At 62.1% G+C, this 56677-nt stretch carries 53 protein-coding genes (1 of these 53 running past the window's edge); 31 read left to right on the top strand and 22 right to left on the bottom strand.

Annotation, left to right across the window (positions count from 1 at the left end):
- Positions 1-46 precede the first annotated feature (46 nt).
- Positions 47-1156 carry a hypothetical protein gene (locus BMZ23_RS06640; RefSeq protein WP_143069571.1) on the bottom strand — a complete coding sequence of 370 codons (1110 nt, stop codon included), beginning with the start codon at positions 1154-1156 and terminating at the stop codon, positions 47-49.
- Between the two features lie 285 nt (positions 1157-1441).
- Between BMZ23_RS06640 and BMZ23_RS06645 the strand changes: the two genes are divergently transcribed.
- The 6 genes from BMZ23_RS06645 to BMZ23_RS06670 all read left to right on the top strand — a co-directional run bounded on the left by BMZ23_RS06645 (position 1442) and on the right by BMZ23_RS06670 (position 6644).
- Positions 1442-2293, top strand: coding sequence for a hypothetical protein (locus BMZ23_RS06645; protein WP_093474430.1), 852 nt, complete (start codon positions 1442-1444; stop codon positions 2291-2293).
- A gap of 296 nt (positions 2294-2589) precedes the next feature.
- Entirely contained in the window at positions 2590-3003 is a 414-nt protein-coding gene (gene arfB / locus BMZ23_RS06650) for an alternative ribosome rescue aminoacyl-tRNA hydrolase ArfB (protein ID WP_093474433.1), read from the top strand.
- A gap of 65 nt (positions 3004-3068) precedes the next feature.
- Positions 3069-3692, top strand: a complete 624-nt coding sequence (gmk, locus tag BMZ23_RS06655; RefSeq protein ID WP_093474436.1) for a guanylate kinase — start codon at positions 3069-3071, stop codon at positions 3690-3692.
- 93 nt (positions 3693-3785) lie between these two features.
- Complete coding sequence (gene rpoZ, locus BMZ23_RS06660; protein ID WP_093474439.1) at positions 3786-4043, top strand: DNA-directed RNA polymerase subunit omega; 258 nt, start codon at positions 3786-3788, stop codon at positions 4041-4043.
- A 68-nt stretch (positions 4044-4111) separates the two neighbouring features.
- Entirely contained in the window at positions 4112-6247 is a 2136-nt protein-coding gene (spoT, locus tag BMZ23_RS06665; RefSeq protein ID WP_093474442.1) for a bifunctional GTP diphosphokinase/guanosine-3',5'-bis pyrophosphate 3'-pyrophosphohydrolase, read from the top strand.
- Between the two features lie 16 nt (positions 6248-6263).
- Entirely contained in the window at positions 6264-6644 is a 381-nt protein-coding gene (locus BMZ23_RS06670; protein ID WP_093474445.1) for a RidA family protein, read from the top strand.
- 49 nt (positions 6645-6693) lie between these two features.
- On the opposite strand, the gene BMZ23_RS06675 is transcribed toward BMZ23_RS06670, so the two are convergent.
- Positions 6694-7536: an SDR family oxidoreductase gene (locus BMZ23_RS06675; RefSeq protein WP_093474448.1), complete on the bottom strand. Its 843-nt coding sequence runs from the start codon at positions 7534-7536 to the stop codon at positions 6694-6696.
- 67 nt (positions 7537-7603) lie between these two features.
- Between BMZ23_RS06675 and BMZ23_RS06680 the strand changes: the two genes are divergently transcribed.
- Genes BMZ23_RS06680 through BMZ23_RS06690 form a run of 3 tightly spaced genes read left to right on the top strand, consistent with a single transcriptional unit; the run spans position 7604 to position 12051 of the window.
- Positions 7604-8524: a hydrogen peroxide-inducible genes activator gene (locus BMZ23_RS06680; protein ID WP_093474451.1), complete on the top strand. Its 921-nt coding sequence runs from the start codon at positions 7604-7606 to the stop codon at positions 8522-8524.
- An 8-nt stretch (positions 8525-8532) separates the two neighbouring features.
- Positions 8533-10608 (top strand): ATP-dependent DNA helicase RecG, encoded by a 2076-nt coding sequence (gene recG / locus BMZ23_RS06685; protein ID WP_093474454.1) that lies wholly within the window; start codon positions 8533-8535, stop codon positions 10606-10608.
- 45 nt (positions 10609-10653) lie between these two features.
- Positions 10654-12051, top strand: coding sequence for an HDOD domain-containing protein (locus tag BMZ23_RS06690; RefSeq protein ID WP_093474457.1), 1398 nt, complete (start codon positions 10654-10656; stop codon positions 12049-12051).
- A gap of 59 nt (positions 12052-12110) precedes the next feature.
- Here BMZ23_RS06690 and BMZ23_RS06695 read toward each other — a convergent pair whose 3' ends face one another.
- The gene (locus BMZ23_RS06695) at positions 12111-12383 is read right to left on the bottom strand and encodes an HU family DNA-binding protein (protein ID WP_093474460.1); all 273 of its coding nucleotides are present in this window, start codon (positions 12381-12383) and stop codon (positions 12111-12113) included.
- 285 nt (positions 12384-12668) lie between these two features.
- Here BMZ23_RS06695 and BMZ23_RS06700 point away from each other — a divergent pair, with 285 nt between their 5' ends.
- The 4 genes from BMZ23_RS06700 to phoR all read left to right on the top strand — a co-directional run bounded on the left by BMZ23_RS06700 (position 12669) and on the right by phoR (position 16243).
- On the top strand, positions 12669-13190 hold the full coding sequence (locus tag BMZ23_RS06700) for a chorismate--pyruvate lyase family protein (RefSeq protein ID WP_245748143.1): 522 nt from the start codon (positions 12669-12671) through the stop codon (positions 13188-13190).
- A gap of 15 nt (positions 13191-13205) precedes the next feature.
- Positions 13206-14096: a 4-hydroxybenzoate octaprenyltransferase gene (gene ubiA / locus BMZ23_RS06705; RefSeq protein ID WP_093474463.1), complete on the top strand. Its 891-nt coding sequence runs from the start codon at positions 13206-13208 to the stop codon at positions 14094-14096.
- Between the two features lie 111 nt (positions 14097-14207).
- Positions 14208-14897, top strand: coding sequence for a phosphate regulon transcriptional regulator PhoB (gene phoB / locus BMZ23_RS06710; RefSeq protein WP_093474466.1), 690 nt, complete (start codon positions 14208-14210; stop codon positions 14895-14897).
- 23 nt (positions 14898-14920) lie between these two features.
- Positions 14921-16243 (top strand): phosphate regulon sensor histidine kinase PhoR, encoded by a 1323-nt coding sequence (gene phoR / locus BMZ23_RS06715; RefSeq protein WP_093474469.1) that lies wholly within the window; start codon positions 14921-14923, stop codon positions 16241-16243.
- Here phoR and BMZ23_RS06720 read toward each other — a convergent pair.
- From BMZ23_RS06720 to BMZ23_RS06750, 7 genes are all read right to left on the bottom strand, one after another.
- Positions 16222-17148 (bottom strand): response regulator, encoded by a 927-nt coding sequence (locus BMZ23_RS06720; protein ID WP_093474472.1) that lies wholly within the window; start codon positions 17146-17148, stop codon positions 16222-16224. The two genes, phoR and BMZ23_RS06720, sit on opposite strands and share 22 nt — an antisense overlap.
- 121 nt (positions 17149-17269) lie before the next feature.
- Positions 17270-18427 carry an iron-containing alcohol dehydrogenase gene (locus BMZ23_RS06725; RefSeq protein ID WP_093474475.1) on the bottom strand — a complete coding sequence of 386 codons (1158 nt, stop codon included), beginning with the start codon at positions 18425-18427 and terminating at the stop codon, positions 17270-17272.
- A 208-nt stretch (positions 18428-18635) separates the two neighbouring features.
- Positions 18636-19373, bottom strand: a complete 738-nt coding sequence (gene phoU / locus BMZ23_RS06730) for a phosphate signaling complex protein PhoU (RefSeq protein ID WP_093474478.1) — start codon at positions 19371-19373, stop codon at positions 18636-18638.
- 19 nt (positions 19374-19392) lie between these two features.
- Complete coding sequence (gene pstB / locus BMZ23_RS06735) at positions 19393-20232, bottom strand: phosphate ABC transporter ATP-binding protein PstB (RefSeq protein WP_093474722.1); 840 nt, start codon at positions 20230-20232, stop codon at positions 19393-19395.
- A 43-nt stretch (positions 20233-20275) separates the two neighbouring features.
- On the bottom strand, positions 20276-21940 hold the full coding sequence (gene pstA / locus BMZ23_RS06740; RefSeq protein WP_093474481.1) for a phosphate ABC transporter permease PstA: 1665 nt from the start codon (positions 21938-21940) through the stop codon (positions 20276-20278).
- A gap of 20 nt (positions 21941-21960) precedes the next feature.
- Complete coding sequence (locus BMZ23_RS06745; RefSeq protein WP_093474484.1) at positions 21961-24255, bottom strand: ABC transporter permease subunit; 2295 nt, start codon at positions 24253-24255, stop codon at positions 21961-21963.
- Between the two features lie 141 nt (positions 24256-24396).
- Positions 24397-25371 carry a PstS family phosphate ABC transporter substrate-binding protein gene (locus BMZ23_RS06750; protein ID WP_093474487.1) on the bottom strand — a complete coding sequence of 325 codons (975 nt, stop codon included), beginning with the start codon at positions 25369-25371 and terminating at the stop codon, positions 24397-24399.
- Between the two features lie 245 nt (positions 25372-25616).
- Between BMZ23_RS06750 and BMZ23_RS06755 the strand changes: the two genes are divergently transcribed.
- The 3 genes from BMZ23_RS06755 to BMZ23_RS06765 are packed head-to-tail and all read left to right on the top strand — an operon-like array spanning position 25617 to position 27981.
- Entirely contained in the window at positions 25617-26009 is a 393-nt protein-coding gene (locus tag BMZ23_RS06755; protein ID WP_093474489.1) for an acyl-CoA thioesterase, read from the top strand.
- Positions 26010-26047: 38 nt separating this feature from the next.
- Entirely contained in the window at positions 26048-26608 is a 561-nt protein-coding gene (locus BMZ23_RS06760; protein WP_093474491.1) for a TRAP transporter small permease subunit, read from the top strand.
- A gap of 2 nt (positions 26609-26610) precedes the next feature.
- A complete protein-coding gene (locus BMZ23_RS06765) occupies positions 26611-27981 on the top strand; it encodes a TRAP transporter large permease (RefSeq protein WP_093474725.1) in 1371 nt (456 codons plus the stop codon).
- A 204-nt stretch (positions 27982-28185) separates the two neighbouring features.
- Here the strand turns inward: BMZ23_RS06765 and BMZ23_RS06770 are convergent, their stop codons facing one another.
- From BMZ23_RS06770 to BMZ23_RS06795, 6 genes are all read right to left on the bottom strand, one after another.
- Positions 28186-28944, bottom strand: a complete 759-nt coding sequence (locus BMZ23_RS06770) for an endonuclease/exonuclease/phosphatase family protein (RefSeq protein WP_093474493.1) — start codon at positions 28942-28944, stop codon at positions 28186-28188.
- A complete protein-coding gene (locus BMZ23_RS06775) occupies positions 28941-29345 on the bottom strand; it encodes a DoxX-like family protein (protein ID WP_093474496.1) in 405 nt (134 codons plus the stop codon). The genes BMZ23_RS06770 and BMZ23_RS06775 overlap by 4 nt, the downstream gene beginning before the upstream one ends.
- A gap of 69 nt (positions 29346-29414) precedes the next feature.
- Positions 29415-30641: an organoarsenical effux MFS transporter ArsJ gene (arsJ, locus tag BMZ23_RS06780; protein ID WP_093474728.1), complete on the bottom strand. Its 1227-nt coding sequence runs from the start codon at positions 30639-30641 to the stop codon at positions 29415-29417.
- A gap of 10 nt (positions 30642-30651) precedes the next feature.
- Complete coding sequence (locus BMZ23_RS06785) at positions 30652-31647, bottom strand: ArsJ-associated glyceraldehyde-3-phosphate dehydrogenase (protein ID WP_093474498.1); 996 nt, start codon at positions 31645-31647, stop codon at positions 30652-30654.
- 83 nt (positions 31648-31730) lie between these two features.
- A complete protein-coding gene (gene arsH, locus BMZ23_RS06790; protein WP_093474500.1) occupies positions 31731-32444 on the bottom strand; it encodes an arsenical resistance protein ArsH in 714 nt (237 codons plus the stop codon).
- A gap of 13 nt (positions 32445-32457) precedes the next feature.
- Positions 32458-33240 (bottom strand): metalloregulator ArsR/SmtB family transcription factor, encoded by a 783-nt coding sequence (locus BMZ23_RS06795; RefSeq protein WP_093474502.1) that lies wholly within the window; start codon positions 33238-33240, stop codon positions 32458-32460.
- A 105-nt stretch (positions 33241-33345) separates the two neighbouring features.
- Between BMZ23_RS06795 and arsB the strand changes: the two genes are divergently transcribed.
- The 3 genes from arsB to BMZ23_RS06810 are packed head-to-tail and all read left to right on the top strand — an operon-like array spanning position 33346 to position 36061.
- Positions 33346-34425 (top strand): ACR3 family arsenite efflux transporter, encoded by a 1080-nt coding sequence (arsB, locus tag BMZ23_RS06800; protein WP_093474504.1) that lies wholly within the window; start codon positions 33346-33348, stop codon positions 34423-34425.
- A gap of 25 nt (positions 34426-34450) precedes the next feature.
- Positions 34451-35809, top strand: coding sequence for a permease (locus BMZ23_RS06805; RefSeq protein ID WP_093474506.1), 1359 nt, complete (start codon positions 34451-34453; stop codon positions 35807-35809).
- A 12-nt stretch (positions 35810-35821) separates the two neighbouring features.
- Positions 35822-36061, top strand: a complete 240-nt coding sequence (locus BMZ23_RS06810) for a thioredoxin family protein (protein WP_093474509.1) — start codon at positions 35822-35824, stop codon at positions 36059-36061.
- On the opposite strand, the gene BMZ23_RS06815 is transcribed toward BMZ23_RS06810, so the two are convergent.
- The gene (locus BMZ23_RS06815; RefSeq protein WP_093474731.1) at positions 36058-36543 is read right to left on the bottom strand and encodes a MarR family winged helix-turn-helix transcriptional regulator; all 486 of its coding nucleotides are present in this window, start codon (positions 36541-36543) and stop codon (positions 36058-36060) included. The genes BMZ23_RS06810 and BMZ23_RS06815 overlap by 4 nt on opposite strands.
- Positions 36544-36655: 112 nt before the next feature.
- Between BMZ23_RS06815 and BMZ23_RS06820 the strand changes: the two genes are divergently transcribed.
- On the top strand, positions 36656-37234 hold the full coding sequence (locus BMZ23_RS06820; RefSeq protein WP_093474511.1) for a hypothetical protein: 579 nt from the start codon (positions 36656-36658) through the stop codon (positions 37232-37234).
- 66 nt (positions 37235-37300) lie between these two features.
- Here the strand turns inward: BMZ23_RS06820 and BMZ23_RS06825 are convergent, their stop codons facing one another.
- Together BMZ23_RS06825 and uvrD are read right to left on the bottom strand one after the other, a co-directional pair.
- Positions 37301-38398 carry a TRAP transporter substrate-binding protein gene (locus BMZ23_RS06825; protein ID WP_093474513.1) on the bottom strand — a complete coding sequence of 366 codons (1098 nt, stop codon included), beginning with the start codon at positions 38396-38398 and terminating at the stop codon, positions 37301-37303.
- A gap of 71 nt (positions 38399-38469) precedes the next feature.
- Positions 38470-40650, bottom strand: coding sequence for a DNA helicase II (uvrD, locus tag BMZ23_RS06830; protein ID WP_093474516.1), 2181 nt, complete (start codon positions 40648-40650; stop codon positions 38470-38472).
- A gap of 220 nt (positions 40651-40870) precedes the next feature.
- Here uvrD and BMZ23_RS06835 point away from each other — a divergent pair, with 220 nt between their 5' ends.
- Complete coding sequence (locus BMZ23_RS06835) at positions 40871-43708, top strand: putative bifunctional diguanylate cyclase/phosphodiesterase (protein ID WP_177197239.1); 2838 nt, start codon at positions 40871-40873, stop codon at positions 43706-43708.
- On the opposite strand, the gene zwf is transcribed toward BMZ23_RS06835, so the two are convergent.
- Complete coding sequence (gene zwf, locus BMZ23_RS06840) at positions 43705-45180, bottom strand: glucose-6-phosphate dehydrogenase (protein ID WP_281242309.1); 1476 nt, start codon at positions 45178-45180, stop codon at positions 43705-43707. The genes BMZ23_RS06835 and zwf overlap by 4 nt on opposite strands.
- Before the next feature lie 92 nt (positions 45181-45272).
- Between zwf and hexR the strand changes: the two genes are divergently transcribed.
- The 4 genes from hexR (at position 45273) to BMZ23_RS06860 (ending at position 49296) form a co-directional block, all read left to right on the top strand.
- Positions 45273-46148 carry a transcriptional regulator HexR gene (hexR, locus tag BMZ23_RS06845; protein WP_093474520.1) on the top strand — a complete coding sequence of 292 codons (876 nt, stop codon included), beginning with the start codon at positions 45273-45275 and terminating at the stop codon, positions 46146-46148.
- 4 nt (positions 46149-46152) lie between these two features.
- A complete protein-coding gene (locus BMZ23_RS06850; RefSeq protein ID WP_093474522.1) occupies positions 46153-46434 on the top strand; it encodes a peptidylprolyl isomerase in 282 nt (93 codons plus the stop codon).
- Between the two features lie 2 nt (positions 46435-46436).
- Positions 46437-47630, top strand: a complete 1194-nt coding sequence (locus BMZ23_RS06855) for an MFS transporter (RefSeq protein ID WP_093474525.1) — start codon at positions 46437-46439, stop codon at positions 47628-47630.
- A gap of 76 nt (positions 47631-47706) precedes the next feature.
- Positions 47707-49296, top strand: a complete 1590-nt coding sequence (locus BMZ23_RS06860) for an ABC-F family ATPase (protein WP_093474527.1) — start codon at positions 47707-47709, stop codon at positions 49294-49296.
- A gap of 52 nt (positions 49297-49348) precedes the next feature.
- Here BMZ23_RS06860 and BMZ23_RS06865 read toward each other — a convergent pair whose 3' ends face one another.
- The gene (locus tag BMZ23_RS06865; protein WP_093474529.1) at positions 49349-50062 is read right to left on the bottom strand and encodes a DUF1294 domain-containing protein; all 714 of its coding nucleotides are present in this window, start codon (positions 50060-50062) and stop codon (positions 49349-49351) included.
- A 158-nt stretch (positions 50063-50220) separates the two neighbouring features.
- Here BMZ23_RS06865 and BMZ23_RS06870 point away from each other — a divergent pair, with 158 nt between their 5' ends.
- The gene (locus tag BMZ23_RS06870; RefSeq protein ID WP_093474532.1) at positions 50221-50424 is read left to right on the top strand and encodes a PA3496 family putative envelope integrity protein; all 204 of its coding nucleotides are present in this window, start codon (positions 50221-50223) and stop codon (positions 50422-50424) included.
- Position 50425: 1 nt separating this feature from the next.
- On the opposite strand, the gene BMZ23_RS06875 is transcribed toward BMZ23_RS06870, so the two are convergent.
- Positions 50426-51370 (bottom strand): LysR family transcriptional regulator, encoded by a 945-nt coding sequence (locus tag BMZ23_RS06875; protein ID WP_093474534.1) that lies wholly within the window; start codon positions 51368-51370, stop codon positions 50426-50428.
- Positions 51371-51544: 174 nt separating this feature from the next.
- Here BMZ23_RS06875 and BMZ23_RS06880 point away from each other — a divergent pair, with 174 nt between their 5' ends.
- From BMZ23_RS06880 to purE, 5 genes are all read left to right on the top strand, one after another.
- On the top strand, positions 51545-52960 hold the full coding sequence (locus BMZ23_RS06880; protein ID WP_093474536.1) for an acetyl-CoA carboxylase biotin carboxylase subunit: 1416 nt from the start codon (positions 51545-51547) through the stop codon (positions 52958-52960).
- Positions 52961-52971: 11 nt separating this feature from the next.
- Entirely contained in the window at positions 52972-54780 is a 1809-nt protein-coding gene (gene oadA, locus BMZ23_RS06885) for a sodium-extruding oxaloacetate decarboxylase subunit alpha (RefSeq protein WP_093474538.1), read from the top strand.
- Positions 54781-54798: 18 nt separating this feature from the next.
- Positions 54799-55731 carry a sodium-dependent bicarbonate transport family permease gene (locus BMZ23_RS06890; protein ID WP_093474540.1) on the top strand — a complete coding sequence of 311 codons (933 nt, stop codon included), beginning with the start codon at positions 54799-54801 and terminating at the stop codon, positions 55729-55731.
- A gap of 10 nt (positions 55732-55741) precedes the next feature.
- The gene (locus BMZ23_RS06895; protein ID WP_093474543.1) at positions 55742-56044 is read left to right on the top strand and encodes a DUF3240 family protein; all 303 of its coding nucleotides are present in this window, start codon (positions 55742-55744) and stop codon (positions 56042-56044) included.
- Positions 56045-56220: 176 nt separating this feature from the next.
- Positions 56221-56677 carry the 5' portion of a 5-(carboxyamino)imidazole ribonucleotide mutase gene (gene purE / locus BMZ23_RS06900; RefSeq protein WP_093474546.1) on the top strand. 35 nt of this gene lie beyond the right edge of the window, so the window shows 457 of its 492 coding nt (coding positions 1-457); it begins with the start codon at positions 56221-56223; its stop codon lies beyond the right edge, outside the window.

Raw genomic sequence — 56677 nt, forward strand, 5'->3', positions numbered from 1 at the left:
GATTGGCGGGAGCGGTAAAAAATCACTGGCCTCGACCATTACGCACCTACTCGCCCGGAACATTCAAACGAATACACCGCGCTTTTCCCAAACCGCCCGCCACCACAACAGGCATACACAACTGTCCACTCGGAAGCCTTGATACTGGCAGCAATTGCACCTTATCAACGCTCAGATCCAAGAATACTGGCTCCTGCAACCAACGCTTCACCAGCCAAGCCAGTTCTATGCAGCTAAATACGAGCCCCTCGTAGATGATCTTCTCAAGGTTCGATGGAGCGTCCTTTGCCTGCAGCGCCTCATCAGGAACTCGAAGAATGCCCCGAACCCTGCGCTCCAGCCCGCATTTTTCGGCATGCTTGTCATAAAAGCTCTGCGCACCATCTACGTCCTCCCAATAAGTGCTGAGGATGTATGACACCTCGCCCATCAGTTCCGATACCAAAACTGCGCGAACCTCACCACGCCGTATGACAGGCATCCATGGCCACTTCTGTCTTGCGATTGGCTCAAGTACTCGCCCCCACACATCGAAGTCGGAATAAAACTCCAGGCGCAACAAATTTCTTCGCATCACATCAAGCGAGGTGGGCATATCAAGGTAGTAAGTCGAAGCGGCTTTGGACTCTGCAAACCACTTACTTGATGTGCCCGGCACATGCCCCAAGAGGACTCCAGAACTAACTAGCTGCTTGGCATTGAGTCTGACCTGCGCAGCTCCTATACCAGTAAGATCGTACAGCTTTTCCCCTCTCAGCCCTCGTACAACACCTAGTTCGTCCGAGTGGCACACGAGAACAGCAGTGAAGAGGCGCAACCGTATACTGCCTCCATCCCCTTTAACTCGCCTGGGAGGACTTTTATAACCAACCCCAGCTGAGTCCATTGCTTCGTCATCGCTAACAGTCTTTCTGAAAAGCTCCACCTCCCCTGTGAGCACACGCTTGGCCAGATCAGCCTGACCTGGCCAATACTCGGAATTTTGCCTGGATCCGAGTTCATCAAGTAGCTCCGAGGCAATGGCGTATCGACGCGCGGGCTTACCTTTTCCCTCCCATCGCGCCGGAAACTCAGCTCTCAAAAGCTCATGTTTGTCGATCAGTGCAGTCAAGTTCTTTGCCACAACCCTGGGCGAAATATGCAGTGCTTTCGCCATTTCCTTAACCGTTAGCTCAGCTGAAGCGTGGCCATAGCAGGCTGCGAATGAGGCGATAAGATACTTCTCATCCGGCCCTAGCTGAGGGAAATTCTTACGCAATAGCGTACACAGCATGGCAACCCTTCCCCCTTAAAATTCTATATTAACACCTGTCTGTTATGATTTTATATAATAATCATCAGGCATAACGCTATTGATGGCGCTATGAGTGACGAGTTTGGCTGGGTTGTAGGTTAGACTTACGGAGCGGCTTGGCAGCATTGATAGAAGGAGCGGTGGGCGATGGCACGAAGACGAACCCCGGGGCTGGAATGGTTGGACGAAAACGACAGGTCTCAACGTATCTGGGCAGCGCATCACTTAATGGCGAAGGGAATCAGAACGAATAGAACCCGACCAGAAGAAAACACCCACCAAGACATGCTTGAGATCGGCTATGAATTCGAACGAGAAATTCAGGCACGAACCGATAAGGGCGCACGCTACAAACTGATATTGCGAGACATGCGAGACGCATGGAGGCAGCGGCGCTACCACAACAGAACGGATGGGCAACAGATCTGCAAGTTCAAAATCCGGACAACGACAAAAGAGCGATTAGCTGAACTCGCTCAGAAAAAAGGAATCAGCGAAGGAGACTTTCTGGATGAAATAATTGAACGATCTTACACTGCAATGCAGCGCAGAACTTCGAAAGATACTGATGCCGCACAGCTGAAGCCTGATATAGAAAAGCGGCCAGCGCTGTTTGAAATTTATAATTTCTTTAACCCTGAAGACCCGGCCACAAGCATCTCTGATTTAAAAATAAAAACAGGGAAAATCCCAGCCATAAACCATTATCGAAGAGTCGACAGCCAAACAACCCTCTTGCTCAAAACAGAAAACACCAAAAACTTTTACAACGATAACAGTGAAACGACAGCACAAGAGGAATCAGGGTCTTTAGAACTGCCTAATGATTCACCCACAACTGATGATCACAATGACCGTGGGGGTCAGCGTAATGAGCAGGAAGATAGCAGTGATCAAACTAGTGCTGAGAGCGGAGCAGTAGTCAAAATTGGTATTAGCGATACGATTATGGGATACATGAGCACCCAAACAAGGGTAAAACCAAACAACCGAAAGTAACCTATTGAGATCGCCTGCCCGCCCAGCGTACCGAGGTAGCATGGAGCGCACTCGGAGAATAGCCCAAACAACAATGTGACACCGCTTCACTCTAAGCCCATGCGAGGCTTGCAAGATAGTCGTCACCTTTTACACCAGGCCTCCGCTAGCCAAAGGTCAAATTGAACCCTCAAAGCCAAGCGGCGAGTAAAGTGGTGGGTACATTAATCAATAAATGCACGCACGAAACACAAGCGTATGATTTTTAACTATATTTTATTGGCGATCAACATTCAGGTGCAGAACATCGAGTAGCCATGCTGCAGATCAATGAGCACATCAGTCTGGCCGACTGGGAAATCGAGATCAGCCAGATCCGCGCCCAGGGTGCCGGTGGCCAGAACGTCAACAAGGTCTCCTCGGCGGTACACCTGCGCTTTGACATCCAGCGTTCCAGTCTGCCGGCCGAGGTCAAGCAGCGCCTGCTGGCACTGGCCGACCAGCGCATCAGCAAGGATGGCGTGATCATTATCAAGGCGCAGAGCTTTCGTACCCTGGAGCTTAACCGCGAGGATGCCCTGCAGCGCCTGGCGCAACTGATTGGCGAAGCCCTCAAACAACAGCGGCCACGCCGCCCCACCCGACCAACCCGCAGCTCGCAACAAAAACGCATGGACAAGAAAACCCACAAGGGCCAGATCAAGGCGCTGCGCGGCCGTATCGAGCCCTGAGCAGCGGCTGACGCGCACTGCGCCAGCCCGTATAATGCGCCCACACCCCCAGCAGGAACATCCGGATGACCCACAGCCACGGCACCCTCTATATCGTCTCGGCCCCCTCCGGCGCCGGCAAGACCAGTCTGGTCAAGGCGCTGATCGAGCAAGTGGACGAGGTGCGCGTGTCGGTCTCGCACACCACCCGGCCAATGCGCCCGGGCGAGGTTGACGGGGTCAACTACCACTTTGTCGATCATGCGCAATTTCGCCAGATGATCGACCAGCAGGCGTTTCTCGAGCACGCCGAGGTGTTCGGCAACTACTACGGCACCGCCCGCTCCAGTGTCGAGCAGTCACTGGCCAAGGGTCACGACACCATCCTCGAGATTGACTGGCAGGGCGCCCAACAGGTCCGTCGAGTGCTGCCGCAGGCGCGTTCCATCTTTATCCTCCCGCCCAGCCGCGAGGCGCTGCGCGAACGCCTGAATAACCGTGGCCAGGACAGTAATGGCGTAATCGAACAGCGCATGGCCCAGGCAACTGACGAGATGAGCCATTACCATGAATATGACTTCGTGGTGATCAATGATGAATTCAGCATTGCCTTGCAGGACCTCAAGGCAATAGTGCGCAGCGGCCACCTGGCAAGCCAGCGCCAGCAAGCGCAACTGCAGCAACTGCTGGATGCACTCTTGTCAGACTGAAAGCGCATTGCGTAAACTGTGCGGTCCGTTGTCTGGCGTCGACAACGGGCGCTTCATTTCACCGAATCCACCTCTGACGCTTCGGAGTACAGCATGGCTCGCGTTACCGTTGAAGATTGCCTTGAACACGTAGACAACCGCTTCGAGCTGGTAATGCTCGCCACCAAGCGTTCCCGGCAAATCGCCACCGGCGGCAAGGACCCCAAGGTCGCCTGGGAAAACGACAAGCCGACCGTGGTTGCCCTGCGTGAAATTGCCGAAGGCCTGATCACCAATGACATCCTTGCCCAGGAAGCCATTGCCGACCAGCACGAGCCGCTGTACGCTCTGGAAGAAGAGTTTCCGGAGTAACGCCTTTGCCTCGATCAGACACCACCGCCCTCAGCGCTGACTTTCAGCAACCGGCAGAGGCCGGTGGCATGTCTGATATCGAAGCCTTTGCCGAACGCCTCGGTAGTTATCTGGAAGCCGATCAGGTCAATCTGGTCAGGCGCGCCTATTTCTATGCCGAACAGGCACACGACGGCCAGACCCGCCGCAGCGGCGAGCCCTACGTCACCCACCCCCTAGCGGTAGCCGGCATCCTTGCCGAGATGCACATGGATCATCAGAGCCTGATGGCTGCCATGCTGCACGACGTGATCGAAGACACCGGAATTCCCAAGCAGGCCCTGGAAAAGCAGTTTGGCGAAACCGTCGCCGAACTGGTCGACGGCGTCAGCAAGCTGACCCAGATGGACTTCGACACCAAGGCCGAAGCCCAGGCCGAAAACTTCCAGAAGATGGCGCTGGCCATGGCCCGTGACATTCGGGTAATTCTGGTCAAGCTGGCCGACCGCCTGCACAACATGCGCACCCTGGGTGCACTGGCGCCAGCCAAGGCCCGCCGCATTGCCCGCGAAACCCTGGAAATCTACGCCCCTATTGCCCACCGGCTGGGCATGCACAATCTCAGTACCGAATTCGAGGATCTGGGCTTTCGCGCCATGTACCCGCTGCGCTCGCGGATGATCGAGCGAGCCGTACGCCAGGCACGCGGCAACCGCCGTGAACTGCTCGGCAAGCTGCTCGCCTCGCTGGAAGAGCGCCTGCAACAGCAAGGGCTGAACGGTAGGGTACTGGGCCGCGAGAAGCACATGTACGGCATCTACCAAAAGATGCGCCTGAAGCGCCGGGCCTTCAACGAGATCATGGATGTCTACGCTTTCCGCATCATCGTTGACAGCGTCGACAGCTGCTACCGCGCGCTGGGGGCCGTGCACGGCCTGTACAAACCCTTTCCCGGCCGCTTCAAGGACTACATCGCGATTCCCAAGGCCAATGGTTACCAGTCCCTGCACACCACCCTGTTCGGCATCGGCGGCGTGCCCATCGAGATCCAGATCCGTACCGAGGAAATGGAAGAGCTGGCAAATAACGGCATCGCCGCGCACTGGCTGTACAAATCCAAGGACGAAGTGCTCAACGGCAACCATGCGCGTACCCGCAAATGGCTGAAAGGGGTACTGGAACTCCAGCAAAGCGCCGGCAACTCGCTGGAGTTCATCGAGAACGTCAAGATCGACCTGTTCCCCGATGAAGTGTACATATTCAGCCCCAAGGGCCGGATCATGGAGCTGCCCAAAGGGGCTACACCGGTCGATTTTGCCTACGCGGTACATACCGATATCGGCAATAACTGCATCGCCTGCCGCATCAACCGCCGGCTGGCACCGCTGTCCGAGCCGCTGCAAAGCGGCCAGACCGTCGAAATCATCACCGCACCGGGCGCTCGCCCCAACCCGGCCTGGCTGAATTTCGTTATCACCGGCAAGGCCCGCACACATATCCGGCACGCACTCAAGCACCAGCGCCACGCAGAGTCGGTAGCCCTCGGCGAACGTCTGCTGGACAAGGTACTCAGCAGTTTCGACACCAGCCTGGCGAATATCGACGAGCAAAGTATTTCAGCCGTTCTGGGCGACTGCGGCCTGACTCTGATGGAAGACCTGCTGGCCGATATCGGCCTGGGCAATCGCATGGCCTACGTGGTCGCCCGCAGCCTGTTGTTGCAGGCTGGCACCCGTACCGATAGCACTCCGGAGAAAAGCGAAAAACGCGAGGAACAAGGCGGCGCACTGGCCATTCGCGGCACAGAAGGCCTGGTGATGAACTTTGCGCGCTGCTGCAATCCAATCCCCGGCGACCCTATTGTCGGCCTGCTGACCTCCGGCAAGGGCATGCTGATCCACCAGGAAAACTGCCAGGAGCTTGCATCCCAGCGGCATGATAGCGAGAAACTGCTGCACCTGACCTGGGACAAGGACGTCAGCGGCGAATTCACCGTCGAGCTGCGTGTTGAGCTTGAGCAGCAGCGCGGTATCATCGCGCAACTGGCCACCAGTATCACGGTGGCGGATGCCAGCATCGAGCGTATCAGCGTTGACGAGCGCGACGGACGTATCAGCGTGGTCCAGCTGGCCGTCAGGGTTCGTGACCGGCTGCATCTGTCACAATTGATCAAGCGCATCCGTGCGATTTCCGGGGTGGCTCGCATCACCCGTCTGAAAAACTGACCTTTCTGGAGTCACCATGAACAAGCAAGTCATCACCAGTGACCGCGCACCTGCGGCCATCGGCACCTATTCCCAGGCCATCAAGGTCGGCAACACCGTCTACCTGTCCGGCCAGATCCCGCTGGACCCGGCCAGCATGCACGTAGTTGAAGGCATCGAGCAGCAGATCAGCCAGGTTTTCGAAAACCTCTCGGCAGTGGCCGAAGCCGCCGGCGGCACCCTGCAGGACATCGTCAAGCTGAACATCTTCCTTACCGACCTTGGCCACTTTGCCCTGGTCAACGAAGTCATGGCCCGTTACTTCAAGCAGCCCTACCCGGCGCGCGCCGCCATTGGTGTGGCTTCGCTGCCCAAGGGCGTGCCGGTGGAGATGGATGCGGTGATGGTGGTCGGCTGAAGAGCCGGCCCTGGTCGCGGCACACCACCTACAGCCTTCAGCGCGGATCTCAGGTCCGCAGCATCTGCGCATAGCCTTCCCGATAGCTCGGGTAGGCAGGTTCCCAGCCGCTTTCCCGGGCCAGCGCATTGCTGCAGCGCTTGCTGCCCATGCGCGGGCTGGGCCGCAGACTGGTTGGCGTCGCAACCCCCAACTGTTCACGCAGCCAGTCGGTCACCTCGTGCAGCGGCGCAGGCTGGTCATCCACGCCGATATAACAGGGCGCCAGTAGTTCATCGGCATCCGCCTGCAGCAGCAGGTGTTCCAGCAGCGCTGCCGCATCGTCGCGGTGGATACGGTTGGTGTATTGCGGCGGCTCCGCCGGCACCCGCAAGCCCTCACGCACCTGATCGATCAGCCGCGTGCGGCCCGGCCCATAGATGCCCGCCAGACGCACCACGCTGGCCGGATGACCGCTGCGCAAGGCCACATCCTCGGCCGCCAGCAGCGCCCGCGAGGTATCGCTGTCGGCCAGCGCCGCACTGTTTTCGCTGACCCACTCACCCTGATGCTGGGCATATACCCCGGTACTCGACACCTGCAACAGCAAGCGCGGACGCTGGCGATGCGCGGCCATCCAGTCCAGCACATGTTGCAGGCCCTGCACATACAACCGCTGGTACAGCTCGGCATCACGCCGGCCAGCAGCCGGGCAATACACCAGATAATCAATCCGTGCCGGCCAGTCCGGCGGGCACTCGGGCGCACACAAATCCGCCGCCAACCCCTGCACCCCATCCGGCAGGCCCTCGGGATTGCGCCGCAGGCCGGTCACCTGCCAGCCTCGTGCCTGCAGACGACGCGCCAACTCACTGCCAAGGTCGCCGCATCCGGCGATCAGAACCTGTTTCATCTTGATTGTTTTCCTCTATCAAGCAACCGGCTATGCTTCGTCAAAATCAACGGAAACAGTATACGCCATGACCCTTACCGAACTGCGCTACATAGTGACGCTGGCCCAGGAGCAGCATTTCGGACATGCTGCCGAGCGCTGCCATGTGTCGCAGCCAACCCTCAGTGTTGGTGTCAAGAAACTTGAGGAAGAGCTTGGGGTAATGATCTTCGAGCGTTCCAAGACAGCCGTCCGCGTCACGCCAATTGGCCAACGTATCGTTGCCCAGGCGCAGAAGGTGCTTGAAGAGGCCAGCGCCATCCGTGAACTGGCCAGCGCAGGCAAGAACCAGCTGGCCGCGCCACTGAAAGTTGGCGCCATCTACACCATCGGTCCTTACCTGTTTCCCCATTTGGTTCCGCAGTTGCACCGGGTTGCCCCGCAAATGCCACTGTACATCGAGGAAAACTTCACCAGCGTGCTGCGTGACAAATTACGCAACGGTGAGCTCGACGCCATCATCATCGCACTGCCGTTCAGCGAGGCCGATGTACTGACCCGCCCCCTCTACGACGAACCCTTCAGCCTGTTAATGCCAGCTGACCACCCTTGGGCGCTGCGTGACAGCGTGAGCCTCGACGAACTGGATGACGACAAACTGTTGCTGCTTGGCGAAGGCCACTGTTTCCGCGACCAGATACTCGAGGCGTGTCCGACCCTGCGCAAAAACGAAGAACACAGCCGTCATACCACTATAGAATCCACTTCGCTGGAAACCATCCGGCATATGGTCGCCTCGGGTATCGGCATGACCGTGTTGCCCCTGTCAGCTACCGATGACCGCTATTACAGCACTGACCTGCTGGTGACCCGGCCATTCCGTACACCGGCTCCGTTCCGTACCGTGGCGATTGCCTGGCGCGCCAGCTTTCCACGACCCAAGGCGATTGAGCTGCTGTGTGATTCGATCCGCCTGTGCTCGGTGCGCCCCGCAGGCAAGCCGGACTGAGCGTGCGGATGGACGCCGGCACACCACTGACCCAACTCAAGGGCATTGGCCCTGCGCTCGCCGAAAAACTCCAGCGCCTTGGCATGGACTGCATCGAGGACGTGCTGTTCCACCTGCCGCTGCGCTACCAGGATCGCACCCGCATCACACCGATTGCCGCGCTGCGTCCCGGCATGGATGCGGTAATTGAGGGTGTGGTGGCCGCCGCCGATGTGGTGCAGGGACGGCGACGCAGCCTGATCTGTCGCCTGCAGGATGGCAGTGGCACCCTGAGCCTGCGCTTTTTCCACTTTTCCGCCGCCCAGTTGGCCAACCTGCAGCGCGGCAGTCGCTGGCGCTGTTACGGTGAGGTACGCAGCGGCGCCAGTGGCCTGGAAATCTACCACCCGGAAATGCAACGCATCGAGGCCAGCCTGCCACGGCCGGTAGAAACCAGTCTGACGCCCATCTACCCGACCACCGAAGGGCTCTCGCAACTGCGTCTTCGCAGTCTTGCGGATGCCGCCCTGGGCTGGCTGGAACAGGGCCATCTGCTGCCCGACCTGTTGCCCGCAGAACTGCTGCCGGAGGCCGGTATGCCCGACCTGCACCAGGCTCTGCGCTGGCTGCACCGGCCGCCACCCGGCACTGATGTGCAGGCCATCGAGTCCGGCCAGCATCCGGCCAGTCGGCGGCTGATCTTCGAGGAACTGCTGGCGCACCAACTGGCCATGCTGCAATTGCGCAACCGCCTGCGCCGCCTGCAAGCCCCGGTACTCAAGGCCGAGGGCGAATTGCACCAGCGCTTTATCGATAATCTGGGTTTCGCTCTGACCGACGCCCAGCAACGGGTTGGCGAGGAAATCCGCCAGGACCTGCAGCGCAACAAACCGATGCTGCGCCTGGTACAGGGTGATGTCGGTGCCGGCAAGACGGTGGTTGCCGCACTGGCCGCACTGCAGGCCATCGAGGCTGGCTGGCAGGTGGCCTTGATGGCCCCCACCGAGCTGCTGGCAGAACAGCATTTCGACAACTTCCGGCGCTGGCTGGCGGCACTTGGCATCTCCACCGCCTGGCTGGCCGGCAAGCTAAAGGGCAAGATCCGCGACAACCAGCTGCAACTGATTGCCAGTGGTGAAGCGGCCATGGTGGTCGGCACCCACGCGCTGTTTCAGGCCGATGTGCAGTTCCACAAGCTGGGACTGGTGATCATCGACGAACAACACCGCTTTGGTGTCGAACAGCGGCTGGCATTGCGCGACAAGGGTAGCGCCGGCGACTGCTCGCCGCACCAGCTGATCATGACCGCCACGCCTATCCCGCGCACCCTGGCAATGAGCGCCTATGCCGATCTGGACACCTCGATCCTCGACCAGCTGCCACCCGGACGCACGCCGGTAAATACCGTGCTGATCGGCGACAGCCGGCGTGACGAGGTGATCGAGCGGGTTCGTGCTGCCTGCGGCGATGGCCGCCAGGCCTACTGGGTGTGCACTCTGATCGAGGACTCCGAACAGTTGCAGGCACAGGCTGCCGAAGCCACCTGGCAAACCCTCTGTGAAAGCTTGCCGGAGCTGTCAATCGGCCTGGTGCACGGACGCATGAAAGCAACCGAGAAGGCCACAATCATGGCGGCGTTCAAGGCAGGGGAGTTACACCTGCTGGTCGCTACCACGGTCATCGAAGTCGGCGTCGATGTGCCCAATGCCAGCCTGATGATCATCGAAAACCCCGAACGCCTGGGCTTGGCCCAGCTGCATCAGCTGCGTGGCCGGGTCGGCCGGGGCAGCACCGCCAGCCATTGCGTACTGCTGTATCACGCGCCACTTGGCCAGCAGAGCCGCGAACGGCTGAATACCATGCGCGAAACCAGTGACGGCTTTGTAATTGCCGAGCGTGATCTGGCCCTGCGTGGCCCCGGCGAAGTGCTCGGTACCCGCCAGACCGGGCTGGTGCAGTTCCGCATTGCCGACCTGCTGCGTGATGCCGACCTGCTGCCAGCGGTGCAGCAGGCTGCCCGTCAGCTGACCAACCACCAACCGCAAACCGGTCGGGCACTGGTACGTCGCTGGCTGGCACACAATCCCCAGTTTGCCCAGGTCTGATCAATGCTAAGCTGATAACGGATTCATCCGGCACAGGAGCCCTTGATGACCAGTGTCAGCATCAACCACGAACAGACAACGCTACCCTTGCTGCTGGAAAAACTGCTGCAACAGCAGGGCATTGCCTATCAACTGCGCCTGCAATCCCATGCCGGCCCCACCAACTGCCAGGTTCGCGCCTGCCTGCTGGGTGACAGTGGCGGACATGTTCTGGCGCTGTTTCCGGCTGATCACCTGCTTGACCTGAAAAGGCTGGCGCAGGTTGTCGGACGCCAGTTGGAGCCGGTACGTGACGAACAACTCCAGCGAATCCTCAGCAAGCACCAGCTGAACCAGCTGCCCGGTCTGCCGGTACTGTTCGACTCCCCCTGCATCTATCACCTTGAACTACGTGAACAGCAAACCCTGTGGCTGCAGAGTGGACTGCCGGGCTGGCTGCTGGAAGTCCGCTCAAGTGACACCCAGCGCTTGCTGGAAAAGGCCAGCGGCGCACGCTTTGCCGTAGCCCTGGAAGCCATCACCCGGCCACCGCGGGATGACAGCAATGACGTGCAGGACCTGACCAACGCTGTGCAGCAATTCACCGCGCTACGGGTTCGCCAGCGCCTCGAAGAAACCGTCGACCTGCCACCGCTGCCTCAGACAGCACAACGCATTCTGCGTCTGCGTGCCGACCCCGATGCAGGCATTACCGAGCTGGCGGATATTGTCGAGACCGATCCGGGCCTGGCCGCCCAGGTCGTCAGTTGGGCCGCCTCTCCGTTCTATGCAGCGCCCGGCCGGATTCGCTCGGTCGAAGACGCCATTGGGCGCGTGCTTGGCTTTGACCTGGTGATAAACCTGGCGATAGGCCTGACGCTGGGACGCACGCTGGCACTGCCCAAGGATGCCCCGCAAGGCTGCACTCCGTACTGGGAACAGGCCATCTACACTGCCGCGGTAATCGAAGGACTGGGTCGCGCATTGCCCCCGGCACAGCGCCCGGAAGCAGGCCTCAGCTATCTCGCCGGGCTGCTGCACAATTTCGGCTACCTGCTGCTGGCTCATATCTTTCCACCGCACTTCACCCTGTTGTGCCGTCACATGGAGGCCAACCCGCATGTGCCCGCATCACTGATCGAACAGCATTTGCTGGGTGTCAGCCGTGAACAGATCGGCTGCTGGCTGATGCGTTACTGGGATATGCCGGAAGAGCTGGTTCTGGCACTGCGCCACCAGCACGACCCCGACTACAGCGGCGACCAGCATGTGTATGCCAACCTGATCTATGTCGCGCTTAGTCAATTGGCAGAACGCGGGATTGGCTGCAGCCCCGGACAGTCAGTACCGGATGCGCTGTACCAGCGCCTCGGGCTCTCGGCAGAACGGACCGCGCAGATCACAGACAAGGTGTTGGTGGCGGAAGAGGCTTTGCGACTGTTGGCAAAGCAGCTGCAACACTGAACCGCTAATACGGCTGTAAATCACATCCGCCGGCAACCGGCGGATGTGCGGCGGTCAACTCAATTGACAGCGTCCTTGAGGCTCTTGCCTGGCTTGAAAGCAACAGTGTTGCTGGCCTTGATGGTAACGGGATTCCCTGTCTGCGGGTTTTTCCCGGTGCGTGCACCACGGTGACGCTGGACGAAAGTGCCGAAACCAACCAGGGTAACGCTGTCCTTCTTGCCCAGCGCCTTGGTGATTTCTTCAAGCATTGCATTGAGAACGCGGCCGGCCTGATCCTTGCTCAGGTCGGCTTTTTCAGCGATAGCCGCTGCGAGATCCGGTTTACGCATAAAAGCCTCATGGTGTTTGTTGTTTTTGTTTCCACTGCAACATCCGTGCAGCATGGCCCGACTCGCCGAATACCGCGAACGGCGATTCAGTGCCGCATCAGCATCGCATGACTTGGCTGCATGCGCCAGCCTTGAGGCCATTGCGCCCCGGCAACAGCGCCATATTTCCCGACCAGTGGCAAACTCGGCACAGCTCCGCTGGCCTCTGGCAAACGTGGTAACCTAGCGCACGTCGCTGCCCGCCAGCGTCATTGCTTCCCGCTGCCGAACCAGGACTGATGCGCCGTGACTCTGCCCGACTGGCAACCTGCCGACACCCTCTCGCAACCACCCGAGGCAGCCTTGTACGACTGGCTTTGCGAACCTGGCTCGCTGACCAGCCGGTTGCAGGCACTCGGCAGCTTCCGTGTTGAACTGCTGCGCGAATCAGCACTGCCCGCACGTGCCGACGAAGCGGCGGCACTCGGCGTGGCTCCCGGCAGCCCGCTGTGGACCCGTGAGGTTTTGCTGCACAGCAATGGAACTCCCTGCATATTTGCCCGCTCGGTGATGCGCCCTGAGCAATTGACGAACAGCCCTTTGCGACTGGCAGAACTGGGCAGCCGCAGCCTTGGCGAGCGGCTGTTCGGTAGCCCAGACGTGCAGCGCGGCCCCATCCAGATCAGTCGCTGGCCAGACGAATGGCTACCCGACCCATGGCGCGGCAGCGCATGCTGGGCACGCCGCTCATTGTTCAGCGCCACACACCTGCAGCTGCTGGTTTGTGAAGTGTTTCTGCCCGGCTGGCCAGCCGGGCAGACTGCCTGATTCCGGAGGTTTGCCATGTACGGCCTGCTGATTCACCAACTCGGACGTCTGCACCCCCGCGCTCCCGACTTTATCGCACTGATGCGTCTGGACCGACCGATTGGCACCTGGCTGCTGATGTGGCCGACACTCTGGGCGCTGTGGCTGGCCGCAGAAGGACTTCCGCACGCCGGTGTGCTGGCAATTTTTGTCGCCGGCGTAATACTGATGCGCGCGGCTGGTTGCGTGATCAACGACTACGCCGACCGCAAGATCGACGGGCATGTCAGCCGCACCCGCCAACGCCCACTGGCCACCGGCCGTATCCAACCACGCGAGGCGCTGTTGCTGTTCGCCCTGCTGGTACTGGCCAGCGCCCTGTTGGTACTGCTGACCAACCGCCTGACCATACTGCTGACCTTTGGTGGCATTGCCCTGGCCACCCTCTACCCGTTCTGCAAGCGCTTTACCTACTACCCGCAAATTGTGCTCGGCGTCGCCTTCTCCTGGGCCATTCCGATGGCCTTTGCTGCCCAGGCCGAGGCCCTGCCGACCTCGTTGTGGCTGGTGTACATGGCCAACCTGTTGTGGACCGTGGCCTATGACACCGAGTACGCCATGTGCGACCGCGAGGATGACCTGAAGATAGGCGTCAAATCTACAGCCATCCTGTTCGGTGATGCCGACCGGCTGATTATCGGCATCCTGCAGGGTCTGACACTGCTCTGCCTGCTGTTGGCCGGACGACATTTCGGTCTCGGACTGTATTTTCACCTCGGCCTGCTGGCGATGTGCGCCAGCTTCGTCTGGCAACAATGGCTGATCCGCCAGCGCGAACCGGCGGCCTGCCTGCGCGCCTTCCTTGGCAACCACTGGAGCGGCCTGCTGATATTTGCCGGACTTGCCGCTGATCTTGCCTTGCGCTGAGCCCGGTCACATTACTGCAATAAAAGTGTTATCTAATCCGCTATCAGGAATAGCGGCGCTGGCTGACAGCTGCCACTGGCACACTGACGACAACGGCATGGGGCACAGGTAATGGCAGGCAAGACCATTCTGATCGTGGATGATGAAGCGGCAATCCGGGAAATGATCGCCGTGGCACTGGAAATGGCGGGTTATGACTGCCTTGAGGCGGACAACGGCCAACAAGCCCATGCGCTTATCGTCGACCGCCGTCCTGATCTGATCCTGCTTGACTGGATGCTGCCCGGAACCACAGGTATCGAACTGGCACGGCGTCTCAAGCGCGACGAAAACACAGCCGACATACCGATCATCATGCTCACCGCCAAGGGCGAGGAAGACAACAAGATCCAGGGGCTGGAGGTTGGTGCTGATGACTACATCACCAAACCCTTCTCCCCGCGTGAACTGGTCGCCCGGCTCAAGGCGGTGCTGCGCCGGGCAGGGCCGGCAGACGAGGAAGCCATGCTGGAAGTCGACGGTCTCTGCCTGGATCCGGTCAGCCACCGCATCACCATTAACGGCCAGGCTGCCGACATGGGGCCGACCGAATACCGGCTGCTGCAGTTCTTTATGACACATCAGGAGCGCGCCTATACCCGCAGTCAATTGCTTGACCAGGTCTGGGGTGGCAACGTATATGTCGAGGAACGCACGGTAGACGTACACATACGCCGCCTGCGCAAGGCGCTGGGCAGCGGTTACGAGCATCTGGTACAGACCGTGCGCGGCACCGGCTACCGCTTCTCCACACGCAGCTGACGCTGCCCGGCACGGTTTGTCCGATGAACGCAAACAGCAGTGACACCTGGATTCGCACTCTGCTGCAGAAGTTGTTCTGGTTGTTGCTCGGCTGTGTACTGGCTGGACTGCTGACCGGTCAGCTGGCCTGGTGTCTGGCGCTCGGCATGGGACTGTACCTGGTCTGGACCCTGCGCCAGATGCTGCGCTTCCACCACTGGTTGCGCCACCATCCGAAACAGCCTCCACCCGAAGCACGCGGTATCTGGGGCGAAATCTTCGACAGCATCTACCATTTGCAGCGCAACGACGCTCGCATGCGTACGCGCATGCAGTCGGTGATTGACCGGGTGCAAAGCTCCACTGCCGCGCTGCGTGACGCCGTGGTGATGATCGACCGCAAGGGCGATCTGGAATGGTGGAACCCGGCAGCCGAGCAACTGCTCGGCTTACGCGCTCCAGACGACAGCGGTCAGCATGTGACCAACCTGATCCGCGACCCACGCTTTGTCGACTATTTCGAGCTGCAGAACTACAGCGAGTCGCTGACTATCCCTTCGCCTGTCGACGAAAGCCATTGGCTGCACTACAGCATTACCCGGTATGGCCCCGGTGACCGCTTGATGGTGGTTCGCGATGTGACCCGCCTGCAGCACCTTGAGCAGATGCGGCGTGACTTTGTTGCCAATGTTTCGCATGAGCTACGTACACCGTTGACCGTGCTGGTAGGTTATCTGGAAACCTTGCTGGACGCTGACGATGGCAGCCAGCCCCGACGTCAGCGCGCCCTGCAGCAAATGCAGCAACAGGCCGAACGCATGCAGGAACTGCTACGCGATCTGCTCCTGCTCTCCCGACTGGAAAGTGGCAATGAAACCCAGCAACAGGAAGTATTTGATGTCAGCAGCGGCTTGCAGGGACTGGCCCAGGATGCCCGCGCACTTTCTGCCGAGCGTGGTCACCAGATCGACCTGAAAATCAGTGGCAACACCCTGCTGCATGGGAGTCAGGCAGAGCTGCAAAGCGCCTTTTCCAACCTGCTGTTCAATGCCGTCAAGTACACGCAGAACGGTGGGCGTATCGAGATGCGCTGGTGGCAGGATGAACAGGGTGGGCATTTTGAGGTCAGCGACAACGGCCCGGGCATTGAAGAACGCCACTTACCTCGACTGACAGAGCGCTTTTACCGGGTTGACCCGAGCCGCAACAGTGCCACCGGAGGCACCGGGCTGGGGCTGGCGATCGTCAAGCATGTACTGCTTCGGCATGACGGCAATCTGGAAATTCACAGCACGCTGGGCAAGGGCAGCCGATTCAGCTGCCACTTCCCGGCACAGCGGCTGGCTCAGGCACCGGGCACGTACTGACTCAAGGTCGTGCCTGAGGCAATCAGGCGGGACAGATACTCAAGCTTCTGCGGGTCCTGGTCAACAAACTTCAGGGTGACTCTGACCCACTCGCAATCCATCTTCGGCTCCAGCGCCGACAGTGCATGGATATAGCCGTTGATACGCGCCACACTGCGGTCACTGTCCTGCTCCAGATCCAGCACGCCGCTTTCAAACAGTGCCGGCAGGCGCTCTCCGCGACGCACCACCAACAGGGCATCCTTAAGACTGAGTGTTTTCACCACACAGGCAAATTGCTGTCCGGCCAGCCGCAGTTGGGCCTGACCACGCACACCGCTGGCTCTGGGGTCAGACTTCTCCGTAGAGGCCGCTGGAGCAGCACCTGCCGTCAGCAGCGAAGCAGATGAACTGGCGGATGCAGTAGCACTGGGCGGCGCAGCTTCAGGCCGTGTTACCCGCCGGCCACCCATCAGATTGGAAATGGTCTCCTGGGCGGTACCAACACTCGCCTGCGGGTTCCGCCGGGCCAGATCGGCAAGTTTGCCGGTACGCTTGAGCGCCTTGTGCACCTTGGCCACCAGTTGCTCATTGCTGAACGGCTTCCCGATATAATCGGTGACACCCGCCTGGATCGCTTCGACCACATGCTCCTTGTCACCCCGGCTGGTGACCATGATGAACGGGATCTTCTCCACATCCGCCTGGGCACGAAACCACTGCAGCAGCTCAAGCCCACTGAGTTCAGGCATTTCCCAGTCGCACAGGATCAGATCGTAGCGGTTGCGCCCAAGCAGCTGCTGAGCCTTGCGGCCATTGATCGCCTCTTCTATCTGCAAACCAGGGAAGTGCCCTCGCAAGGCCTTTTTCACCAGATCACGAATGAAGGGGGCATCATCTACCACCAGCACTGAAACTTTCGACATGGCAGGTTCCATCTATCGGTTACCCGCATAGCTTAGCCCAGCCAGTAGCAAAAACCCCAGCACCAATGCACAACAGAGGATGGGTGGCGTCCGAATCAGGTCCGGACGCCACGGGCGAGGCTCAGAGTACGCCGTTCAGCGCATTGAGGAACAGCTGCTGGTACTGCGCCGCCTCCAGGCGGATCGGATTGGTACTGGCGCTGGGGTCCTTGATCGACATGCCGCCAATGGTTTCCGCCTGGCTGTCATCAATACCGATGGCCGCCAGGGTGTGCGGGATTTCCAGTTCGCTACGCAGCTCCAGCACCCAGTCCAGCATGCCATCGAAATTCTGCTTGGGCAGATCCAGGTAGCGCGCAGCGCGGGCGATTTCCTGCTCAATGGCCGGACGGTTGAGCTGCAGCACATAGGGCATGACGATCGCATTCAGCAGGCCGTGGTGCGAGTCATACAGGGCGCCCAGGCTGTGCGACAGCGCATGGATAGCACCCAGACCGCGCTGGAAGGCCACACAACCCATGGTCGAGGCCACCAGCATCTGGGTGCGGGCTTCGATATCACCGCCATTTTTGGTGGCGCGCGGCAGGAATTCCTTGACCAGACGCATGCCCTCCAGAGCGATGCCCTCGGCCATCGGGTGGAACAGCGGCACACAGTAGGCTTCGAGGTTGTGCGCCAGCGCGTCCATGCCAGTGGCGGCGGTCAGCTTGGCCGGCAGACCGACGGTCAGCTCCGGATCCAGAATGACCATCTGCGGCACCATGCGGGTGTGGAAAATGATGCGCTTGGTGTGGGTTTCATCGTCGCTGATCACTGCCGCCTGGCCGACTTCCGAGCCGGTACCAGCGGTGGTCGGCACCGCCACCACCGGCAGCATCTTGCTGACATCAACGTTGGACGGCTTCATTGCTTCCCACAGGGAAATGCTCTGATTGGCAATCAGCGCAATGGCCTTGGCCGCATCAATCGCGGAGCCGCCACCAAAGGCGATCACTCCGTCATGGCCGCCAGCCTTCAGCGCTGCCACGCCATCGTGCACGTTACCGCTGGTCGGATTGCCCTTCACCGCACTGAACAGGCCCGCCTGCAGACCGGCATCACGGCAGCTCTGCAGCGCCGCTTCGACCATCGGCAGTGCCGCCAGGCCCGGATCGGTTACCAGCAGGGGCGCGCGCATGCCCAGCTGGCTGCAGACCTTGGGCAGTTCGGCAATACGACCGGGGCCGACACGTACTGCGGTGGGATAGTGCCAGTTCATGCTGAAAGACTTGATTTCCATGGGGGCTCCATTGGCGTGGGTAACTAAAGGACGGAAGCGTTCTGTTCGCCGCCAGTTCCCTCTGGATGTTCGGCAGGATACAAAACCGGCTAATGTCCCGAAACATACCCAAATAGGGCCCAACAGTCCATGCCTGCGGGCCATATTGCGCCAGCTGAATGCACCACAATCAGCCATTCGGGCGATGCTGGCACATCACCCCCGGCCCTTACTCCGCCTCGGGTTCCGGCTTGCGGCCCAGGCGCTCCTCGATACCCTTGATGCCAATATGTCGCACGTCGGTGCCCTTGACCAGATAGATCACATGCTCGGCAATGTTGCGCGCATGGTCACCGACCCGCTCCAGCGAGCGCAGCACCCAGAGGATGTTCAGCACTCGCGAGATGGAACGCGGATCTTCCATCATGTAGGTGACCATCTCGCGCATGGCGCTCTTGTATTCCTGGTCGACCACCTTGTCCTCGCGGGCCACGGCAAAGGCCTGGTCGGCATCCAGCCGGGCAAAGGCATCCAGCGCCTCCTGCACCATCTTGCGCACGTGGTTGCCGATATGCCGGCACTCGACGTAGCCACGCGGCGCCTGGCCTTCCTCGACCAGCTGCAGCGCGCGCCGGGCAATTCGCGAGGATTCGTCGCCGATACGCTCCAGATCAACGATGATCTTGCTGATGCTGATCACCAGACGCAGGTCGCTGGCGGCCGGCTGGCGGCGTGCCAGGATGCGCAGGCACTCCTGGTCGATATCCACTTCCATGCGGTTGACCGTGTCATCCACACTGCGCACCTGACCGGCCAGGCCGGTATTGCCGTCGATCAGTGCGGTCACCGCATCGGAAATCTGCTTCTCCACCAGCCCGCCCATTTCCAGCAGGCGGGTACGGATGTCCTCCAGCTCCTCATTGAACTGCTGGGAGATGTGCTGGGTAAAAAGTTCTTTGTCTGGCATAACTGCGGTCTCCCAGGGATCAGCCGTAGCGGCCGGTGATGTAGTCTTCGGTCTGCTTCTTGGCCGGATTGGTGAACAGCGTATTGGTATCACCGAACTCGATCAGGTCGCCCATGTACATAAAGGCGGTGTAATCCGACACCCGCGCCGCCTGCTGCATGTTGTGGGTAACGATGACGATGGTGTACTGGTCCTTCAGCTCGTTGATCAGCTCCTCGATCTTCAGCGTCGAGATAGGGTCAAGCGCCGAGGCCGGCTCATCGAGCAGAATCACCTGCGGCTCGATGGCAATTGCCCGGGCGATCACCAGACGCTGCTGCTGGCCACCGGACATGCCAAAGGCATTGTCGTTCAGGCGGTCCTTGACCTCATCCCACAGCGCGGCGGCGCGCAGCGAACGCTCAACCACCTCGTCCAGCGTACGCTTGGACTTCACGCCCTGCAGACGCAAGCCATAGGCGACGTTCTCATAGATCGACTTGGGGAACGGGTTGGGCTTCTGGAACACCATGCCGACATTGCGGCGCAGCTCGGCCACATCAACCTGACGGCCGTAGATGTTCTCGCCATCCATCAGGATCTCGCCCTGGATGCGGCAAATGTCGACCAGATCGTTCATCCGGTTGAAGCAGCGCAGCAGCGTCGACTTGCCACAGCCGGACGGACCGATAAAGGCGGTGACCTTGCGTTCCGGAATGCTCAGGTTGATGCCGTTGAGGGCACGATCCTGGCCATAGAACAGCTCCAGATTGTTGACCTGAATCTTGATCTTCTCGTCAGCCATCGACAGCGTACCACTGCGCTCGCCGAGCGCAGCGGCAGCAGAGATTCCGGCCTTGGCGGTAGTGCTTGTGTTCATAATTTGGGTCTCTGTGTTCATGCGGGTTACCTGCAAGGACGGATCAGTCGGAGGCGCTGCGATAGCGCTCACGCAGATGGTTGCGGATGGAAATCGCGGTCAGGTTGAGCACCACGATCAGCAGCACCAGCACCAGCGCGGTGGCATAGACCAGCGGCCGCGCCGCCTCGACGTTGGGGCTCTGGAAGCCGACGTCGTAGATATGGAAGCCCAGGTGCATGATCTTGCGCTCCATGTGGATGTAGGGAAAGATCCCGTCGACCGGCAGGGTCGGCGCCAGCTTGACCACACCGACCAGCATCAGCGGTGCCACTTCACCGGCGGCCCGGGCAATCGCCAGAATCAGACCGGTCATCATCGCCGGCGTAGCCAGCGGCACAATCACCTTCCACAGGGTTTCGGCCTTGGTCGCGCCCAGCGCCAGACTGCCCTGGCGGATGGTACTGGGAATCCGCGCCAGACCCTCTTCGGTGGATACGATAACGATCGGCAGGGTCAGCAGCGCCAGGGTCAGCGAGGCCCAGAACAGACCGGGCGTACCGAAGGTCGGCGACGGCAGCGAGGCCTGATAGAACATCTGGTCGATGCTGCCACCGAGGAAATAGACAAAGAAGCCGAGGCCGAACACCCCGTAGACAATCGAAGGCACCCCCGCCAGGTTGTATACCGAGATGCGGATGATCCGCGTCATGGTGCCCTGTTTGGCGTATTCGCGCAGGTAGATCGCCGCAGCGATACCGAACGGGGTGACGATGATCGACATCACAAAGACCATGGTCACGGTGCCAAAGATCGCCGGGAAGATACCGCCCTCGGTGTTGGCCTCGCGCGGGTCATCGGTCATGAACTCACCCAGGCGCACAAAGTACTGGCCGAACTTGGTCAGGGCCGACATGGCATTCGGCTGATTGACCCGTACGATGGCTGCCAGGTTCAGCTCCACCGACTTGTCCTCGGCAGTACGCATCAGCAAGGTATCGCGCTTGGCGCTGGCATACAGTGCATCCAGCTCCTTGCGCAGCACTTCATAGTCGCCATCCAGCTGGGCGCTGCGGGTGGCAATCTGCTCCTCCTGCAGGGCGCGCTCGGTGCCCTGCACATTGCGCAGGTCAAGGGTGCGGCGCTGCAGGCGCAGCTGCTCCATTTCAGTGTTGATACGACCGATTTCACGCTTCTCGATGCGCTTGATCTGGTCATGCAGCTGCAGGCTGCGCTGCACGGCAGCGCTCACACCTGCCGACCATTCGGCATCGCCGGGGCGCAGCACACGGCCCTCGAAGCGCAGCTCCTGCGGATAGCCATAGAAGTTGCCCCACTCACGGCGCTCGATCACCAGCACCTCGTTCGGATACTCGAAGTCGGCCATGCCGATCTCGGTATGCCAGACGAAGTCGCGGCCGGTCTGGTCGCGGTTGCCCTGCTTGAACAGGAAGCGGGTCACCAGTTCCATGCCCTCCGGCACCCAGTAACCGGCATCACGCGCCACCGCCGCGGGAATCACCTGGGAACGTACCACCTCGCCAAGCACCACGCTCTGCTGGCCTTCACGGTCGGTAATGCGCACCTCGGCGACATCCGCCGGCCAGAAGTGGCCAAAACCACGTACCGCGATCAGCCCGATCAGGCCAATCACCATCAACATGCACACCGCCACGGCTCCGGCGTTCAACCAGATCCAGGGTGCTCCCGTCTTGAACCAAGCTCTCATTTCAGTCCCCTATCCGGTGATCACAGGTTGCTGTAGCGGGTGCGCAGGCGCTGACGGATGATTTCCGCCAGGGTGTTGACCACAAAGGTCAGTGCCAGCAGTACCAGCGCAGCCAGGAAAAGCACACGGAAGTGCGAGGAACCGACCGCGGTCTCCGGCAGCTCCACGGCGATGTTTGCCGACAGCGTGCGCATGCCTTCAAAGATGTTGAAGTTGACCACCGGGCTGTTGCCGGTGGCCATCAGCACGATCATGGTTTCCCCGACAGCGCGGCCAAAGCCCATCATCACTGCTGAGAAAATCCCCGGGCTGGCGGTCGGCAGCACCACGCCGATCACCGTCTGCCAGCGCGTGGCACCCAGCGCCAGCGAACCCTGGGTCAGATGGCGCGGCACGGTGAACACCGCATCCTCGGCAATCGAGAAGATCGTCGGAATCACCGCAAAGCCCATGGCAATACCAACGATCAGGGCGTTGCGCTGGTCATAGGTAATGCCGATGTCGGTAAACCACTGGCGCATACTGCCATTGAAGAACCAGATTTCCAGCAGCGGGCTCATGGCCACCGCCAGCCAGACAAAGCCGATGATGATCGGCACCAGCAGTGCCGCTTCCCAGCCGTCCGGCACCCGCTGGCGCAGGCCGGCCGGCAATACGCTGGTCCACAGCCAGGCGAACAGCAGCATCATTACCGGCAACAGCAACAGGATGCTGAAGATCGCCGGCAGGTGTTCCTCGGTGAAGGGTGCCAGCCACAGGCCGGCGAGGAAGCCGAGAATGACCGTCGGCAGCGCCTCCATGATCTCGATGCTCGGCTTGACGATGCCGCGCAGCTTGGGCGTCATGAAGTAGGCGGTATAGATGGCCCCGGCAATCGCCAGCGGCATGGCGAACAGCATGGCGTAGAAGGCCGCCTTCAGGGTGCCGACCGACAGCGGTACCAGACTGAACTTGGACTCGAACTCGTCGGTTGCCGAGGACGACTGCCAGATATAGTCCGGATCGCTGCGGCCTTCATACCAGACCTTGTTCCACATCGCAGCAAACGACAACTGCGGGTGCTGGTTCCACAGCTCGGCAACATGCACCTGTTGGTCATCCTGCACCAGCAGGCGGCCATTCAGCGGCGACACCGCCACCCTCTCGATCGGCCGCTCAGTGAACGACTTCAGGTACAGGGTCCGTGAGGAGGTGCCGTAGTGCACCCCGACCTGACCCTTGGCGTCACCGACAATAAAGCCCTTGCGGTTGTATTCCGGAGCAATGCTGGTAATCGCCGCACCATGGCCCTTGAAGTCACGAATGCGGGTCAGGTGGTAGCGATTCTGCTCGTCACGCACCAGGAACCACTGGCTCAGCTCACCGCGCTCGGTGCCCACCACCAGTGACACCGTACCAATCAGGAACTCCATGGCAGTAATCGCCGCGCCCTGGCCGGCATCGACGCTGGCCACCAGCCGCGCATTGGCCGGCTGGCTGATGTCGTAATAGTGGATTTTGCCGGCGCTGTCGGCGACGAACAGGCTGCGCAGCGCCTTGTCGACCAGCAGGCGTACCGGCTCGCCAGGCACCGCCGGCAGCTCGAACCGCTTGCTCTGCACTGTGGTTTCGCCAGTCAACAGGTTGCTGCGTGTGCTCAACTCGGCCACCAGCAGGCGGTTATCCGCAGTAATAGCGGCCAGCATACTGGCAGCGCGACCACGGGTACGGCTCTCCATGGCCACCAGCTTGAGCGGCTGGCCCTGTTCATCCAGGGTAATCGGCGCCTGCCCCAGCGGGTAGGTCAGTTTGGGAGTGATCAGCCGCTGACCATTCGGAAAACTCAGGCTGTAGTCATGCCGCACTACCAGCGCCTGACCGTTGTCCAGGCCATGCACCACGGTTTGGGTACCCGGCTCGGTCGAGCCGAAGCTGCTGATGCTCACCCCTTGCGGCACACCGATGGGCAGCTGGCTGCGCAGCGCGCCACTACCCAGCTCGAAGAAGCTGACCTGGCCGTCGTCGCTGTACTGCAGCCCAAGTTCCTCATAGCGTTCGATCAGTACGGTCTGGGTCTGCGCCTCGCTGACCGGCAGCGGATGGCTGGCCAGACGCTCCACAGTCGCACCGCGCAGAATCGGCGCGACTTCCCAGAACAGGTAAACAAAGATCAGCGCCAGGGCAAACACCACCCCGAAACCGGCGGTGCTGATACCCCAGCGCGAAGCATTGTCTTTCATCAAGCGCCGCCGCCGCAGACGCTTTCGCGCCTCGGCATCCGGCAACAGCGAAGGCTGGGGTGTCCTTCTGGCTATGGTCGAGGTGATATCGGTCATATGGGAGTCGCTCTTGGACTGCGGCCTTTTCGGAGTGCTCAGACTAAGTCGGTTGTATGACAACATTGTTACAGGCAACAAAAAAGGGGACCCGTCAGGATCCCCTTTGCTGGTCGCCGGTAGCCTGCACCGGCGTCCGCCTTACTGGATGTTCAGATCGCTGAGCACCTTGTCGGCCACCGACTTGGGCACAGTCACGAAACCATCACGATGCACCACGCCCTGACCTTCCTGGGTGTAGACCATCTTGACGAACTCGCGGGTCAGCGGGTCCAGATCCTGGTTCGGGTTCTTGTTGATGTACACGTACAGGTAACGGGCCATCGGGTAGGTGCCATTGGCAGCGTTCTCGCTGGTGGCCTCGATGAAATCACCACCCTCTTCGGCAGCCAGCGGAACCACGCGTACACCAGAGGTGCGGTAGCCGATGCCGGAGTAGCCGATACCGTTGATCGACTCGGTCACACCCTGAACCACCGAGGAGGAACCCGGCTGTTCGTTGATGCTGGACTTGAAGTCACCGCCGCACAGGGCGTTGTCCTTGAAGAAACCGTAGGTGCCGGAAACGGCGTTACGGCTGTACAGGGCGAAGTCACGGTTGGCCCAGGCACCGGTCATGCCCAGCTGACCCCAGCGGGTGATGTCTTCGCTGTGGCCGCAACGGCGGGTCGCGGAGAAGATGGCATCAACCTGCGGCAGTGTCAGACCCTCGATCGGGTTGTCCTTGTTGACGTACACCGCCAGCATGTCGACCGCTACCGGCAGCGCATAGGGCGCATAGCCGTGGCGGGCTTCAAAGGTCTGGATTTCGGTGTCGCGCATGGCACGGCTCATCGGCGCCAGGTTGGCGGTGCCTTCGGTGATCGCCGGCGGCGCGGTGGAGGAACCGGCACCCTGGATCTGCACGTTGACGTTCGGGTAGAACTTGTTGAACTCTTCGGCCCACAGGGTCATCAGGTTGTTCAGAGTATCGGAACCGATGCTCGACAGGTTGCCGGAGACGCCACTGGCGCGCTCATACTTGGGCAGGTTCGGATCAACCTCGGCGGCAGCGCTCAGGCTCAGTGCGCCGGCGGCGGCGAAAGTAACGGCAACGCACAATTGCTTCAGTTTCATGCTCTCTGTACTCCTTGGGGAGATAGGGTTGGCTTCACGCGACCCAGTATCTGGAGGCCACATGACAACCCTATTCCAGCAATGTGACAGTTACGTTAAACCCTGCAGTCATTACATCGGACAATATTCCGTGAACGATTGAGGGCAGTGCGCCAATCCCTTAATATGTCGCAGGCTTGCAACAGTGCCCGCTTCAGCGATGTCTGTGCAGCCCCTACAATTACAACAGCCTCCCAGAGAAGCCCATGCACGACCTGGATACTGACCCGCTGCCAAATGGCCAGCTGGCCCTGAAAATCACCGCTTTGCCACGTGATTGCAACAATTTTGGCGACATCTATGGCGGCTGGCTGGTCTCGCAAATGGACATTGCCGGCACCAGTTCGGCCTCGCGCATTGCCCGTGGCCGGGTGGCCACAGTGGCGATCGACCGCATGGGCTTCATGGTCCCGGTACCGGTCGGCGCCCAGCTGGCCTGCTACTGCCAGGTAATGGAAATTGGCCGCAGCTCGATCAAGATGCTGGTCGAGGTATGGAGCGACGACCTGGAGCACGATGACAGCCGCAAGGTCACCGAGGCGGTGTTTGTGTTTGTCGCCATTGATGATCGCGGGCGCACCCGCGTCATTCCCAGCTGACCGGCGGCCCCACGCCGCCTGACACAAGGCCGCCTGCCATGTCCCTATCCCCCCTGCGCCTGGCCCTGGGTCTGGCGCGCGGCATTGATGCGCTAAATGCCCTGCTTGGCCGCAGCCTGGCCTGGCTGAGTTTACTGCTGGTGCTGCTGACCAGTGCCGTGGTGCTGCTGCGTTACGGCTTCAGCATTGGCGCCACCGCCCTGCAGGAACTCACCCTGTATGCCCACGCCCTGGTCTTTATGGGCGCCGCCGCCTGGACCCTGCAGCGCGACGCCCATGTGCGCGTCGACATTTTCTATCGCAGCGCCAGCCCACGGCGTCAGGCACTCACCGACCTGCTCGGCAGCCTGCTGTTCCTGCTGCCGTTGTGCCTGTTTCTGGCCTGGAGCTGCTGGGACTATGTGCTGCTGTCCTGGGCCCGTCAGGAACGCTCGGCGGATGCCGGCGGCCTGCCCTGGGTCTACCTGCAAAAGAGCATCATCCTGCTGCTGGTCGCCAGCCTGCTGTTGCAGGCACTGGCGCAGCTGATCAAGACCATCGCGGTACTGCGCGGCGCCCTGCCGAACCACCTCGACAGCCATCCGCAGGAGGAACTCTGATGCTGCCCGAGCTGATGGCCATCGCGCTATTCCTCAGCCTGTGTCTGGTGCTGCTGGCCGGCTACCCGGTGGCCTTTACCCTCGGCGGCCTGTCGCTGCTGTTTGCCGGCATCGGTGTAATGACCGGCAGCTTCGACCCGAGTTTTTTCGGCGCCCTGCCCAGCCGTCTGTTCGGTACCATGAACAACCAGACCCTGCTGGCGGTGCCGCTGTTCGTGTTTATGGGGGTGATGCTGGAAAAATCGCGCATCGCCGACAGCCTGCTGGAATCCATGTCGCAGCTGTTCGGCGGCCTGCGCGGCGGGCTGGCATTCTCGGTATGCCTGGTCGGCGCGCTGCTTGCCGCCAGCACCGGCATCGTCGGCGCCACCGTGGTTACCCTGGGGCTGCTGGCGCTGCCGACCATGCTCAGGCGCGGCTATGACCCGGCGGTGGCCACCGGCAGTCTGGCCGCCACCGGCACCCTCGGGCAAATCATCCCGCCCTCGATCATCCTGGTGCTGCTTGGCGATGTGCTGTCCGGCGCCTACCAGCAGGCGCAATTGCGCATGGGCATCTTTGCCCCGCAAACCGTCACCGTCAGCGACCTGTTCATTGGCGCGCTGCTGCCGGGGCTGCTGCTGGTCGGGCTGTATCTGCTGTATCTGGCCGGCGTGGCGCTGCTGCAACCGCACAAGCTGCCGGCCACCCCCGCCGAACAGCGCCAGCCGCTTCGCCTGACGGGGCTGTTCGGCAGCCTGCTACCGCCGTTGCTGCTGATCATGGCGGTACTGGGGTCGATTCTCGGCGGCATCGCCACCGCCACCGAGGCTGCTGCGGTCGGCGCCCTCGGCGCCACCCTGCTGGCGCTGTGCAAGGGTCAATTGAATCTGCCGCGCCTGCGCGAGGTGGTCGAATCGACCACGCAGATCAGTGCCATGGTGTTCATGATCCTGATCGGCGCCTCGATCTTTTCCCTGGTGTTCCGTGGTTTCGGTGGCGAGGAGATGATCCATCAGGCATTCAACAGCCTGCCTGGCGGCGTGGTGACGGCAACCATTCTGGTGATGCTGGCGATCTTCCTGCTGGGCTTTATCCTCGACTTTATCGAGATCACCTTTGTGGTGGTGCCGATTGTCGGGCCGGTGCTGCTGATGATGGGGCTGGATCCGATCTGGCTGGGGGTGATGATCGCCCTCAACCTGCAAACCTCCTTCCTCACCCCGCCGTTCGGCTTTTCGCTGTTCTACCTGCGCGGCGTGACCCCGCCCAGCGTCCCCACCAGCGCCATCTACCGCGGGGTACTGCCGTTTATCGCCATCCAGATCCTGATGCTGGTCATCGCCGCGCTCTGGCCGGGGCTGATTACCTGGTTGCCGGGGGTGTTGCGGTAGGTCTGACCTAAGAAGAACAGTGCTCAGGCGATTACTGTGCTGCGCGATCCCCGCAGACCCAATCTGGACACGCCGTAAACCCGTCCCTGGGGGCTCGCCGCTAGCCATCCCTGGCTATCGGCGGTCCAGTTTGGGTCTGCGGGAATCGCGCCCGAGCAGTGCTCTGCATACTGACCAGTCTTGCCCTGCCCAACTGCAACAGCATCAACCATTCAATCTCACATCAAGCATCAACGGCATATGGTCACTGACTTCCAACCAGTCATCCGGCCCGCCAATCTGCAGTTCGGACCCTGTTGCGAGGTCGCGGGAGGCAAATACATAGTCGATATGGTAGGGCTTGGCCGGATTGCGCTGCAGGAAAAAGGTTGGCCGGGACTCGCTGCCCTGCGGCTCGCCTGTCTGCAAATGGTACTGACTGGCAAAACCAAGTTCGGCCAGCTCGGCCACCACATCCGAATGATTCCACCAGCGGTCCGGCTTGTCCCAGATACTGTTGCTGTTGAAATCACCCAGAATCAGACAACGGCTTATTGGAAGATCGCCGCGATGGATCTGCAGATACTTCCAGAACTGCCCCATATAGGCAAAAACCTCATCCCGATGGCCCTTTGTCCAGACCGCCAGCAGGGTCAGTTGGTCATTCAATCTGAATGGCAGAAACAGCCGCAATTCATCCGTGCGCCACTGCAGTGTCGGACTGTTTCCCGGCAGACCGGCTACTGCGAAAAGCCCATGCCAGTTGCAGGCGCTAACCTGGTTGCCACGCTTGGGAAATACCCCGATACCACGACTGCTACTTTCACCGCACCACAGATAATCACCCGCCCAATCGCGATAAGCCCGGGTCGAATACGCCGGATCTTCACACTCCTGAATCACCAGCACATCAGCATCGAGGCTGTCTGCAAACGTCAGCTTGTTGCGCAGTGCGCCGTTGCAGTTCCAGCTGACCACTTTCATTGACCGGTCGCCCTTGTCTCACGCTGGTGAGCGCGCACCTGCGCCAGCAGGTACAGACTCAGCGCCAGCAACGGCACATTGGTGGTAACCGGATTGAAGGTGTCGAACAGGGCGGCGGGCATCATCACTGCGACAAACAGCAGCAGGCCCAGCAAGCCGGCGATATTCAGCCAGTGCAGCAGCGGTCGGCGCCACAGCAGGATAAACAGCAGCCCGAACAGCAGCTCGGCCACCCCGGCGCCGCGAACCAGCCACAGGGTAGCCGGATCGCCCAGGCCCAGCTGCGCCGTCAGCTGGTATTCCAGCGGCGCCACATGCAGCAATTTCGGAAACAGGCCGTGATACACCCAGCTAAGGCCGACAACCCAGCGTGCCAGCCGGGTGAATGCTGTATTGCCCACGCCAACCCCTTTATGTCGATGCAGTCAGGCCCTGAGCATACCCGCCCGCAGACATGACCCGCCAGCGGCTCAGCCCCTGCCCGGCGCGGCATGCCTTGGCAGGCCGATGGAAATCAGCGCGGCCAGCAGCACAAAGGCGCTGGACACCCACAGGCAGGCGGGCAGGCCGTAGCTCTGGTAGACCCAGCCGGACAGCAGGGTGCCGACCAGCCGGCCCATGGCATTCGACATGTAATAGAAGCCGACATCCAGCGACACCCCGTCCTGCTTGGCATAGCTGACAATCAGGTAGCTGTGCAGCGACGAGTTCACCGCAAACACCGCGCCGAACAGCAGCAGCCCGCCAATCAGCACCGGCGCCACTGGCAGGCTGCTCTGCAGTCCCAGTGCGATGGCCGCCGGCAGACCGGCCAGACCGGCGGCCCAGAGCAGCGCCGCGCGCCCGTCGGGTACCCGCCCGCTGCGCTTGCCGGTAACCCAGGGCGCCAGCGACTGCAGGATGCCGTAGCCGATCACCCAGAGCGCGAGGAAGCCACCGACCTGCCAGAAATCCCAGCCCAGACTGCTGGCCAGAAACACCGGCAGGGCCACCACGAACCACACATCACGGGCACCGAACAGGAACAGCCGGGCGCCGGAAAGGATATTTACCGCGCGGCTTTTCGACAGCAGGTCACGGAACTTCGGCTTGCGGCTGGCCTTGCCCAGATCCTTCTTCAGCAACAGCAGGCTGGCGACCCAGATCAGTGCCAGCAGCGCCGCCATCGCCAGCACCGCCCCGGCAAAGCCGAGCAGCGCCAGCAGCAGGCCGCCGAGGAAGAAGCCGACGCCCTTGAGGGCATTCTTCGAACCGGTCAGCACCGCCACCCACTGGTACAGCGTGCCCTGCTGCGTGTCCGGCACCAGCAGCTTGATCGCGCTCTTGGCGCTCATCTTGTTCAGGTCCTTGGCGATACCGGACAGCGCCTGCGCCGCCATCACCCAGGGCACCGTGAGCAGCGCCGCCGGCACTGTCAGCATCAGCAGCGCCGCCACCTGCAACGCCAGCCCGATATTCATGGTGCGGTTCAGACCCAGTCGCGCGCCCAGCCAGCCACCCAGCAGGTTGGTGACCACACCGAATATTTCGTAGAACAGAAACAGCGCAGCAATTTGCAACGGGCTGTAGCCGAGGCCATGGAAATGCAGCACCACCAGCATGCGCAGGGCGCCGTCGGTGAGGGTGAAAGCCCAGTAATTGCCGGTCACCAGCAAGTACTGGCGCACCTCGGGGGACAGCCGTGACAGTCGCTGCAGCATGCGCTGTTTACCCGACCAGCCGGGCCAGCTCAACCGTACGGTTGGCGTAGCCCCATTCGTTGTCGTACCAGGTGTAGATCTTCACCTGGGTGCCATTCACCACCAGCGTCGACAGCGCATCGACAATCGACGAGCGCGGATCGGTACGGTAGTCAATCGACACCAGCGGGCGCTCCTCGTAACCGAGAATCCCCTGCAGTTCGCCCTCGGCGGCGGCCTTCAGCAGCGCATTCACCTCCTCTACGCTGGTCGGCCGCTCGACCTCGAACACACAGTCGGTCAGCGAGGCATTCGCCAGCGGCACGCGCACCGCATGGCCATCCAGCCGCCCGCGCAGCTCCGGGAAGATCTCGGCAATCGCGGTGGCCGAGCCGGTGCTGGTGGGGATCAGGCTCATACCGCAGGCACGCGCCCGGCGCAGATCCTTGTGCGGTTGATCGAGGATGCTCTGGGTATTGGTGACATCGTGGATAGTGGTGATCGAGCCGTGGCGGATGCCCAGGCTTTCATGGATCACCTTGACCACCGGGGCCAGGCAGTTGGTGGTGCAGGAGGCGGCGGTGACAATCGGATGCCGGGCCGGATCGAACAGCTGCTGGTTGACCCCGAGCACCACATTCAGCACGCCCGGCTCCTTCACCGGCGCACTCACCACCACGCGCTTCACGCCCTGATCCAGATAGGCCTGCAATACCTTGCTGGTCTTGTTCACCCCGCTGGCCTCGATCACCAGATCGCAGCCGGACCAGTCGGTATCGGCAATCGCCCGGTTAGCGGTCAGCGCCAGCCGCTTGCCGTCGATCAGCAGCGCATTGCCCTCGGCCTCGGCCTGATGCTTCCAGCGGCCATGCACCGAATCGAAATTCAGCAGGTGTGCATGGGTCGCGGCATCACCGGCCGGGTCGTTGATCTGCACAAATTCCAGCTCCGGCCAGTCCCAGGCGGCGCGCAACGCCAGCTTGCCGATGCGACCGAAGCCGTTGATACCTACCTTGATGGTCATGCTGAATTCTCCTGATATGAATGCCTGGTCAATGGGCCATGGCGATGCCGGCGGCCCGGTTGACGGCGGTCATCAGCAGCGCCTCAAAGAGCACGCTGATTGACCCGTTTTGACAGCGCCTCCGCGCTCTCCTTGCGTTCGGAGTAACGATCTATAAGGTAGTCCGAACGATCACGCAGCAACAGGGTGAACTTGACCAGCTCCTCCATCACATCCACCAGTCGGTCATAGACGGATGACGGCTGCATGCGCCCGCTGTCATCGAACTCCATAAAGGCCTTGGGCACCGACGACTGGTTGGGGATGGTGAACATGCGCATCCAGCGCCCCAGCACCCGCAGTTGATTGACTACGTTGAAGGATTGCGAGCCGCCGCACACCTGCATCACCGCCAGTGTCTTGCCCTGGGTCGGACGGATCGCCCCGATGGCCAGCGGCACCCAGTCGATCTGTGCCTTGAAAACCGCCGTCATCGCACCGTGGCGCTCCGGTGAACACCACACCTGGCCCTCCGACCACTGCATCAGCTCTCGCAGCTCCTGCACCTTGGGGTGGCTTTCCGGCGCATCATCCGGCAGCGGCAAGCCGCGCGGGTCAAAGACCCGCGTCTCGGCACCAAAATGCCGGAGCAGCCGCGCCGCTTCCTCGGTCAGCAGCCGGCTGAAGGAGCGCTCGCGGGTTGACCCATAGAGCAACAGGATGCGTGGCGGGTGCGTCGACGACGTCTCAACGGCCAGCTTGTCGTGGCTGGGGATATCCAGCAGCTCGGCTTCGGTATTCGGCAGATCGTTTTGCATAACAGGTATCCCTTCATTCGCAGACTGGCTTGCGACCCGGTCGCTCGCGCATGTGCCACAGCCGCTGTACATCCTCACGTAACCACTGCACATTGCTGCCCAGCGTGCTCCTGAGCATCTCGCCGACCCAGGCCGGCAATTGCGGGTGCAACCGGTAATACACCCATTGGCCATTGCGGCGATCCTCCAGCACACCGCAGCCACGCAGCAGGGCCAGATGTCTGGATATCTTTGGCTGGGCCTGATCCAGCGCAGCCGTTAACTCGCAGACACAGAGTTCCTGCTCCAGGGTCACCAGAAGGGCGATACGTGCGCGGGTGTCGTCTGCCAGGCACTTGAATACCTCGGTGGGCGATATCTGCTGAACGGCCGCCGGCGGTGGCGTGGCTCCAGCATTGATCAGCACAAACATCCGCAGGCGCTGCTGGATCTGCTGCAGCGTCTTCAGGAAGTCATCCTGACTGCCACTGACCGCCGGATCCTCGAAATGCCAGGCGATGTACTGACCGGCACCCGGCAGCACCAGGCACTCCAGTGCCGACTTGTCGCACAGCGTGATCACATAGTCGAAGGGCTGGTCATCCAGCTGCTCGACCGACTTGCTGAACAGCCCCGCGCTTGAAATGCCAAGGGTTTCCAGGGCGGCGCGGGCGCGACTATCCACACCGGCAGGCGCGGAACCGGCACTGAACGCCTCGAAGTGTTGCGGATCGAGATGCCGCAGCAGCGCTTCAGCCATCTGCGAGCGCGCAGAATTCGCCACGCACAGAAAAAGAACCCGCTTTTTCCGGCCCATGTTGACCCCTGTCAAATATACGGTTTGGCGAATATATTATTTTTCATATATACAGTAAAGCGAATACAATACCGACTGCTCCTAACCTGATTACAGGCATGCCGCATGAAAAACTCCCGCGAGGTTGCAGCGACTCCTGCTGCTGACGCCCCCCTTGGCGCGTTCGAACGCTACCTAACCCTGTGGGTGGCCCTGTGCATAGTTGCCGGGACCCTGCTTGGGCTGACCCTGCCGGCGGCGGCGCAGGCGATCGGGGCACTGGAGGTAGCGCAGGTGAACCTGCCGGTTGGCCTGCTGATCTGGGTGATGATCATTCCGATGCTGATGAAGATCGACTTCGGCGCCCTGCACGAGGTACGCCAGCAGAAGGCCGGGCTGGGCGTCACGCTGTTCGTCAACTGGGCGGTCAAACCCTTTTCCATGGCGCTGATTGGCTGGCTGTTTATCAAGGTGCTGTTTGCCGACTGGCTGCCGGCCGACCAGCTCGACAGCTACATGGCCGGACTGATACTGCTCGGCGCCGCGCCCTGCACGGCGATGGTGTTTGTCTGGAGCAACCTGTGCAACGGCAACCCCAACTTCACCCTGACCCAGGTGGCGCTGAACGACCTGATCATGGTGTTCGCCTTTGCCCCGATAGTCGCCCTGCTGCTCGGCGTCTCATCGATTCCGGTGCCCTGGGACACCCTGCTGCTGTCGGTGGTGACGTACATAGTGATCCCGCTGGCGATCGCCCAGGCGATCCGCGCACTGCTGCTGCGCCGAGGTCAGGCGGCCTTCCAGGCGGCACTGCAGCGCATCGCGCCGTTTTCGATCATCGCCCTGTTGGCGACCCTGATCCTGCTGTTCTCATTCCAAGGTCAGGCGATAGTCGCGCAGCCACTGGTGATCGGCCTGCTGGCCGTACCTATCCTGCTGCAGACGCTGTTTATCGCCGGCCTTGGCTACTGGCTGAACCGCCGCCTGCGGGTGCGCCACGAGATTGCCGGCCCCTCGACCATGATAGGCGCGTCGAATTTCTTTGAACTGGCGGTGGCCGTGGCGATAGTGCTCTATGGTTTCAATTCAGGGGCAGCGCTGGCCACCGTGGTTGGCGTGCTGATCGAAGTGCCGCTGATGCTCTGGCTGGTGCACCGGATCAACCGCAGCCGTGACTGGTACGAACGCGCCCTGCCAGCCCACTGAACCCTCCACCCGCAGGAGCAGGACGATGAATGATGCGAGCACTCCGCCGCCACGGCCCTCGCTGCTGGCCCACCTGAGTGCCTTCTGGCGCAGCCAGCCGGGCGAGATGCGCCTGCTGCTGGGCATGAGTGGCCTGTTCGCACTGGTCTTCTTTATGCCGATGGGCCAGCCACGTTTTGAGAATGCCGTGCTTGAGGGCCTGCGACTGACCCAGTGGTATGCCCGCGAGCACGTGATCCTGTGCCTGCTGCCAGCCTTTGTGATTGCCGGAGCGATGGCGGTCTACATCAGTCAGGGCGCGGTACTGCGGCATCTCGGGCCGGCGGCACCCAAGCCGGTGGCCTATGGCGTAGCCTCGATAGCCGGGACCCTGCTGGCAGTCTGTTCCTGCACCGTACTGCCCCTGTTCGGCGGCATCTACCGACGCGGCGCCGGACTGGGGCCGGCAATCACCTTCCTGTATGCCGGGCCGGCAATCAATGTGATGGCCATCGTGGTCACCGCCAAGGTCCTCGGTGCCGAGCTGGGCATTGCCCGGGCCGTCGGCGCCATCCTGTTTTCGGTGGTGATCGGCGCCATCATGCACCTGCTCTACCGGCGCGAGGAAAACGCCCGCGCCGCCAGCGGCGCACGCGGCTTCGGCGATGATGGCGACGGCCACCCGCTGGGTGACATCATTGCGCTGTTCAGTCTGATGGTCGGCATCCTGGTATTTGCCAACTGGGCACCGGCGGACAGCCCGCTATGGATGGCCATCCACGCCTGGAAATGGCCGGTCACCGCGTTGCTGGCAATACTGCTCGGCGTCTTGCTGGTGCGCCGCTGGCGCTGGTCGCCCGGCCCGCTGCTGGTGCTGGCTGGCGTGGTCGCAGTACTGACCCTGTTGCGCCCGCAATGGCCGGAGCTGTCGATGCTGGTCGGCATCGCCGGGCTGATGCTGCTGGCCAGCCGCGAGAATGCCGCCGGGCGCGAATGGGTGGCTCAGAGCTGGGATTTCACCAAACAGATCATGCCGCTGCTGCTGGCCGGCGTACTGATCGCCGGCATGCTACTCGGCCGCCCCGGGCATGAAGGGCTGATCCCGTCGCACTGGGTAGCCTGGGCAGTCGGCGACAACAGCCTGCTGTCCACGCTGATCGCTGCGGTACTCGGCGCCTTCATGTATTTTTCCACCCTCACCGAAGTGCCGATTGTCGAAGGCCTGCTGGGTGCCGGTATGGGCAAGGGTCCGGCACTGGCCCTGCTGCTGGCCGGGCCGGCGCTGTCACTGCCGAACATGCTGGTGATACGTACCGTTCTGGGCACACAGAAAACCCTGGTGTACTGTCTGCTGGTGGTGCTGATGGCCACCCTCAGCGGCTACCTGTATGGCCAACTGTTCTAGGAGAACCGCGCAATGAAACTGACCGTATACGGCTCCGGCTGCGCCAAATGCCAGCAGCTGACCGCCAACGCCGAGGCCGCCGCACGCCGGCTGGGCCTGGACTTCAGCGTGGAAAAGGTCACCGAGATGAACGCCATCATCGACGCCGGCATCATGCGCACCCCGGCGCTGGCGGTGGATGACGAGATTCTGGTCGAGGGCAAGGTGCCCGGCAGCAACGAGCTCGAAGCCCTGCTGCAGAGGCAGGCTTAATCCGCCTGTTCCTGGTCAATATCCCCGGCACTGCCACGCTGCTGCTCCAGCTCCAGCAGGTTGCGATAGAGGGTTTCAGACAGGCGCTTGAGTTCGGCGCCCTCCGCCGGGGTCAGCACTCCCAGACAGGCCATGCGCAGGGGAATATCCTCGGCACGGGCCTGCAGCGCCCGGCCGCTGTCGGTCAGGCTGATCACCCGCCGACGCTCATCCTCGGCGCAGCGGGCTCGCTGCAGCAGCCGCTTGGCCTCCAGCCGCTTCAGCAGGGGCGTCACCGTACCGGTATCCAGCCGGGTGTGCTCGCAAATACGGGTCACCGACACCCCGTCCTGCTCCCACAACGCCAGCATCACCAGATACTGCGGATAGGTCAGATCCAGCGGCTCAAGCAGCGGCCGATAGGCCCTCGACAGGGCGTTGCCGGCGGAATACAGGGCCAGGCAGATCTGGTTGCGCAGGTGCAGGTGCGGAGGGGAAGACATGCGGCAGCGTCCATCGGTAAGGTCAGCGATCATTCTATCCGGCGCCAGCAGTTGACACTACGGCCAATCCGGCAAATTATATTGCACGCAATATAAACCCAGGAGCAACCCCGTGAAACTCAGCCCCCGCCGCCTGCTGCTCGCCGCCGCACTGACCAGTCTGGCCATCACCACCCATGCCGAAGCCCCGGCCGATCCAATCAACGCCGACAGCTTTGGCTGCATCCGCGACATGACCCCGGTGCGCGGCTTCTTTGTCGACAACCTCAAGGGCGACCTGGAAGCCACCCTGGCGGTGGCCAACAACGCGGACGGCGGTGTCTACCCGCCCGGTTCGGTGGTGCAACTGATCCCCACTGAAGTGATGGTCAAGCGTGATCCCGGCTTCAGCCCGGCGACCAAGGACTGGGAGTTCATCGAGCTGGACGTCAGCGCCGAAGGCGCCAGCATCCGTGCGCGCGGCTTTGCCGACGTCAACAACAAGTTCGGGCTCAACTGCTTCGCCTGTCACGTCAAGGCCGAGCCGCAGCGCGACATGATCTGCGAACAGGGCCACGGTTGCGATCCCATCCCGCTGACCGCCGCCATGTCCCGCGCCCTGCAGAAAACCGATCCACGCTGCGCCCCAACCGAGCTGAGCAACGAGGAAATCGAAGGGCTGAAGGCATTGCGCGCGGTGTTTGGCGGCTGAGGATGAAAGCGGCGATTACTCAGCACTACCAAGCGCGCATCGGGTCCAGACCCAATCAGTCCAAAATCACCCGCGCAACCCGTACATCACCTGTTCGCCCAGCGCATGGTTGGCCCAGACCTTTTGCCGGAAGGCTTCCATCGAGTCCCATACCTCGCGGTTCAGCGGTTCCTGGTTGGCGGTGTCTTCCAGAACCTGTTGTGACAGTTCACGCAGGCGCTGCAGCACCGGGTCGGGCAGGCGGCGCAGCTGCACGCCGTGCTGGTTGACCAGGGTATCGAGGGCTTCGGCGTTGCGCCGGGTGTATTCGTCGAGCATGGCCTGGTTGGTGCTGCGGGCGGCCTGCTCGACAATCACCTGCAGGTCGGCCGGCAGGGCGTCGAAGGCCTTGCGGTTGATGCTCAGCTCAAGCACCGCGCTGGGTTCCTGCCAGCCGGGGTAGTAGTAATATTTGGCGGCCTGGTGCAGGCCGAAGGCCAGGTCGTTGTAGGGGCTGACCCAGTCGGTGGCGTCGATCACGCCGGTTTGCAGGGCGGTGAAGATTTCGCTGCCGGGCAGGCTGACGGTGGTGGCGCCGGCACGCGCCAGCACTTCGCCGCCAAAGCCGGGCATGCGGATTTTCAGGCCGCGCAGATCGTCGAGGCTGTTGATTTCGCGGTTGAACCAGCCGGCCATCTGCACCCCGGTGTTGCCGCAGGGCAGCGGCAGTACACCAAAGGGTTCGTAGGCCTTGCGCCAGAGTTCCAGGCCATCGCCCTCATACAGCCAGGCATTGGTTTCCTGGGCATTCATGCCGAACGGCACGGCGGTAAAGAAGGAGGCGGCGGCGCTTTTGCCCTTCCAGTAGTAGGCGGCGCTGTGGCCGAGTTCGGCGGTGCCGCTGGCGACTGCATCGAAGACTTCCAGCGCCGGCACCAGTTCGCCGGCGGCAAACACCTGCACACTCAGGCGACCGTTGGACAGCTTGCCAACCAGCTGGGCGAAGTGTTCGGCGGTGGTGCCAAGGCCCGGCAGGTTCTTCGGCCAGGAGGTGACCATTTTCCAGCGAAAGCGTTGCTGGCTCTGCTCTCCTGCTGCTGCGGCCGGTTGCTCATCCTTGCAGCCGCTGAGGGCCAGGGCGCCGAGCCCAAGGCCGGCGGCGGTGAGTAGTTCACGTCGTTTCATAACAGGCTCCGGACGGGGGGCTGCGGGCGATCATGGCGCGGCAGCGTTATGGTTGTTCAATTCCGCACTTGCTACAGCGCCTGCAGCTTGGCGTAGGCGACCATCAGCCATTTGCTGCCTTCGCTGTCGAAGTTGACCTGTATGCGTGCCTGGGCGCCCTGGCCTTCGTAGTTCAGGACCACGCCTTCGCCAAACAGGCTGTGCATGACTCGCTGGCCCAGGGCGAAGCCGCCGCTGGCGGCGGCCTGTTCAGCTTCGGCGCGGAACAGGTTGTGGCGTGGGCCAAACGGGCGGCTGACCTGGTTGCCGAGGCGCACCTCGCGGATCAGCTCGCTGGGGATCTCGCGCACGAAGCGCGACAGCTTGTTGAAGGTTTCATTGCCGTACAGGCGACGGGTTTCCGCCCAGGTGATCACCAGCTGGCGCATCGCGCGGGTGATGCCGACATAGGCCAGTCGACGCTCCTCCTCCAGACGGCCGGGTTCCTCCAGGCTCATCTTGTGCGGGAACAGGCCCTCCTCGACGCCGGCGATAAACACCAGCGGGAACTCCAGACCCTTGGCGCTGTGCAGGGTCATCAGCTGCACGCTGTCCTCGAACGGATCGGCCTGAGTGTCGCCGGCCTCCAGCGAGGCATGCGCGAGGAACGCCAGCAGGGTGCTACCGAGCTCTTCCTGTTCGGCCTGATCGTTCTCGAAGGCGCGTGCGGCGGATACCAGTTCCTCAAGGTTTTCCACCCGGGTCTGGCCCTTGTCGCCCTTTTCCTGTTCATGAAAGCGCAGCAGGCCGCTGTGTTCGATCACCTGTTGGGTCATGCTGTACAACGGCAGGCCCTCGACCCGCGCAGCGAGTTCCTCGACCAACTGCAGGAATCCGTGCACCGCATTCGCCGCCCGGCCCGGCAGCCCCTTGCAGTCGAGCAGATCGCAGGCGGCCTGCCACAGCGATACATTGCTGGCGCGCGCCTGTTCGCGCAGGGCTTCGACGGTCTTGTCGCCAATGCCACGAGTCGGCAGGTTGATGATGCGCTCCAGCGCGCCATCGTCGTTGCGGTTGGCCACCAGCCGCAGGTAGGCCATGGCGTTCTTGATTTCGGCGCGCTCGAAAAAGCGCTGCCCGCCATAGATGCGGTAGGGAATCGCGGCGCGCAGCAGGGCCTCTTCGAGTACCCGTGACTGCGCGTTGGAGCGGTACAGGATGGCGATCTCGCGGCGCGCCATGCCGTCGCCAATCGCCTGTTCGATGCGCTCGACGATGTAGCGCGCCTCGTCCTGTTCATTGAAACCGGCGTACAGGGCAATCGGCTCACCCTCGTCATCCTCGGTCCACAGCTGTTTGCCGAGACGCCCGGCGTTGTTGTCGATCAGCGCGTTGGCAGCCTTGAGGATGGTCGCGGTGGAGCGGTAGTTCTGCTCCAGGCGAATCAGTTCGGCGCTGGGGTAGTCGCGCTGGAACTGCTGGATGTTCTCGATGCGTGCGCCCCGCCAGCCATAGATCGACTGGTCGTCGTCACCGACCACCATCAGGCTCGGGTTGTCGCCGGCTATCAGCCGCAACCAGGCGTACTGCACGGCATTGGTGTCCTGGAACTCGTCGACCAGCAGGTGCCGGAAGCGTGCCTGGTACTGTGCGCGCAGCCCGGCATTGTCGCGCCACAGCTCCAGCGAGCGCAGCAGCAGTTCGGCAAAGTCGACCACCCCGGCACGCGCGCAGGCCTGTTCGTAGGCCTCGTAGAGGCGCTGCATGGTGGTCAGGTACAGGTCGCCGGCGGCCTGGATGTGTTTCGGCCGCAGGCCTTCGTCCTTCTGCGCGTTGATCCACCACTGCACCTGACGCGGCGCCCACTGGTTCTCGTCCAGCCCCAGCTCGCGCAGCAGACGCTTGATCAGCCGCTGCTGGTCGTCGCTGTCGAGGATCTGGAACTGCTCGACCAGACCGGCCTCGCGCCAGTGGGCGCGCAGCAGCCGATGGGCCAGACCGTGGAAGGTGCCAATCCACATGCCCTGCGGGGAAATGCCAAGCATCTGTTCGATACGCTGGCGCATTTCATGGGCGGCCTTGTTGGTGAAGGTCACCGACAGGATGCTCCAGGGCGAAGCCTGTTCCACCTGCACCAGCCAGGCGATGCGGTGTACCAGAACGCGGGTCTTGCCGGAGCCGGCGCCAGCCAGTACCAGTTGCTGCCCGGTGCTGGCGGTGACCGCCTGGCGCTGGGCATCATTGAGCGAGTCGAGCAGGTGTGAAATATCCATCGGCGCATTCTAGCAGCGACCGGACGGTCGTCGGCAAAATTGACCGAAATGGGTGAAGCGCCGCGATTCTGACAACTTTTTGCAGCGCGCCACTGTGCGCTCCCGGCAGGATGGTGATATTGTCATTGGCCCGCTCCGGATGGCCAACAAGGCTGTTCCAGAGCGGCTGACGCCATATAAAACAATGAGCGCACTGCGCAACCGGGGGAAACAGGTCGTCATGACGTCATTCGATTCGGGGCTGCTGTCAAAGCCTCGGGCTCCAAGCAGAACCAGTACTCGCGATTACCTGTTCCAGCACGCCCGCCTGCCCGAAGCCCTGCTGCTGGTTGGCGGTACTGTGATAGCTCTCCTGGTTTTTCCCTATGTGTCAGCCTGGCTGCTGACTGGCTGGCTGGGGTTGCTGCTGGGGCTGTTGCTGGCCCGCCATGTCCTGGTCAATGCCTATCAGCGCAGCCCCGCCGACGCGCGTCGCAAGGCGCTCTGGATGCGACTGTTGCTGGCCGGTAATCTATGCAGCGGCCTCGCACTGGCCATGGTGCACCTGTTACTGGTACCGATCGACAGCTTTGCCCTGCAGGCACCAGCCTATGCCATCACAACCGGCATCAGCCTGTGTATTGCGGTGGTGTATGCCAGCCATTATTCGGTCTTTCTCGCATTTGCCCTGCCTGCCTGGCTGCCGGCAACCCTTTATCTGCTCTTCCAGAATGATCCAAGCAGCCCCTACTGGGCATTGATGGGGATTACCGTTTTCGGCTGCCTGTTGTTGGCAGTAGCCTTTATCAACCGTGCCTCCCGCGCGGTAAACCGTTCCCGACTTCGTAATGAGGCGCTGCTGCAGCGCCTGGAACAGGCCCGCCTGCAAGCCGAGCAGCTAAATAGCCGGCTGGCAGCCGAAGTCGGACAGCGCCGCGAGGCAGAACAACAATTGCGCCACAACCATGACCAACTGGAACAGCGGGTTCGTCAGCGTACCGCTGAGCTCGAACGCGCCAGCCAGGCCCTGAGCGCCAGCAAGGCGCAACTGGAACTGGCACTGGATGCCAGCGAGCTGGGCCTGTGGGACTGGAACCTGCAGACCGACCAGGTGTTCCACTCGCACCTGGAGGCCATCTTCGGGCTGCCTTCAGATAGCGTTATCAGTATGCGGGACGATCTCAATCCACGCATCCATCCGGATGACTTCGCCCTGGTAAGACATACGCTGATTGCACACATGAAGGGACGCACCAGTACGTACCGTATTGAATACCGGGTACGCCATGCCGATGGCCACTGGGTATGGATCGAGGATACCGGGCGCGCGGTGGAATGGAATGCCCAGGGGCGTGTATTGCGCATGACCGGCACCCGGCGCGACATTTCCGTCCTGCATGCACGCCAGGAAGCCGACCGTCTGGCCGCCACTGTATTCAACACCACGGCTGAAGGCATCTTTGTACTGGACACGCAGTTGCAGATCCTGACCGTGAACCAGGCCTTCTGCCGCATCACCGGCTTCAGCAGTGAACAGGTAGCCGGGCACCCGTTATCTGCCATTTTCAGCGACCCTGACTACCTGAGGGCTCTGCAAGGGGCCGTGTCGCAGCTGCAGGCGCAGGACAGCTGGCAGGACGAACTGCAGGCCCCGCACCATGACGGCCACCACTATCCGCAGTGGCTTCAGCTGCGTGCCGTGCGCAACAGCGAGGGACGTTTGGCGCAGGTGGTAGGCTTTTTCCTCGACCTGACCGACCGCATGCAGACCGAAGAACAGCTGCGCCAACTGGCCAATTATGACTCACTGACCCGACTGGCCAATCGCAGCCTGTTTACCCGACGACTGCAGGATGCCGTTCAGCGGGCCGGCCAGCGCCAGCAGACACTGGCGATCCTTCACCTGAATCTGGATCGCTTCAAACTAATCAATGAAACCCTTGGGCACGAACTGGCGGACCAGCTGCTCGCGGAAACCGGCACCCGCTTGCTCAACAGCCTGCCACAGGCACACACACTGGCACGTCTGGCCGCCGACGAATTTGTCATCATGCTTGAGCAGCCGGCATCCACCGAACAGCTTTCCGCGCTTGCCCGACATCTGCTGCATGAATTGCACTGCCCGCTGCAGATGGGCGGCCAGGAATTGATGATTACTGCCTCGATCGGGATCAGTCTGTACCCCCTCCCCGCTGCTGATGCAGGCCTGCTGATGACTCAGGCCAGTCTGGCCATGCAGCATGCCAAGCGACAGGGCGGCAATACCTTTGCCTTCTTCAGCGAGGCCATGCAGGCGCGCAGCCTGGAACGCCTGCAACTGGAAAACCAGCTACGCCGGGCGCTGCAGGAAGACCAGTTGGTGGTGCACTTTCAACCCCGCCTGCGACTGTCCGACCAGCGCCTGTGCGCCGCCGAGGCACTGGTGCGCTGGCAGCATCCGCAGCAGGGACTGCTGCTGCCGGGCGTCTTTATCGACATTGCCGAACAGACCGGCATGATCATCAGCCTTGGCGAACAGGTGCTGCAACAGGCCTGCCGACTGGCCAGCGCCTGGCAGCAACAAGGGCTTGAAGGTGTCGGGGTATCGGTAAACCTGTCGGTACAGCAACTGCGTCAGTCCGGTTTTGCCGATCAGGTCGCGGCCTGCCTGAACCGCAGCGGCCTGCCTGCCAGCTTGCTGGAACTGGAACTGACCGAAAGCATGCTGATGGAGCAGCTACCTGCCATCGCCAGCAATATCAATGCACTCAAGGCCATGGGTGTACGGTTGGCCGTGGATGACTTCGGCACCGGTTATTCGTCGCTGGCCTATCTCAAGCGCTTCCCGATCGACACCCTGAAAATCGACCGCGCCTTTGTTGCCGAACTCCAGCATGGCGAAGAGGACCGCGCCATTGTCCGCGCGATCATTCTCATGGCGCAAAGCCTCAAACTCGAGGTTGTGGCAGAAGGTGTCGAACACGCAGGGCAACTGGAATTGTTACGCCAGTTCGGTTGCGACGAGATCCAGGGATTTCTCTACAGCCGCGCAATACCGGTGGAGCAATTAGTGGAACTGCAGGGCTGCCCGGCCTTTTAAGACTCGCGCCGATCCAGCCAATCATGACCGTAACGCTCCAGCAAGCTGTCGGCAGCCTCCGGGCCCCAACTGCCGGCGGCATAGCGTTTGGGTGAACGATAGCAATCCTGCCAGCCACGGATGATCGGATCGACCCAGCGCCAGGCTGCGGCTATCTCGTCGCGGCGCATGAACAGCGTGGCGTCGCCCTCGATCACATCCAGCAGCAAACGCTCGTAGGCATCCCAGCGCCGCCGCCGAAACGCCTCGGCCAGGTTCAGGTCCAGCTCCACCTCCTGCAACGCCATGCCGCGCCCCGGCGCCTTGGCCATCAGCGACAGGCTGATATCCTCCTGTGGTTGCAGACCTATCACCAGCCGGTTGTGTGCCGGGGCCCGACCATCACTGGCAAACAGCCTGTGCGGCACCGGCTTGAACTGAATGACGATTTCCGACTTGCGATGCGCCAGCGCCTTGCCGGTCCGCAGATAGAAGGGCACCCCGCTCCAGCGCCAGTTGTCGATCTCGGCGCGCAGGGCAACGAAGGTCTCGGTATTGCTGTCGTGATCGACGCTTTTCTCGAAATAGTAGGCCGGCAGGCGCTCGCTGGCGCGCTCACCGTCGGCGTACTGGCCACGCACTGTCTGGTCCTGCACATCCATGCCGGTAATCGGGCGCAATGCCTCGAGGATCTTCAGCTTCTCGTTGCGCACCGCCTCTGCACCAAAATGCACCGGGGCTTCCATCGCCACCAGACAGAGCAACTGCAACAGGTGATTCTGCAGCATGTCGCGCATCGCCCCGGCCTGGTCATAGTAGGCGCCGCGGTTCTCCACCCCGACGGTCTCCAGCACGCTGATCTGCACATGCTCGATATGCGCATTGCGCCACAGCGGCTCGAACAGCGCGTTGCCGAAGCGCAGCGCCAGCAGGTTCTGTACCGCCTCCTTGCCCAGGTAATGGTCAATGCGAAACACCTGCGATTCATCGCACACCGCGGCAATCCGCTGATTGATTCGCTCGGCACTCTGCCCGCTGGAGCCCAGCGGCTTTTCCAGCACGATGCGCGTTTGCGCGTCGATCAGCCCGGCGGCGCCGAGGTGCTCGGCGGTGGCAGCAAACAGCTCCGGCAGGGTCGCCAGATAGAACACCCGCACCCGCCCATCGGCCTGCCCGAGCGCGTTGGCCAGCCTGGGGAACTCCACCCGCTGACTGACATCCAGACTCAGGTAATCAATCCGCTCGGCAAACGCCTGCCAGCTGGCCTGATCGAAATCCCCCGGTGCCACATGCTGGCTGACGTGGCGCTGCACCAGCCGACGGTAGCTGCTGCTGTCATGCCGGGCCCGGGCCAGCGCCAGAATGCGGCTTTGCGGATGCAGGTTGCCATCGCGCTGCAGGTAATACAGCGCTGGCAGCAGCTTGCGCATGGCCAGGTCACCGGTGCCACCCATGACGACCAGATCGCAGGGCAGGCGGGCATGTGCGGGCACGACGTCTCTCCTTGGCGGGGCATTGCGGGAAGATATGTAGTATAACTACAAGACATTTCAACGGTTCGACTCGCAGACTACCAGAAGCCAACGTGAACCTGCTCCAGCATATTGCCGATCACCGCCAGACATTGCGCCGCTCTGAACTCAAGGTGGCTGACCATGTGCTGGCCCACGCCGCCCAGGTAATGCACTCCTCGATGGCCGAACTGGCCCGCGAGGTGGGTGTCAGCGAGCCGACCATAGTGCGCTTCTGCCGCGCCATCGGCTGTGGCGGCTTTCAGGACCTCAAGCTGCGGCTGGCACAGAGCCTGGCCGGCGGTGCCAGCTTCGGCCAGTTCGCCATCAGCGAGGGGGACAACGTCGCCCAGCTGTCGCAGAAGATCTTCGATGCCACCCTGGCAACCCTGATGGACGTGCGCAGCCGTCTGGATGCCACGGTGCTGGAGCAGGCGATTGAGGCGCTGGCGGCGGCGCGGCGCGTGGAGTTCTACGGTTTTGGCGCCTCCGGCGCGGTGGCCAGTGACGCCCAGCACAAGTTCTTCCGCCTGCTGGTATCCACCGCCGCCTATTCCGATCCGCACATGCAGGCAATGTCAGCGGTCACCCTGGGGCCACAGGATGTGGCCGTGGCGATCTCACAGACCGGACGCACCAAGGACCTGCTGCATTCGGCCACGCTGGTGGTGGAAAGCGGCGCCACGCTGATCAGCCTGTGCCCCAGCCATACGCCACTGGCCGATCTGGCCGGCGTGCACATAGCCATTGATGTGCCGGAAGACACCGACATCTATACCCCGCTGTCCTCGCGGATTGCCCATCTGGTGGTGATCGACGTGCTGGCGATGGGCATGGCGATGCGCCGTGGCCCGGAGCTGGTCAGCCACCTGAAGAGCGTCAAGCGCAGCCTGCGCGGGCTGCGCCTGTCACACAAGGCCGGCCAGCGCAGCCACGAACCGCAGGAGTAATCGAATGCCACTGGCGATGGCCAAACACATACTGGTGAAAACCGAGGCCGAGGCCGCCGCGCTGAAGAAGCGTCTGGCCGCCGGCGAGGCCTTTGACCTGTTGGCGCGCAAGTATTCGTTGTGCCCGTCGAAGAAACGCGGCGGCGATCTGGGCGAGGTGCGCCCCGGCCAGATGGTCCGGGCAATTGAGCAGGTCATCTTCAAAAAACCGCTGAAAACCGTGCATGGGCCGGTAAAAAGCAGCTTTGGCTGGCACCTGGTGCAGGTCTACTACCGCGATAACTGAACATGCATAGCCCAAGCCTGCCGCATGAGCGGCGCAATATTGCCATTCTGGCGGCCTGCCAGATCCTGCAGATGCTGTCATCGATCACCGTGATGACCCTCAGCGGCGTGGTCGGCCTGCAGCTCGGGCCAGAGCCGGCGCTGGCGACCCTGCCAATTGCGCTGATGATGCTCGGCACCCTGGCCGCCACGCTGCCGGCCTCGCTGCTGATGAAGCGTCTGGGGCGGCGCCGCGGTTTTATCCTCGGCGCGCTGCTCGGCGGCGTTGGTGGTGGCCTGCTGAGTGTCACCGGGGTTGCCCTGAATGCCTTTGCGCTGTTCTGTGCCGGCAACCTGCTGCTTGGTATCTATCAGGCGTTTGCCATGTACTACCGCTTTGCCGCCGCCGAAGCCGCCAGTCTGCCACGGCGCAGCCGGGCCATCGCCTGGGTGCTGGCGGGCGGCGTGGCGGCAGCCTTTCTCGGGCCCTGGAATGCCAGCCTGACCAACCACTGGCTGATCGGCCTGCCAAATGCCGCGCCCTATCTGATCATCGCCCTGGCGGCGCTGCTGGCCAGCGGCCTGCTGCTGCAGTTGCGCCTGCCGGACAGCACCAGCACTGCCAGCGCCGAGACCGAACGGCCACTGCGGCTGATTGTCAGGCAGCCGACCTTTGTGCTGGCGCTGGCGGCGGCGGCGATTGCCTATGCGATCATGATGCTGGTGATGACTGCCACCCCGCTGGCGATGCGCGCACGTGGCTTCGGCATGCCGGAGGTGGCGCTGGTGATGCAGTGGCACGTGCTCGGCATGTTTGCCCCGTCATTCTTCAGCGGCATCCTGCTGGCACGGCTGGGCATTCTGCGGCTGTTGCTGCTCGGCTGTCTGCTGCTGGCCGGCTGCAGTCTGGTGGCGCTGCTCGGCGACAGCCTCGGGCACTTCTGGCTGGCGCTGGTGCTGCTGGGCATCGGCTGGAACTTCCTGTTTGTCGGCGGCAGCACCCTGCTGACCACGGTGCACCGCGACAGTGAGCGCGGCAAGGTGCAGGGGGTCAACGATCTGAGCATTTTCAGCCTGGTGGCGATTGGCTCGCTGCTGGCCGGCAGCCTGCTGCACTGGCTGGGCTGGAGCGGTCTGAATCTGGCGATGCTGCCGCTGATTGCCGGGCTGGCCGTGCTGGCGCTATGGCAGGCCTGGCTCAAACGCGTCGACCGCTGAGCAGAAGCGACTGTCAGGCGCGACGTCCAGCCGTTACAATGCGCGCCCTTTGCCATTCCCGATACAGGTTCCCCGCGTGATCTCCACCGCCAATATCACCATGCAGTTCGGCGCCAAGCCGCTGTTCGAAAACGTCTCGGTCAAATTTGCCAACGGCAACCGCTACGGCCTGATCGGCGCCAACGGCTGCGGCAAGTCGACCTTTATGAAAATCCTTGGCGGCGAGCTGGAGCCCTCCGCCGGGCAGGTGATGCTGGAACCCAATGTACGCCTCGGCAAGCTGCGGCAGGACCAGTTCGCCTATGAGGAGCACCGGGTGCTGGACACCGTGATCATGGGCCATGCGGAACTGTGGAAGGTGCATGCCGAACGCGAGCGCATCTATTCGCTGGCGGAGATGAGCGAAGAGGACGGCATGCGGGTCGCCGAACTGGAGACCGAATACGCCGAACTGGACGGCTACACCGCCGAATCCCGTGCCGGCGAGCTGCTGCTGGGCCTGGGCATTCCGCTGGAGCAGCACCAGGGGCCGATGAGCGAGGTGGCGCCCGGCTGGAAGCTGCGCGTGCTGCTGGCCCAGGCGCTGTTCTCCGACCCCGATGTGCTGCTGCTGGACGAACCGACCAACCACCTGGACATCAACACCATCCGCTGGCTGGAAGACGTGCTGACCGCGCGCAGCAGCACCATGATCATCATTTCCCACGACCGCCACTTCCTCAACAGCGTGTGCACGCACATGGCCGATCTGGACTACGGCGAGCTGCGCCTGTTCCCCGGCAACTACGACGAGTACATGACCGCCGCCACCCAGGCGCGCGAGCGGCTGCTGTCGGACAACGCCAAGAAGAAGGCGCAGATTGCCGAGCTGCAAACCTTTGTCAGCCGCTTCTCGGCCAACGCCTCCAAGGCCAAGCAGGCCACCAGCCGCGCCAGGCAGATCGACAAGATCCAGCTGGAAGAGGTCAAGCCGTCGAGCCGGGTCAGCCCGTTCATCCGCTTCGAGCAGTTCAAGAAGCTGCACCGTCAGGCGGTGACCCTGGAGAATGTCAGCCAGGGCTTTGACGGCAACCTGCTGTTCAGCGGCCTCAGCCTGCAGGTCGAGGCCGGCGAACGGGTGGCAATCATTGGCCCCAACGGCATCGGCAAGACCACCCTGCTGCGCACCCTGGTCGGCGAGATGCCGCCCGTCTCCGGCGCGGTTAAGTGGGCGGAAAGTGCCGATATCGGCTATTTCGCCCAGGACCATGCCGACGACTTCAAGGCCGACTGCACGCTGTTCGAGTGGATGGCGCAGTGGACCCAGGGCGGCGAGCAGCTGGTGCGCGGCACCCTCGGGCGCATGCTGTTCTCGAATGACGAGATCGGCAAGTCGGTGAAGGTAATCTCCGGGGGTGAACAGGGCCGCATGCTGTTCGGCAAGCTGATCCTGCAGAAGGCCAACGTGATGCTGATGGACGAGCCGACCAACCACCTCGACATGGAGTCCATCGAGGCGCTCAACCTGGCGCTGGAGAACTACCCCGGCACACTGATTTTCGTCAGTCATGACCGCGAGTTCGTCAGCTCACTGGCAACCCGCATCATCGAGCTGTCGGCCAACGGCGTGACCGACTTCTCCGGCAGCTACGACGATTACCTGCGCAGTCAGGGCGTGCTGGTCTGAAGCTCAGACCAGTCAGCGTCCCTGTCGCACTTGCCGATGCTGGTCCCGTGATTCAGCCCAGCATGGGCTGAATCCAGCGGCCAGTAAAATCGCCATCCAGTAGCAGCCAGTCAGCCCAGAATGCCTGATGCACCAGCACTATCAGCCAAAAAGCAGCCTGATAACTGACCTTGCGCGTCTTGTGCCGAAGCAACTGCTGGGCCACCAGCGCACCAGGCCAGCCACACAACAGCTCACTGAGGTGCAGAAGGTTTTCCGGAGTCCGCCAACGGCCGTTCAGGGCATGCTGCTTGTCCGACCAATACAGCAAAAAACAGATAATACTGGCGAACACATAGAGCAGCAGCGGCCAGATCTGCCGGTATTCAACCAGCAAGTGCACCCCGCCAGCCAGCGGCAGCCCACAGAGCAAAATAAATAATGCCAGCTTGACTGGCAGATTCTGTATGCCTCCAGACACCGATGCCCTGACATGCCTGCGCACCGGCACTGGTCTTGGCGCGGATTCACGCCTGGCTTGCGCAATCGGCTTGCGGCGAATTGCCGGCCGATCCACGCTCAACTGCTCACTGCGCATATGCAAGGCACGCGGACGCCCGTTGTCATCAGTCCCGGGCACATAGAAAACTACCTCGCCCACCTGTGGCCGGGCAGCGCCACGCATGGCCGAAATGTGCACAAAAAGCCGCGCACCACCCTGATCGGGCTGGATAAAGCCAAAGCCCTTGTCATCATTCCAGCTGTGCAATTTGCCGCGCTGTTCCATCCATTGACCCCTTGTGCCAGTCCAGGCTGGCAATTCTGCGCCACCCCCCTGAATGGCTCAAGACCGTAAAAATGTCATGACCGTGTCACGCAGGCTTCATCGATGGACACCAGCATGGATGCAACCGCAAGGCCACCCATCAGACGGAGGAAACCACCGTGATCATGGATGCTGATGAAACCCTGGATACCGCTGCCAACAGTGTTCGCCGTGAACGCCAGCGCCAGCAGGACAAGAAGCGCATGGCGTTCCGCCGGGCGATTGAAGAGTACCGTGCCAGCCAGGCGCTGCAGGCCCAGTGCTGCGACTACCCGGAGCTGCTCGGTGGCGCCTATGCCGGGCACCAGCGCCGGGCACGCTGACTCAGCGAGCTGGGGGCGTAAAGGGCGCGGCAATCCGGCGGATCTGTTCGCGCTCCTCGCGCAGCCAGGCGAGAAACGCCTGGGCCACCGGACTCAGGCGCTTGCCACGCGCGTGCACCGCACACCAGCTGCGGTACAACGGCAATTCGGCAAACCCCAGCCGCACCAGCTCACCGCTGCGCAGCCAGGGCGCCGCCGCATGCTCGGTCAGCAGGGCCACGCCGAGACCGGCCAACGCGCCGTGCAGCAATGCTTCACTGGAGCCCAGTTGCAGCAGCTGCTGCGGATGTACCCGCTGTTGCTGCAGAAATTCGTCGCAGGCCTTGCGCGTGCCCGAGCCCTGTTCGCGCTGCAGCAGCACCTGCGTTTCCAGTTCCTTGAGCGACAGCCCCGGCTGGCCTGCCAGTGGGTGCTCCGGCCTTGCCACGGCAATGATCGGGTTATTCAGGAACGGGAAGAACTCCAGCGCCCGGTCCTCCGGCACCAGCGCCATCAGCACCACGTCGTCACGGTTGTCCTGCAGGCGCTGGATCACCTGGGCGCGGCGGGTCACCTCCAGACGGAAACTGACCTCCGGGTGGCGTGCGCGGAAGGCCGCCAGCAGGTGCGGGGTGAGGTACTGGATGCTGCTCACCACCGCCAGCCGCAGTTCACCGCGCAGATTGCCCTGCAGATTGGACAGCTGCATGTCGAGGTTTTCGAGGCGGGCGAAAATGTCCTCACTGGCCTGCAGCAGGTCATGCGCTGCCTCGGTCAGATAGAGCTTCTTGCCGACGTACTCGAACAGCGGCTGGCCGACCAGTTCCTCGAGCTGACGAATCTGCTGGCTGACCGCCGGCTGGGTCAGTGCCATCTCCTCGGCGGCGCGGCTGTAGGACAGGCTGTCACACACCGCCCGGAACACCTGCAACTGGCGCAGGGTCATTCGCATCAGGGTCTTGCGCATGCTGGTCTATCCTTTTTCAGTGCATGCCGGGGCTGGCGTGCGGTGCTGACTGACGCATGGATTGTCGTCAATCATAATTATTTGCTTATACCTGATCCAATTATTATTCATTTCACATGATGATCTGCCAGGCGTAGCTTGGTGACACCCGATCACCACCACGAGGAAACGGACGTGATCAAGAAAATTCTCATTGCCAACCGTGGCGAAATTGCCGTTCGCATCATCCGCGCCTGCGCGGAAATGGGCATTCGCTCGGTGGCCGTGTATACCGATCCGGACCGCTGGGCACTGCATGTCAAACGCGCCGACGAGGCCTACAACATCGGCAGCGACCCGCTGGCCTGCTATCTGAACCCGCGCCAGCTGGTCAATCTGGCGGTGGAAACCGGCTGCGATGCGCTGCATCCGGGTTACGGCTTTCTCTCGGAGAACGCCGAACTGGCAAGAATCTGCGCCGAGCGCGGCATCCGCTTTATCGGTCCGAGCGCCGAGGTGATCAGCCGCATGGGCGACAAGACCGAGGCGCGTCGCAGCATGATTGCCGCCGGCGTGCCGGTCACCCCCGGCACCGAGGGCAATCTGGCCGATCTGCATGAGGCACTGGCCGAAGCCGCACGCATCGGTTATCCGGTGATGCTCAAGGCCACCTCCGGCGGTGGCGGGCGCGGTATCCGCCGTTGCAACTCGCAGGCCGAGCTGGAGCAGGCCTGGCCACGGGTGATTTCCGAGGCAACCAAAGCCTTCGGCAGCGCCGATGTGTTTCTGGAAAAGTGCATCGTCAATCCGAAGCATATCGAGGCGCAGATCCTCGCTGACAGCCACGGCAACGTGGTGCACCTGTTCGAGCGTGACTGTTCGATCCAGCGGCGCAACCAGAAGCTCATCGAGATAGCCCCGAGCCCGCAGCTGACCCCGGAGCAGCGCGCCTATATCGGCGATCTGGCGGTGCGTGCGGCGCAGGCGGTGGGCTACGAGAACGCCGGCACCGTGGAGTTTCTGCTGGCCGAGGGCGAGGTGTATTTCATGGAGATGAACACCCGCGTGCAGGTCGAGCACACCATCAGCGAGCAGATCACCGGTATCGACATCGTCCGCGAGCAGATCCGCATCGCCGCCGGCCTGCCGCTGTCGTTCGGCCAGGAGGATGTGCGCCATCGCGGCTTTGCGATCCAGTTCCGCATCAATGCCGAAGACCCGAAAAACGGCTTTCTGCCGTCGTTCGGCAAGATCACCCGTTACTACGCCCCCGGCGGCCCCGGTGTGCGCGTGGATACCGCGATCTACACCGGCTACAGCATTCCGCCGCACTTCGACTCCATGTGCCTGAAGCTGATTGTCTGGGCGCTGACCTGGGAAGAGGCACTGGAACGCGGCCTGCGCGCGCTGGATGACATGCGCCTGCAGGGGGTGAAGACCACCGCCGCCTATTACCAGGAGATCCTGCGCAACCCCGAGTTCCGCAGCGGGGTATTCGACACCAGCTTTGTCGAGAACCACCCGGAGCTGCTGAACTACTCGATCAAACGCAAGCCGGAAGAACTGGCGCTGGCGATTGCCACCGCCCTCGCCGCCCACGCCGGACTTTAAGGAACGACCCGATGAACAGCCCACGCAAAATCACCGTCACCGATACCATCCTGCGCGATGCCCACCAGTCGCTGCTGGCCACCCGTCTGCGTACCGAGGACATGCTGCCGATCTGCCCGCAGCTGGATCAGGTCGGCTACTGGTCGCTGGAGGTGTGGGGCGGCGCGACCTTCGACGCCTGCCTGCGCTTTCTCAAGGAAGACCCCTGGGAGCGCCTGCGCCAGCTGCGCGCCGCACTGCCGAATACCCGCCTGCAGATGCTGCTGCGCGGACAGAACCTGCTCGGCTACCGGCACTACAGCGACGATGTGGTGGAAGCCTTCGTCAGCAAGGCGGCAGCCAACGGCATCGATGTATTCCGCATCTTTGATGCGATGAATGATGTGCGCAACCTGCGCACCGCAATTGCCGCCGTGAAAGCCGCTGGCAAGCATGCCCAGGGCACCATCGCCTACACCACCAGCCCGGTGCACACGGTCGAGGCCTTTGTCGCCCAGGGCAAGGCCATGGCCGAACTGGGGGTCGACTCGATCGCCATCAAGGACATGGCCGGCCTGCTCACACCCTTCGCCACCGCCGAGCTGGTGCGCGGGCTGAAGGCCGAGCTGTCACTGCCGGTATTCATCCACTCGCATGACACCGCCGGCATGGCCAGCATGTGCCAGCTGAAAGCCATCGAGGCCGGCGCCGACCATATCGACACCGCCATCGGCAGCATGGCCTGGGGCACCAGCCATGCCGGTACCGAATCCATGGTCGCCGCGCTCAAGGGTACGCCCTACGACACCGGACTGGACCTTGAGCTGATCCAGCAGATCAGCCTATACTTCCATGGGGTGCGCAAGAAGTACCACCAGTTCGAAAGCGAGTTCACCGGGGTGGATACCCGGGTACAGGTCAACCAGGTGCCCGGTGGCATGATGTCCAACCTGGCCAACCAGCTGCGCGAGCAGGGTGCGCTGAACCGTATCCAGGAAGTCTTCGAGGAGATTCCACGCGTACGCGCCGACCTCGGCTACCCGCCGCTGGTCACCCCGACCTCGCAGATCGTCGGCACCCAGGCGGTTTTCAACGTGCTGGCCGGCGAGCGCTACAAGACCATCACCAACGAGGTGAAGCTGTACCTGCAGGGCCGCTATGGCCAGGCCCCCGGCCAGGTCAACGAGGATCTGCGGCGCCAGGCCATCGGCCACGAGGCGGTGATCGAGGTACGTCCGGCCGATCTGCTGAAGCCGGAAATGCAGCGCCTGCGTGACGAGATCGGCAGTCTGGCCAGCAGTGAAGAGGACGTGCTGAGTTTCGCCATGTTCCCGGATATCGGGCGCAGCTTCCTCGAACAGCGCGCCGCCGGCACCCTGGTCCCCGAAGCCCTGCAGCCGGCACCGGGCAGCAGCGCCAAGCCGCATACCGACGAGGGCGCACCGACCGAGTTTGTCATCGACGTGCACGGCGAAAGCTACCGGGTCGAGATCACCGGCGTCAGTGTCAAGAATGACGGCAAGCGGCATTTCTACCTGAGCCTCGACGGCATGCCCGAGGAAGCGGTGTTCGAGCCACTGAACAGCTTCGCCGGCGGCGCCGGCAGCCAGCGCCGTCAGGCCAGCCATCCCGGGCACGTCACCACCAGCATGCCGGCCAACGTGGTCGAGGTACTGGTCAAGGTCGGCGACAGCGTCAAGGCCGGCCAGCCGGTGCTGGTCAGCGAGGCGATGAAGATGGAAAGCGAAATCCAGGCCGCCATCGACGGCACGGTCAAGGCGGTGCATGTGGGCAAGGGCGACCGGGTCAACCCGGGCGAAATCCTGGTGGAAATCGAGTAACGCCGCTGGAGGCTGACCATGGGGCTGGATCCTGTCGTACTGTTTTTCATCTTTGGCTTGTTTGCCGGGCTGGTCAAAAGCGAACTGAAACTGCCGCCCGGGTTGTACGACACGCTGTCGATGATCCTGCTGCTGGCGATTGGCCTGCACGGCGGCGTCGAACTGGCCGCGCAGGCCAGCCCGGCGCTGATCGGTCAGGCGCTGGGGGTCATGCTGATGGGCATCCTGCTGCCACTGGTGGCCTTCCCGGTGTTACGGCTATTGCGTTTCGGCCGCATTGATGCGGCCAGTATCGCCGCACACTACGGCTCGGTGAGCGCGGCAACCTTTGCCGTGGTGATTGCCTACCTGCTGTCCCGCGAGATTTTTTTCGAAAGCTATATGCCGCTGTTCGTTGCGGTACTGGAAATTCCGGCAATCATCGTCGGCATCCTGCTGGCCAAGGGTGTCAGCCGCAACACCGACTGGAAGGCACTCAGCCACGAGGTATTCTTCGGCAAGAGCATCATGCTGCTGCTCGGTGGCCTGGTGATCGGTGTACTGGCTGGCAAGCAGGCAATCGCCCCGCTGGAGCCGCTGTACACCAGCATGTTCAAGCCGGTGCTGGCGTTCTTCCTGCTGGAAATGGGACTGATCGCCTCGCGCCATCTGGGCAGCCTGCGCAACACCGGCCTGCGACTGGCCGGGTTTGCCCTGCTGTTTCCGCTGTTCGGCGCGCTGGTTGGTGCCCTGCTGGGCGACATCATGGGGCTCTCGGTGGGTGGCATTACCGTGCTCGCCACCCTGGCCGCCAGCGGCTCCTATATCGCGGTGCCGGCGGCCATGCGTCTGGCCCTGCCGGAGGCCAACCCGGCACTCTCGCTGACCGCATCACTGGGCATTACCTTCCCGTTCAATATACTGTTCGGGATCCCCCTGTACCTGTCGCTGGCCGAATGGCTGGCGGCCTGAGGAGCCTGAGATGAACCACCCGACCCGCACCCTGCTGACGCTGATTTGCGAAGCTGCCCTGCAAAACCGCCTGGTCAAGGACCTGGAGCAGCTCGGCGCACCCGGCTGGACCCTCTCGGATGCCCGCGGCAGCGGCAGCCGCGGGGTACGCAGCGCCGGCTGGGACAACGATGGCAATATTCGCGTGGAGGTGATCTGCAACCGCGAGCTTGCAGAGCGGATTGCCGGCCATGTGCAGGAACGCTACTACGACAACTTCGCCATGATTTGCTGGCTGAGTGACGTTGAGGTACTGCGGGCCGGCAAGTTCTGAGCAGTACCGATTGACCACAGGCATTGGGCTGCGACGTATTTGCCGGTATAATCGCGCGCTTGTCCATTCCCGGTGGCGGCCATTGCCGCAACCGATTCGCCAAGCCACGCCAGTTCCGCTGACGTGGCTTGTTGGTTTTTATCGCCCCCGGCGACCGAACGCGAGGCACTGAACAGATGAGCGCACTGGTAGGCGTGATCATGGGCTCCAAATCCGACTGGTCGACCATGAGTCATGCGGTCGATATGCTCGAGCAGCTGGGCATTCCCCACGAGGTCAAGGTGGTCTCCGCCCACCGCACACCGGATCTGCTGTTCCAGTATGCCGAGCAGGCCGCCGCTCGCGGCATCGAGGTAATCATTGCCGGCGCCGGCGGTGCCGCGCACCTGCCGGGCATGTGTGCCGCCAAGACTCACCTGCCTGTGCTTGGTGTGCCGGTACAGTCGTCAATGCTGTCCGGGGTCGATTCACTGCTGTCGATCGTGCAAATGCCCGGCGGCATACCGGTGGCCACCCTGGCGATCGGCAAGGCCGGGGCGATCAATGCCGCGCTGCTGTCAGCGAGCATTCTCGGTGGCAAGCATCCGCACTACCATGAGGCCCTGCAGGCCTTCCGCGCACGCCAGACCGACA

Origin of the sequence: Halopseudomonas yangmingensis (genome assembly GCF_900114825.1) — a bacterium.
In the GTDB taxonomy this organism is placed as follows: domain Bacteria; phylum Pseudomonadota; class Gammaproteobacteria; order Pseudomonadales; family Pseudomonadaceae; genus Halopseudomonas; species Halopseudomonas yangmingensis.

Bases quoted from the DNA above. Each gene is read 5' to 3' on its own strand.
- BMZ23_RS06640 (WP_143069571.1), bottom strand. From the start codon at position 1,156: ATGGCGAAAGCACTGCATATTTCGCCCAGGGTTGTGGCAAAGAACTTG.
- BMZ23_RS06645 (WP_093474430.1), top strand. From the start codon at position 1,442: ATGGCACGAAGACGAACCCCGGGGCTGGAATGGTTGGACGAAAACGAC.
- arfB (WP_093474433.1), top strand. From the start codon at position 2,590: ATGCTGCAGATCAATGAGCACATCAGTCTGGCCGACTGGGAAATCGAG.
- gmk (WP_093474436.1), top strand. From the start codon at position 3,069: ATGACCCACAGCCACGGCACCCTCTATATCGTCTCGGCCCCCTCCGGC.
- rpoZ (WP_093474439.1), top strand. From the start codon at position 3,786: ATGGCTCGCGTTACCGTTGAAGATTGCCTTGAACACGTAGACAACCGC.
- spoT (WP_093474442.1), top strand. From the start codon at position 4,112: ATGTCTGATATCGAAGCCTTTGCCGAACGCCTCGGTAGTTATCTGGAA.
- BMZ23_RS06670 (WP_093474445.1), top strand. From the start codon at position 6,264: ATGAACAAGCAAGTCATCACCAGTGACCGCGCACCTGCGGCCATCGGC.
- BMZ23_RS06675 (WP_093474448.1), bottom strand. From the start codon at position 7,536: ATGAAACAGGTTCTGATCGCCGGATGCGGCGACCTTGGCAGTGAGTTG.
- BMZ23_RS06680 (WP_093474451.1), top strand. From the start codon at position 7,604: ATGACCCTTACCGAACTGCGCTACATAGTGACGCTGGCCCAGGAGCAG.
- recG (WP_093474454.1), top strand. From the start codon at position 8,533: ATGGACGCCGGCACACCACTGACCCAACTCAAGGGCATTGGCCCTGCG.
- BMZ23_RS06690 (WP_093474457.1), top strand. From the start codon at position 10,654: ATGACCAGTGTCAGCATCAACCACGAACAGACAACGCTACCCTTGCTG.
- BMZ23_RS06695 (WP_093474460.1), bottom strand. From the start codon at position 12,383: ATGCGTAAACCGGATCTCGCAGCGGCTATCGCTGAAAAAGCCGACCTG.
- ubiA (WP_093474463.1), top strand. From the start codon at position 13,206: ATGTACGGCCTGCTGATTCACCAACTCGGACGTCTGCACCCCCGCGCT.
- phoB (WP_093474466.1), top strand. From the start codon at position 14,208: ATGGCAGGCAAGACCATTCTGATCGTGGATGATGAAGCGGCAATCCGG.
- phoR (WP_093474469.1), top strand. From the start codon at position 14,921: ATGAACGCAAACAGCAGTGACACCTGGATTCGCACTCTGCTGCAGAAG.
- BMZ23_RS06720 (WP_093474472.1), bottom strand. From the start codon at position 17,148: ATGTCGAAAGTTTCAGTGCTGGTGGTAGATGATGCCCCCTTCATTCGT.
- BMZ23_RS06725 (WP_093474475.1), bottom strand. From the start codon at position 18,427: ATGGAAATCAAGTCTTTCAGCATGAACTGGCACTATCCCACCGCAGTA.
- phoU (WP_093474478.1), bottom strand. From the start codon at position 19,373: ATGCCAGACAAAGAACTTTTTACCCAGCACATCTCCCAGCAGTTCAAT.
- pstB (WP_093474722.1), bottom strand. From the start codon at position 20,232: ATGAACACAAGCACTACCGCCAAGGCCGGAATCTCTGCTGCCGCTGCG.
- pstA (WP_093474481.1), bottom strand. From the start codon at position 21,940: ATGAGAGCTTGGTTCAAGACGGGAGCACCCTGGATCTGGTTGAACGCC.
- BMZ23_RS06745 (WP_093474484.1), bottom strand. From the start codon at position 24,255: ATGACCGATATCACCTCGACCATAGCCAGAAGGACACCCCAGCCTTCG.
- BMZ23_RS06750 (WP_093474487.1), bottom strand. From the start codon at position 25,371: ATGAAACTGAAGCAATTGTGCGTTGCCGTTACTTTCGCCGCCGCCGGC.
- BMZ23_RS06755 (WP_093474489.1), top strand. From the start codon at position 25,617: ATGCACGACCTGGATACTGACCCGCTGCCAAATGGCCAGCTGGCCCTG.
- BMZ23_RS06760 (WP_093474491.1), top strand. From the start codon at position 26,048: ATGTCCCTATCCCCCCTGCGCCTGGCCCTGGGTCTGGCGCGCGGCATT.
- BMZ23_RS06770 (WP_093474493.1), bottom strand. From the start codon at position 28,944: ATGAAAGTGGTCAGCTGGAACTGCAACGGCGCACTGCGCAACAAGCTG.
- BMZ23_RS06785 (WP_093474498.1), bottom strand. From the start codon at position 31,647: ATGACCATCAAGGTAGGTATCAACGGCTTCGGTCGCATCGGCAAGCTG.
- arsH (WP_093474500.1), bottom strand. From the start codon at position 32,444: ATGCAAAACGATCTGCCGAATACCGAAGCCGAGCTGCTGGATATCCCC.
- BMZ23_RS06795 (WP_093474502.1), bottom strand. From the start codon at position 33,240: ATGGGCCGGAAAAAGCGGGTTCTTTTTCTGTGCGTGGCGAATTCTGCG.
- arsB (WP_093474504.1), top strand. From the start codon at position 33,346: ATGAAAAACTCCCGCGAGGTTGCAGCGACTCCTGCTGCTGACGCCCCC.
- BMZ23_RS06805 (WP_093474506.1), top strand. From the start codon at position 34,451: ATGAATGATGCGAGCACTCCGCCGCCACGGCCCTCGCTGCTGGCCCAC.
- BMZ23_RS06810 (WP_093474509.1), top strand. From the start codon at position 35,822: ATGAAACTGACCGTATACGGCTCCGGCTGCGCCAAATGCCAGCAGCTG.
- BMZ23_RS06815 (WP_093474731.1), bottom strand. From the start codon at position 36,543: ATGTCTTCCCCTCCGCACCTGCACCTGCGCAACCAGATCTGCCTGGCC.
- BMZ23_RS06825 (WP_093474513.1), bottom strand. From the start codon at position 38,398: ATGAAACGACGTGAACTACTCACCGCCGCCGGCCTTGGGCTCGGCGCC.
- uvrD (WP_093474516.1), bottom strand. From the start codon at position 40,650: ATGGATATTTCACACCTGCTCGACTCGCTCAATGATGCCCAGCGCCAG.
- BMZ23_RS06835 (WP_177197239.1), top strand. From the start codon at position 40,871: ATGACGTCATTCGATTCGGGGCTGCTGTCAAAGCCTCGGGCTCCAAGC.
- BMZ23_RS06850 (WP_093474522.1), top strand. From the start codon at position 46,153: ATGCCACTGGCGATGGCCAAACACATACTGGTGAAAACCGAGGCCGAG.
- BMZ23_RS06855 (WP_093474525.1), top strand. From the start codon at position 46,437: ATGCATAGCCCAAGCCTGCCGCATGAGCGGCGCAATATTGCCATTCTG.
- BMZ23_RS06865 (WP_093474529.1), bottom strand. From the start codon at position 50,062: ATGGAACAGCGCGGCAAATTGCACAGCTGGAATGATGACAAGGGCTTT.
- BMZ23_RS06875 (WP_093474534.1), bottom strand. From the start codon at position 51,370: ATGCGCAAGACCCTGATGCGAATGACCCTGCGCCAGTTGCAGGTGTTC.
- oadA (WP_093474538.1), top strand. From the start codon at position 52,972: ATGAACAGCCCACGCAAAATCACCGTCACCGATACCATCCTGCGCGAT.
- BMZ23_RS06890 (WP_093474540.1), top strand. From the start codon at position 54,799: ATGGGGCTGGATCCTGTCGTACTGTTTTTCATCTTTGGCTTGTTTGCC.
- BMZ23_RS06895 (WP_093474543.1), top strand. From the start codon at position 55,742: ATGAACCACCCGACCCGCACCCTGCTGACGCTGATTTGCGAAGCTGCC.